We start from the raw sequence: 55,059 nt of genomic DNA on the forward strand, positions 1-55,059 counted from the left end.
CGACGAGGCCGGCCTGCGCGCTTTTCTGCAGCAGTTGCAATTGTTCTCCCTGGCCGAGTCCCTGGGCGGGGTGGAGAGCCTGATCGCCCACCCGGCAACCATGACCCATGCGGCCATGACCGAGGAGGCGCGCCTCGCCGCCGGCATCAGCAATCAGTTGCTGCGGGTGTCGGTCGGCATAGAAGACATCGGGGATTTGATCCACGACCTGGAAAACGCATTCAAGGTGCTCAGCAAGTAATGACCCAATTCCAGCCCGACGCCGGCGCCCAGCGACCGGTGCACAAGTTTGGCGGCAGCAGCCTGGCCGATGCCGCCTGTTTTCACCGGGTGGCCGGCATCATCCACAACCTGCACCAGCCCGATGCCCTCATAGTGGTGTCGGCGCCGGGCAAGACCACCAACCGGCTGATCGAACTGCTCAGCCTGTTTGCCAGCGGCGACAGCGCGGCCCCCGAAGCGCTGGAAGGGTTGCATGACTTTCAGCGCAACCTGATTGCCACCACCCTGGCGCCGGACCAGGCCGAGCCCCTGCTGGCCGCCCTCGAGGACGACATCCAGACCATCGCCCGGGTGCTGGAGCAAAGCCGGCTGGGCGACTTCCAGCGCAACCTGATCCAGTCCTTCGGCGAGGTCTGGTCCTCGCGCCTGCTGGCCCGGCTGCTGTCCTGCCAGGGACTGGCCGCCGACAGCCTGGATGCCCGCCGCTTCCTGCTGGTGGCCGGTACGCCGGTGCAGGTGGACGAGGCCGAATCCCGTCGCCGGCTGGGCGAGATTCTGGCCGAGCACCCGGCGCGGATACAGGTGGTGACCGGCTTTATCGCCGCCGATGCCGAGGGCCGCACCCGGTTGCTGGGGCGTAATGGCTCCGATTTCAGCGCCACCCTGCTGGCGGCATTGGCCGACAGCTCCCATTGCACCATCTGGAGTGATGTGCCCGGGGTGTTCAGCGCCGATCCGCGGCGGGTGAAGGAAGCCCGGCTGCTGACCCGGCTGTCGCTGCCGGAAGCCGCAGAACTGGCCCGGCTGGGCTCGCCGGTGCTGCACAGCCGAACCCTGGGCCCGGTGGCCGCCAGCCGCCAGCAACTGATGCTGCGCTGCAGCTATCACCCGGACGACGGCCATACCCGCATTTCCCGCCAGTCGCGACGGGAGGCGGGGGGGCGCATCGTCACCTCGGTGGACGACGCCGTGCTGCTGGAAATGACCATTCCCGCCCGCTACCAGGATAGGGTGGATGCCCTCACCGACTGGCTGACCCGGCGCGAGCTGGCGCCCCTGGCCTGCAAGCGCCGGCCCGAGCGGCGCCTGTGGCAAATTGCCTATACCCGCGAGCAGGCCGAACAGGCCTTTGCCCTGCTCAAGGATCACCAGCCCGCCGGCGGTTTCGAGGGGCTGCAGCTGCGCGAAGGCTTCTCCCTGGTGGCCCTGGTAGGCAAGGAGGTTACCGCCCAGGCCGAGCAGTGCCTGCAGTTTTACCATGCCCTCAATGAGCAGCCCCTGGAGTTTATCCAGCCGGCCAAAAACGGCCTCAGCCTGGTGGGGGTGGTGCGCAAAATGGTGCTGGAGCCCCTGCTGCTGCGCCTGCACCAGAGCCTGTTCAGCCGGCCGAAGCGGGTGGGCCTGGTGCTGTTTGGTCGGGGCAACATCGGCCAGGCCTGGCTCAGGTTGTACCGGGAGCAGAAGCCGCGGCTGGAGCGGGAGCTGAACCTGCACCTCAGCCTGTACGGGGTGTTCGATTCCCGGGGGGCCATGCTGTCCAGCCAGGGACTGGAGGTGGACCAGGTGTTGGCCGATTTCCAGCCCAGGTCCGTGGTCTGGCCCGACTGGCTGGAGGATCTGGAGGAGCACGGCTTCGACAGCCTGGTGGCGCTGGATCTGACCGCCTCCGAGTCGCTGGTGCAGTATTACCCGGCGCTGGTGCAGCAACATATCCATCTGATTGCCGCCAACAAGCAGGCGGGGGCGGCGGAGCAGGAGTACTACCTGAAGCTCAGGCAGACCCTGGCCGAGCACAGGGTGCAGTTTCTCAGCAACGCCACCGTCGGCGCCGGCCTGCCGGTGCAGACCAGCGTGCGTCAGCTGCAGCAGTCCGGCGAGCAGATCCGTACCCTGAGCGGCATTTTTTCGGGCACCCTGAGCTGGCTGTTCCAGCATTACGACGGCAGCCAGCCCTTTTCCGAACTGGTGCTGCAGGCCTGGCAGCAGGGCCTGACCGAGCCGGATCCGAGGCAGGATCTGAGCGGTGAGGACGTCAAGCGCAAGCTGGTGATCCTGGCGCGGGAAGCAGGTTTCGACCTGGATCCGGCCAACGTCCGGGTCAGCAACCTGGTGCCCGAGTCCCTGGCGGCACTGGACAGGGAGCGCTTCTTCGACCGGCTGGCCGAGCTGGATCAGCCCCTGGCCGAGGCCCTGGCCCTGGCCCGGGCCCGGGAAGAGGGTGGGGTATTGCGCCATGTGGCCCGCTTCGATGCCCAGCGCCATGAGGCCGGCGTGGGGCTGGAGGTGTTGGGGCCCGAGCATCCCTTTGCCCACCTGCGGCCCGGCGATAACATCTTCGCCATCGAAACCCAGCACTATCGTCAGAATCCCCTGGTGATCCAGGGTCCCGGCGCCGGCCGGGAGGTGACTGCCGCCGCCGTGCAGGCGGACTTGTGGCAGTTGCTGGCCGGCCTCTGACCCCGACCGGGCTCCCTTATCGGGGAGCCCGGCCTGTTCCCATTTCCCACCCCATTCCGCTTCTTTCACAACCTGATGTTAACCTTTTATATCAATGGTATAGATGTTATTAGCCGTATTTTTGATCGATTTATAGTGATCTTGATCACAACATTTTGAACATGCTTATGTGAATAAATGTTATGTGGCATCTTAAATAAATCTATTTATTTTCAATGTATTAGCTATTTCTGATGATTCTGCTTTTTGTGAGGTCCCGACATTAACTGTGACGATATGTGGTCAATAATGTATTCATCACAATAGTTCACAGCTTGGGAGTAACACAGATGAGCGCACTTTCCCGTATTGGCCTGGTCGGCCTCGGCTCCATGGGTATGGGCATGGCCCAGTCCCTGATCCGCGCCGGCTTCGATACCTATGGTTTTGACCTGAACCCGGACGCCTGCGCTCGTCTGGCCGAGGCCGGCGCCGCCGGCACCGGCCCCTCGGCGCTGCCCTATGCGGACCGGCTCGACGCCCTGATGCTGGTGGTGGTCAACGGCGCCCAGGTGGAGGCGGTGCTGTTCGGCGAGCAGGGCCTGGCCCAGGCGCTGCGCCCGGGCAGCCTGGTGATCGTGTGCAGCACCCTGGCTGCTACCCAGACCCAATCCATCCACCGCCGCCTGGCCGAGCTGGGCCTGGAAATGATAGACGCGCCCATCTCCGGCGGCGCCGTCAAGGCCGCCGACGGCAAGCTGTCGGTGATGGCCTCGGGCAAGCCCGAGCTGTTCGAGCAGGCCCGTGGGCTGTTCGACGCCGTGGCCGAAAAACTCTATGTGGTCGGGCCCGACATCGGCCAGGGCAGCACCGTCAAGACCATCCACCAGCTGCTGGCCGGGGTGCACATCGCCGCCGCCGCCGAGGCCATGGCCATGGCCGCCAAGGCGGAGATCCCGCTGGAGCTGATGTTCGAGGTGGTCACCCACAGCGCCGGCAATTCCTGGATGTTCGAGAACCGGGTGCCGCACATCCTGGACGGGGACTATGCGCCGCGCTCCAGCGTCGACATCTTCGTCAAGGACCTGGGCATAGTGCTGGACACCGCTCACCAGATGAAATTCCCGCTGCCGCTGGCCTCCGCCGCCCACCAGATGTTCCTGGCCGCCAGCAACGAGGGCTACGGCCGTGAAGACGACGCCGCCGTGGTCAAAACCTTCAAGGGCATCCGCCTGCCGGAGGGCAAGTAAATGACGCAACGTCTGGGTGTTATCGCCGACGACTTTACCGGCGCCACCGATATCGCCGGCTTTATGGTGGAAAACGGCTGGCGCGTGACCCAGCTGATCGGCCACGGCCCCGCCCAGGTGCCGGCGGACGTGGACGCCGTGGTCATCTCCCTGAAGAGCCGCTCCTGCGCGGTGGAGCAGGCGGTGGCCGACTCCCTGGCGGCGCTGGCGCGGCTGCAGGAGCTGGGTTGCAATCGCTTCTTCTTCAAGTACTGCTCCACCTTCGACTCCACCGCCGAGGGCAATATCGGCCCGGTGACCGACGCTTTGCTCGAGGCGCTGGACCAGAACTTTACCGTGATCTGCCCGGCGCTGCCGGTGAACGGCCGCACCGTCTGCCACGGCAACCTGTTCGTGAACGGGGTGCCGCTCAACGAGTCCGGTATGAAGGATCACCCGGTGACCCCCATGACAGACGCCAACCTGCAGCGGCTGATGGCCGCCCAGGCCCGGGGCCAGGTGGGGCTGGTGGACTATCATGCCGTGCTGGCCGGCCCGGCGGCGGTCCGTGCCCGGCTTGAGGAGCTGAAGGCCAATAGTGTGAACTACGCGGTGCTGGACACCCTGACCATGGCCGATCTGCCGGTGCTGGGCGAAGCGCTGAGCGAGCTGAAGCTGGTTACCGGCGGCTCCGGCCTGGGCGCGGGCCTGGCTCGCTTCGCTACCGGCGGCCAGGGCGCCGCCCTGGCCCGGGAGCTGGGTGCACCGGTGGCCGGCGGCCGTGCCGTGGTGCTGTCCGGCTCCTGCTCCCAGATGACCAACGCCCAGGTGGCGGCCTACCAACAGAAGGCGCCGCACCGGCTGGTGGAGGTAGCCCGCTGCATTGAGGCGCCCGCCGCCTACGCCGCCGAGCTGGCCGACTGGGTTGCGGCCCAGGACAGCGCCCCGGCGCCCATGCTGTACGCCACCCAGCCCGCGGCCGAGCTTTCCCGCATCCAGGCCCAGTATGGCGCGGCCAGGGCCAGCGAGGCGGTGGAAGGGGTGTTCGCCGCCGTGGCCGCCCGCCTGGCGGGCGAAGGCTTCAGCAAGTTTATCGTGGCCGGCGGTGAGACCTCCGGCATCGTCACCCAGGCGCTGGCGGTGACCGGCTTCCATATCGGCCCGCAGATTGCCCCGGGCGTGCCCTGGGTGCGGGCCCTCGACAAGCCGTTGTCCCTGGCACTCAAGTCGGGCAACTTCGGCGACGAGCATTTCTTCAGCAACGCCCAGGAGTTTTTCCATGACTGAATTTTCCCTGCGCCTGGAAATGGTGAAGATCGCCAAATCCATGTTCGAGCGCGGCTACAGCAGCGGCGGGGCGGGCAACCTCAGCCTCAAGCTGCCCGACGGCAACCTGCTGGCCACCCCCACCAATACCAGCTTCGGCGACCTGGATCCGGACCGCCTGAGCAAGGTGGACCCGGACGGCAACCACCTGGACGGCGACAAGCCCTCCAAGGAAGTGCTGATGCACATCGCCATGTACCGCCAGCGGCCCCAGGCCGGCGGCATAGTGCACCTGCACTCGCCCTACCTGACCGCCCTGTCCTGCGTAGACGGGTTGGATCCGGCCAACTGCCTGCCGCCCATCACCCCCTATTACGTGATGCGGGTGGGCAAGCTGCCGCTGATCCCCTACTTCCGCCCCGGCAGCCCGCGCATCGCCGAGGAAGTGGAAAAGCTGGCCGCCGGCCATGGCTCGGTGCTGCTGGCCAACCACGGCCCGGTGATCAGCGGCAAGAGCCTGCGCGAGGCCATGTTCAACGCCGAGGAGCTGGAAGAGACCGCCCGGCTGTATTTCATTCTGCGCAACGGCCCCATGCGCACCCTGACCGACGATCAGGTGGCGGAGCTGGAGCAGGTTTTCAAAGGCAAGATGTAAGGAGCGGACCATGGCCCGATTTGCAGCCAACCTGTCGATGATGTTTACCGAAGTGCCCTTTATGGCGCGCTTCCAGGCCGCCCGCGCCGCCGGCTTTCGCGCGGTGGAATACCTGTTTCCCTACGCCGAGGACAAGGACGCCATCGCCGCCGAGCTCAAGGCCCAGGATCTTACCCAGGCGCTGTTCAACATGCCCCCCGGCGACTGGGAGGCGGGCGAGCGCGGCCTGGCCTCGCTGCCCGGGCGGGAGGCGGAATTCCGCGCCGGCGTGGCCACCGCCCTGGCCTATGCCGAGGCGCTGGGCTGCACCCAGCTGCACGCCATGGCCGGCCTGTGCCAGCCCGGGCTGAGCCGCGAGCAGCAGCAGGCCACCTATGTGGACAATATCCGCTACGCGGCGGACCAGGCGGCCCAAAAGGGTGTTCTGGTGCTGCTTGAACCCATCAACAGCCGCGACATGCCCGGCTACTTCCTCTCCACCCAGGTACAGGCCGAGGCGCTGCTGGCCGAGATCGACCGGCCCAACGTCAAGATCCAGCTCGATCTCTACCACTGCCAGATCATGGAAGGGGATCTCACCCGCACCATCGACCGGCTGTGGGGCAAGTTCAGCCATATCCAGATAGCCTCGGTGCCCGATCGCCACGAGCCGGACCAGGGCGAGGTCAACTACCCCTGGCTGTTCGACTACCTGGACGCCAAGGGCTACGACGGCTTCCTGGGCTGCGAATACCGTCCGCGCGGCAACACCGAGGCGGGCCTGGGCTGGTTCGCCCCCTGGGCGGACAAGGAGTAAGCCATGATCCCCGCCGAACGCCGCGACTACATCTACCGCTACGTGCACGAGCGCAACATGGTGTCCATCAACGAGCTGGCCGCCGAGCTGGACGTGTCGCACATGACGGTGCGCCGGGATATCCAGCAGCTGGAGGCCGAGGGCAAGGTGGTGTCGGTAAGCGGCGGGGTCAGGCTCAATGACGCGGTCAAGCAGGAGCTGGCCTACAGCGAAAAGGCCAGCATCCACCATAACAGCAAGGTCGCCATCGGCCTGGCGGCGGCGGAACTGGTGGAGGACGGCCAGGTGATCTACCTGGACGCCGGCACCACCACCTTCGAGGTGGCCAGGGGCATCGCCCGCAAGGCCAACCTGACGGTGGTGACCAACGACTTCACCATCGCCAATTACCTGATGCAGTACCCCCAGCTCACCCTGTTCCACACCGGTGGCCTGGTGGACGTGCGCAACCGCTCCTGCGTGGGCCAGGCGGCGGCGGCCCTGCTCGCCAGCCTGAACCTGGATCTGGCCTTTATCAGCTCCAGCTCCTGGGAGCTGGAACGGGGCATGTCGACCCCCACCGAGAACAAGGTGATGGTCAAGCAGGCGCTGCTGAAGGTGGCCCGGCGCCGGGTACTGGTGAGCGACAGCAGCAAGTACGGCAAGTACGGCATGTTCCGCATCTGCCCGTTGCAGGCGCTGACCGACATCATCAGCGATGACGGCCTGGCGGAAGAGACGGCGGAACAGCTGCGCGGCCAGGGCCTGCAGGTCCGGCTGGTGGCGCGGCAAGGCTCGGCATGAACACGATTATGACAAACCAACCTCTGTAGCTTATCGGGTGCCCTCGAGCACCGAGGAGAATCAAATGAATATCATCATTACCGGTGGTGCGGGCTTCCTCGGCCAGCGCCTGGCCAAGGCCTTGCTGCAACAGCAGCAGATTGCCTTCGACCGCCTGACCCTGGCGGATGTCATCGTCCCCACCTCGCCGCTGGCGGACGAGCGGGTGCACTGCGTGCAGGCCGACCTGGGCGACCAGGCCGCGGTGCAGGCGCTGGTGACCCCGGACACCGGCCTGATCTATCACCTGGCAGCCATCGTCAGCAGCCATGCCGAGGCCGACTTCGACCTGGGCGTGCGGGTCAACATCGACGCCACCCGCTACCTGCTGGAAGCCGCCCGCCACCAGGCGCCCGGCTGCCGTTTCGTGTTCTCCAGCTCGCTGGCGGTATTCGGCGGCGAGCTGCCGGAGGTGATCCAGGACCACACCGCGGTCTGCCCCCAGTCGTCCTACGGCATGGAAAAATCCGTGGGCGAGCTGCTGGTCAACGACTATGCCCGCAAGGGCTTCGTCGACGGCCGGGTGCTGCGCCTGCCCACCATCAGCGTGCGCCCGGGCAAGCCCAACAAGGCGGCCTCGTCCTTTGCCAGCGGCATTATCCGCGAGCCGCTGCAGGGCGAGGAAAGCGTCTGCCCGGTGGCCCTGAGCCTGCCCATGTGGCTGTCGTCCCCGGCGACCGTGGTGGAGAACTTCGTGCGCGCCGCCCAGGTGCCCGCCGAGGCCTTCGGCGCCAGCCGCACCGTCAACCTGCCGGGCATCACCGTCACCGTGCAGGAAATGATCGACGCCCTGCGCCGGGTCGCCGGCGACCCGGTGTGTGACCGCATCCGTTATGAAGAAGATGAGGCGGTATCGCGCATCGTGGCCAGCTGGCCCGGCCGTTTCAACATTAGCCGTGCCCAGGGGTTGGGCTTTGTACAGGACGCCGACTTCGACAGCGTGATCCGCCGTTTTATTGCCGATGATATGGAAGGAACCAAGCAATGACAGACGCAAGTTCAATGGCCCCGGTGATCGGCCTCGCCGTCGCCGTGGTGGTACTGATTTTCCTGGTGGTGAAAACCCGGGTGCACGCGCTGATCGCCATGCTGGCGGCGGCCAGCATTGCCGGCGCCCTGGGCGGCATGGCCGCCGGTGATATCGTCAACGTGATCACCAAGGGCTTTGGCGGCACCCTCGGCAGCATAGGTATCGTGATCGGCCTCGGCGTGATGATGGGCCGCATCCTGGAAGTGTCCGGCGCCGCCGAGCAGATTGCCTACAGCTTTATCAAGTGGCTGGGCAAGAAGAAGGAAGAGTGGGCCATGGCCATCACCGGCTACATAGTGTCTATTCCCATCTTCGTGGACTCCGCCTTCGTCATCCTCTATCCCATCGCCAAGGCGCTGGCCAAAAAGGGCAACCGCAACCTGCTGACCGTGGGCGTGGCCCTGGCCGGCGGCCTGGTGGTGACCCACCATACTGTGCCGCCTACCCCGGGCCCCCTGGGCGTGGCCGGTCTGTTCGGCGTGGACGTGGGCGCCATGCTGCTCACCGGCCTGGTGCTGGCGCTGCCCTGCGTGGTGGTGATCGTGCTTTATGCCCAGTGGCTGGCCAAGAAGTACCCGGACTTCCAGGCGCCGACCGTGCAGGACAGCCCCGAGCTGGAAGATACCTACAACCAGTACCTGGCCGCCAAGGAAGGCAAGCAACTGCCCAGCCTGTTCCTGTCGCTGCTGCCGATCACCGCGCCCATAGTGCTGATTTTCATCAACACCCTGTTCGGTACCCTGGGCAAGCTGGAAGGCTTTGAAGGCCTGGCCGACAATGGCCTGGTGCAGCTGTTTACCTACCTGGGCCATCCGGTGATCGCCCTGTCCATCTCGGTGCTGCTGGCGGTGTACACCCTGGTGCCGAAGATGAACAAGCACGACACCATGGAGCGGCTGGAGGAAGGCCTGCAAAGCGCCGGCATCATCCTGCTGGTCACCGGTGCCGGTGGAGCCCTGGGTGCGGTGCTGCGCGAATCCGGCGCCGGTGCCATGCTGGGCGAGCAGATCGCCGGCCTGCCGCTGCCGCCGGTGCTGATCCCCTTTATCGTCTCCACCCTGGTGCGGCTGATCCAGGGCTCGGGCACCGTGGCCATGGTGACCGCGGCCTCCATTTCGGCGCCCATCCTGGCTACCATTCCCGGCGTGAACATGCTGGTGGCGGCCCAGGCGGCGACCATGGGCTCGCTGTTCTTCGGTTATTTCAACGACAGCCTGTTCTGGGTGGTCAACCGCATGATGGGCATCAAGGACGTGAAGCAGCAGATCATCGTCTGGTCCATCCCCACCACCCTGGCCTGGGCTACCGGCCTGGTTGGCGTGCTGATCCTCAACGCCGTGCTGTAAGCGGCCGGGAGCCGACCGAGGGGAGCGAGTGGCCGTTGCCGGCCGCTTGAACCCTCTTCGTTGAAAGAAAAAAATCCGATGACGCCTCGTCATCGGATTTTTTGTGTTTCTGGCCTAGGGTGGCGCGCAGGCTCAATGGTGCAGGAGCCGTTTTTCAATTTCGTACACCGGCATCTTGACCAGATCCTTGTCCAGCTCGGCACGGATCGCATTTTTCAGCGTTTCCGAATAGGCCGAGCGCAGCATGCCGAGGGCGCGAGGCGGGGCGACCATGATCACCGACCGGGTCTTGTCGGCACCGAGGACGTCGTCCAGATGCCGGACGAGACGGGTCAGGAACTCCTGCTCGGCCTGATCGTGCCAGTCGGTCTGCTCGAAGGTGGTGCGGATGTGGCCCGCGGCATGGCTGCGGCCTGGGGCATCGGTGCCGAGTTCGCGCGTCGGCTGGGCCTTCTGTTCGAACACCTCTATGGTCTTGAGGTTGGGCGATTTGGCGTCGCCGTCATTCTGCAGCACCAGCGCCTTGGCGCCATCGCACACCACTACCCACTCATTCTCTAGAATAGACAACCCGGACATACAACAGCCTCCATGGAGATACCATGGTATCTCTGAGGATAGCAGCGGCGCTATTGCCTTGCGCGGGCGCCCGGTGGCCGATGCACCGGCGCCGGACCACGGCGATAACGCCGACCCTGGGTGCAGGGGACATCTGTTTTCTTTCTAGGATTTCTTAAGGAGGCGATAGGCAAACAGCAGTATGATAGCGCCGATGACGGCGGTAAAGAGGCTGCCCAGGTTGAAGCCGGTGACCGAGCCAAAACCCAGCCGGGTGCCGACCCAACCTCCGACGAAGGCGCCGGCAATGCCCAGCAGCGTGGTCATGATGAAACCGCCGCCGTCGCGGCCGGGCATAATGAATTTGGCCAGAAAACCCGCGATCAGGCCGAACACAATCCAACTCAGGATCCCCATACTCAGCTCCTCGTTATCTGTGGTGTTCAGACAGCATAGCCCAGCCTGGCATGGAGGGAGCCATTCAAGTCGGTTGCTGCGTCAACTCCGGTCCGGTGGCGGGAACGCCGTCCCGTGGTTGTCCCATTGCCAGGGGGCGGGGCGTGTCAGTATCAGGAAGGACCTGGGTGGATGTCAGTCGTGCTCGGCGATGTCGGCGATACGGGCCTGGAGCAGGCCGGCGATAACCTCGGCGGCCAGTCCCACCGACAGGCCGCGCTTGCCGCCGGAGACCAGGACGCTGTCGTGCTCCAGGGCGGAAGCGTCGAGCACGGTAGGCAGCCGCTTTTTCTGGGCGAATGGGCTGATGCCGCCGACCTTATAGCCGGTGAGCCGCTCGGCCTTCTGGGGCGGCATCATGTCCAGCTTTTTTACCCCGGCGGCCTTGGCCAGCCGCTTGAGGTTGACCTTGCCCGACGAGGGAACCAGCGCCACCACGGCGCCCTGCTCGCCTTCGGTGAGCAGGGTTTTGAACACCCGGGCCGGTGGCACCCCCAACTGGCCGGCGGCGTGGGCGCCAAAGTCGTCCTGGGCGGTGCAGTCGTACTGATGCAGGGTAAAGATGGCCTTGTGCTGTTCCAGAAATCGTATGGCGGGCGTCATGGGCAGTCCGGTCAGTTTGTAAAAGAAGAATTATGCAGGGGACGATGCGTTGAGGGAATGGCAATGACCGGATTCCGCATGCTGCTTAGCGGAACCCGGTCGCTGCCGGTAGAGATCTACCACTCGGAACAGTTATTTAGCATTCTGAACGGTTCATTGGCTCCAGCGGATCCAGTCCAAGATTGTCATACCTATGCCAATGGGTGGGCCTGCGCATATTCTCTCAGGTGCTTGAAGATAAAGGGCATCACCGTCGGGTTTTTGTGCCGGACGTGATACACCTCCAGCGACGCCAGATACCAGTCGGGAATGCCGGCATACCCGTTTTCAAGATGATAGATATGGCCAAAATTACTCTGTATGGATTGGGCTGAGCCTTTGGCACCGGCGAAATACAGCTGCCTGTCGTGATCAACCCAGATGCCGATAGTAGCGTTCAGTACACCACCATCGGCGGCCAGGGAGGCTTTCAGCCGGTAGCCATGTTCGGCCAGAAAATCGTACACCGCTTGCTCGGATTTTTTCTTGTAATTCAGGGCTGCAAGCAGGCGGCTGGCTGGCAGCGCCTCTTGCCGGGCTTGGTGGATCAGTTGCTGCAGGCGGGAGCGCAGCTCTTCCGGCATATCGCCCTTAACCGACAAGCAGGTTTCCAGCAACTGAGCGGGCACCGGTTGTTGCAGGCTGTGCTCGATCTCGTGCAGGTAGCGGTGCAGAGTGGCATGATCGGGCAGGGTCACGGCCTGGGTATCGGTGATCAGCATGACCTCCTTGTTTTCAGGGTTAAAAACCAGCGAGGGGCGGTCATAGCCAGAAAACAGCGCCCGCTGTTGCTGAGCGTCGAGAGATAGGCGAACGTCTTGCTGAAGAGCAGGATCTGCCCACCAGAATGTCATCCTGTTTTCTGCCAGGCGGGCGCAGGCCCAGGGCCAGTCTGCATCAGGCGCCAGTCCCTGTTCCGGCTCCTCGGGGCGGATTGGCAGAATAAACACCAGATCGGCGGGCATATCCGGATAACCGAACCGCAGGCAGCCGTCTTTCACTTCCTGCTTGATCAGCAGCTCCTTGAGCAGCACTTCCACCACGTGTGCGCGGGCGTTTCCTTGCAGGCGCTGGGGAGTGCACGACTGAATAACGGCGTGGGGATAACGCTGGCGCGCCAGCCGGTAGGGATCCCGGTGTTGCTGCTGTTCATACTCGGCCGCCTCGTTCACGATGAGCAGGTTCAGGCCATCGGGCATGATGTCGCCGGCATGAATGCCATTGAGATCCAGCTGCTTCAGCTCTGCAGACAAGGCTTCCGCTGCCAGAGGGTCATCACTGCGATTGACGAGGTAAATCCGTTGGCTGGCAAGCAGGCGATAAATCTCCCGATATGCCTGATGTACGTCCTTGTCCCTGATTTTTATCTGTACGGCGTTGAGCTTTTGCAGCCCGATATTGGCAAGCTCGCCATAAGCTCGTTGAAAATCTTCCAGAAACTGGGTCAGTACGCCGACCCTGCTTTTATAAAACTGCTCCAGCTGCCCTGGGCGTGCATGCAGGGCCTGAGTGCGGTTTCGCCTGGCCGGAAAACGTGCCAGGCGGACATAATCGCCATCGCCGCACTTGCTTAACGACTGGCCGGCCACATTCAGCCGGTATCTGGGTTTTTTGATGGCCTTTTTGTAGGGCGTGCCGTCTTCATGCCGGTGCAGAGAGAAGGGGGTAAAGGTGACGGTTTTTAATGCCAGATAGTGACCGCGGGCACCTTTGATCGGCTGTGGAGAGACCTCAGTGGTCACGACCTCTGCCCCCTGATGGCCGGGAATGGATTTGATGGCGGTGATGTAGAACAGACCATCGCTTTCAAACCAGTCTCTGGTATTGGCTGTCAGGATGCGGGGCAGCGCCCTGACCAGTAAGGTGCGTATCAGCCAGCTGGCCGGAAAGCGGGCTCCCTCCATCGGGTAGCTGACCAGAGAGCGGTCGGTCAGGGTCAGGCTGTCGCCCTTGCTGAGCATCAGCACATAGCGTTGGTGCTCTCTGGCATCTTTTGCCAATGACAACACTCTGCCCTGATTTTGCCGGTAGAGTTCCTGGGCCAGTGTTTGCAGCCGGGTGGTGCGCGCCGGCTCGGGAATGTCTCCGTAATACACGGCCACAAAAGTAAATCGCTCCGCAAGGGCCTGAGCGCAGTAGTGGGGAGTGGTGAGCAGGGAGGTGTGCACTTCAATCATGGTTTGGCTCCAGTCCATTCTATGAGTCCGGTCAGGTGATCATGCAGGAGTGCGCCGCTGTCCCGGTGCAGCAGGCCGGGCACCATCATGGTGCTGGCGGTCGCGGCAGGGGCGCGGATCAGCGAGTCATTTACCGTGTGCAGGGGCTCATGAGGGAGTCCGAACAGGTTGATAAACACAAAGCGGCTGACATTGAGATGCTCCCGCACCCGGGCGGCCTTATGGGCATGGTCGGGGGCTTCTCCGGGCTGCCGCCAGTACTTGGCATCCACACATACCCGGCGGCCGTCGGCAGTAACGAGCATAAAGTCGTAGCGTTCATACAACGCATCGGGCATGGGCTCGATCACAAAGCCATAATGCAGCAACAGCGCCCTGATGGCTTCTTCACCCAGCGCGCCCTTGTACAGGTTGTTGAAGGCGGCCGGTGTCATGACATAAGGCTGTGGTGACCACTGGGTGGCGTACCCCTGTTGCTCAAAGTAGCGGCGGACAATGGCGTTTTGCATCATCAGCGGCAGGCCGCTCTGCTGCTCACCGACCCAGGCAGGGTGAGTGGCCTGCTCGTAGAACCGCAGCGAGTCGCTGCCGGCTTCGTCAGCGTCGGTTTCCAGTGAACCCTGGTAGGCATAGGGAGTCCCGCCGGGTGGGCACAGATAAAGACGAGGGCAGCTGCCGGAGGGTTGCGCCAGGGTGGGCTGGCACAGCAATTGCCGGCGCAGCGCCTCCCAGTTGCGAATATCACTTTCACTGCCTTTTTGAATTCCCTTTAACAGTTCTCTAATCAGCTGCAGCGTGTCTCTGGTGTGCAGTATGGCCAGGTTCAGCTGGCGCTGTTCGGCGGCCGGCAGTTCGCTGTCGGCCCGCTCTGTTCGGAATTGCTCTACCAGTGCCCGGTATTCAAGGGACAGGGTATGTCCGGGGCGCGGGTCACTGCCGATGACGGGGGTCAGCTCCCGGTCCACCAGAATGTGAATATCAGGGCGCTTGAAGGCGGTGCGTGCCATTCTGCCTACCGCCTGCTCGGTCACCTTGCGCAGTAGCCAGTGGTAGTCTTCGGTCCGGTAATAGCGGCCTAATTGCTCCGGGGTATTGCTGCCCTGCAAGGTACGAAAAACCCAGTTTGCCGTATTGTCGGGCGATATCCAGCCGGCGTCCTGCAGGCTCAGGATCTGGTGCAGTTTGACCAGTCTGTCCAGGGCCGGGCTTTGTTCGTGTCCCAGCAACTGATGAGAGGGGCGTTCAAGATACAGGGTGTCGATGTCGGTACACACTTGCGCTTCAGGCTCGCCGCTGCCAACCCAGATCAGGTTGTCTTTATCGGCCTGCCGGGTCACCGGATAGTCCGGGTTTTTTCCTTCTCCGATGGAAGCATAAGTAGAAAAAACAAGGATCTTGTCATCCGTGGTCGACAGCGCGTAACGGATTTCTTCAAACAGGCCTTCGCTCATGGCCCCGGCATCCAGCCCGGTGAATATTTGGCAGGCGGTCAGGCCGCAATGTGCCAGGTGATTTTCCAGCAGGGCAATAAAGGTACTTGTCTCACTGGGTTTCAGCGTTCGGTTCAGCAGCAACATCATGTAGCGGTTGCCGGGCTGGGCGGCGAAGTGGGTCAGTGCCTGCAGTACCTTTGACACCCACCGCACCACATAATCCTTGTCTCCTGGAGTTGCAGGCTGGCCAAGATACTGGCCAAGCACTGTGCCCGGCAGGCGTACGGGGCACTGGCCAAACCGTTCAAGCGCCCTGATGGCCAGCTGATGATCCGGCCCCAGGGCGTGGGCATGAATGCGCACGCCTTCTTCTGCATAGCGCCGGCGGCTGTGATAGTAATCGTCGATCAGCTGTTGCTGGGGTGGCGTAAGCGCAATGTATTTGTCTGCCAGCCGCTGCCGGAGATAACTTTGATCGAAATTCTTGATGACGGTCGGCGAGGTGGCGGTGGCGCTGATGCCCAGTATGCGGGCGCCGGCATCCACCATGTTGGCCAGCAGGCCGGTCGGAGATACCGGCAGACCATGAAAATGGCAGGATACGGTGTCGGGCACCCCTTCTTCCCGAGTAATGTCCACCACCTTCAGGCCGGTGTCGTGGTAGCTGCGCTGGGCCATGCGATAGCGTTTTTTCCGCCGGGACAGGCTCAGCTGCACATCCAGGCTGGTAAACACATCCTGGCGAAACCCGGACAAGTTGAAGTGTGACAGTACGGACAGCACCGCCTCCTGAAAGCGGCCGTTGGTATCGCCGGTGTTGTCATTGCCCATCACTCGCCAGATGGCTTTTCGCATGCTCTGCAGGAACTGACGGTATATCCAGTCGGCCTCATTGACAAACTGGCTGAGCCGGTAGCCTTGAGGATGGATGCCGTCGCTGTCCTGCTTGTGAACGCCGAAAATCACGTTTTTCTGGCGCTCCCGATGGGTTTTCAGCAGCAGGCGCTGAGTGGCGCTGTGGCAGTGTGTGACGGTGCGATCGGAAAACAGCCTAATGGGTTTGTCATCCAGGCCGGCCCCTTCATGGTTAAACGCATACTGAATTTGCCATTCGTCGGCGAATTGCCGCAACCGTTGCCGCAGCGGCTCAAACAGGGGATCCACCCCCTGATAGCGGAGTGAGGCTTCCAGCTGGTAATAATCAAGGTTGGCGTAAAGGGTGCGGGCCAGAGTGATCAAATCCCGAGATGGCTGCTCACTCAATGCGCGCAGGATGACTTCATTCTGCTTGTCGATTTCATCCACAATAAGCAGGCAGTGAGCCAGTGTGCGAATGGGATAGATGCGATGCCGGCTGCTCTGATAGCCCTGCAAAAACTTGTCGGTGGTCATGAACAGCACCTCGGCCTGACCGGTGCGCACCCTTTCTCCCGGCAACAGGGCGTGCAGCGCATGCCCTGTGCGGCCCTGCAGGCTGACCGGGTTTTTGCGCTGGCGAGCCTGAATGCCATCCACTATATGGCGGTAAAGCTCGCTCGCCCGCTCCTTCAGGGGGCCCTGCAACTGAGCCGCAATATGAGGGTGGTCCGCGGCTGCGCGCTTCAGGCCTTGAAGTGCCTGCCAGCCCTGGGCTATGTGTTGCACGGCACTCAGGCCAAAAGCCTCAAGTACCTCGGTGACCCGTTCGGGGGGCGTTGCCAGCAACTGGGCAGATTGCGCCGGCAGATACAGTATGCGTTGCTTGAGTTGCTCTCGCTGCGCCGGTGTAAACCTGGGCTGGCCGTCAATGATCTGAGTGTCAATCAGTCTTTGCAGGGCGGCATAGGTCTGGCTGACGTTGTCGACCGAGTTGGTGACATAATAAATCAGCCCGGCAGGGGCTGCCTGGCCGGTCAGCTGCCGACGAATGGAGGTCAGCAGCTGCTCAATGATTAGGGCGTTTGCGGTGTAGGTTTTGCCAATGCCGGTCTGGGCTGTGACCGGAATAAAACAGCCTTTCGGCCCCGGGCCTTGCAGATAAGCTCCCAGCTCTTGCTGAAACAGGCGATCCAGTGCCGATAGCTGTGGTTTTTTATCAAAATTGAAGCCAATAAACGCATCCATGCCGAGCCCTGTTGCTGGACGTAATTTTTACATGAGCATCAGCATAGACCGCAATCATGAAGGTGGGATGGCAAGTGGCGGGAAATGAATAAAAGCCCTTGAAAAACAAGGGCATGATTGCTTTTAATCGGTGTTATTCAATATTCTGGATCTGCTCGCGCATCTGCTCTATCAGCACCTTCAGCTCCACTGCGCTGGCGGTGATGTCGGCGTTGATGGACTTTGAGCCCAGTGTGTTCGACTCCCGGTTGAACTCCTGCATCATAAAGTCCAGCCGCCGGCCGCAGGCGCCGCCCTTTTTGAGGATCTTGCGGGTTTCGGCGATATGGGCGCCGAGCCGGTCCAGCTCTTCGGCCACGTCCACCTTCTGGGCCAGCAGCACCATTTCCTGCTCCAGCCGCTGGGGTTCCAGTTCCAGCCGCGCTTCCTCGAAGCGGTCCAGCAGGCGCTGGCGTTGCCAGGCCAGGACGTCGGGCATATGGGTTTTCACCTTGGCCACTTCCTGCTCGATGCCGTCCAGCCGCTGTTCTATCAGTACCTTCAGTTTTTCGCCTTCGCTGGCCCGGGCGGCGAGGAAATCGTCGATGACCAGGTCAAGGCAGGCGATCAGGGCGTTGCTGAGGGCGTCCATGTCCTGGGCCTGGGTTTCCATGACCCCGGGCCAGCGCAGAATATCCACCGGGTTGAGGCTGCCGTGGCCGGCCTTTTCCATCACCCAGGTGGCGCCTTCGATCAGTTGTTCGGCCAGCGCCTTGTTCATCTGCAACTGTCCCTGGCTGGCCAGGCTGGACTCGAAACGCAGGCCGCATTCTACCTTGCCCCGTTGCAGCCGGGCGCGCAGCTTTTCCCGTACCAGGGGCTCCAGGCCGCGGAACTGCTCGGGCAGGCGGGTATAGGTTTCCAGGTAGCGTTGGTTGACCGAGCGGATTTCCCACACGGCGGTGCCCCAGTCCTGTTTGAATTCCTGGCGGGCGTAGGCGGTCATGCTGTGGATCATGCGAGTCTCGTAAGGGTTGACGAACTATGGCGGCAGTGTGACACAGGCCGGCCCCGCCGCCAATGGCGGCCGGCATGCAATGGCCGCGCGCTTTCTCTATAATGGCGCCTCCTCGCCCCGGCGAGACCCGCTTTTTAGCCCACTTGGAGGATCCCATGTCAACACGAGCCAGCGGACGCGCGCCCGATCAAATCCGGCCGGTCACCATCACCCCCAACTACACCCGTCACGCGGAAGGCTCTGTACTGGTGGAATTCGGCCATACCAAGGTGTTGTGCACCGCCTCGGTGGAAAAGGGCGTGCCGCGTTTTTTGCGCGGCAAGGGCCAGGGCTGGGTAACGGCGGAATACGGCATGCTGCCGCGCTCCACCCACAGCCGCATGGACCGGGAAGCCGCCCGGGGCAAGCAGGGCGGTCGCACCATGGAAATTCAGCGGCTTATTGGCCGCTCGCTGCGCGCCGCCATGGATCTGGACAAGCTGGGTGAATACACCATTACCGTGGACTGCGATGTGATCCAGGCCGACGGCGGCACCCGCACCGCCGCCATTACCGGCGCCTGTGTGGCCCTGGCCCATGCCCTGAACTGGATGAAGGCCGAGGGCATGATCATTCATAACCCGCTCAAAACCCTGGTGGCGGCCATTTCCGTAGGGATTGTCGACGGTCAGGCCGTGGCGGATCTGGAGTACACCGAGGACTCGGCGGCCCAAACCGACATGAACGTGGTGATGACGGCCGAAGGCAACATGATTGAGGTGCAGGGCACCGCCGAAGCCGCTCCTTTCAGCCACGATGAGCTGCTGGCCATGCTGGCGCTGGCCCGCAAGGCGGTGAATGAGCTGGTGGAGTACCAGCGCCGGGTAATTGCCGGCTGATCGCGGCAGTTCGCTTCAAGTTACTGAATAGATGATATTGCGGAGAGCAGCATGAAAGCCTACCAGCGTGAGTTTATCGAGTTTGCCATGAGCAAGCAGGTGCTCAAATTTGGCGAATTTACCCTGAAGTCCGGGCGTAAAAGTCCCTATTTCTTTAACGCCGGCCTGTTCAACAGCGGCCGGGATCTGGCTCGCCTGGGCCGGTTCTACGCCGCCGCCCTGGTGGATGCGGGCGTGCAGTTCGACGTGCTGTTCGGCCCGGCCTACAAGGGCATTCCCATTGCCAGCGCCACCGCGGTGCAGCTGGCGGAAGTGCACGATCTGGACGTGCCCTACTGCTTTAACCGCAAGGAAGCCAAGGATCACGGCGAGGGCGGCAACCTGGTGGGCAGCCCATTGGCCGGGCGCATCATGCTGGTGGATGACGTGATTACCGCCGGTACCGCCATCCGTGAATCCATGGATATTATCCAGGCCAACGGGGCCACCCTGGCCGGAGTGCTGATCGCCCTGGACCGCCAGGAGAAGGGCAAGGGCGAGCTGTCCGCCATCCAGGAAGTGGAGCGGGACTATCAGGCTCAGGTCACCGCCATCATTACCCTGGCGGATCTGATCGACTACCTGGGCGAAAAGCCGGAGATGGCGGAGCACCTGGCGCGGGTGCGGGCCTACCGGGAGCAGTACGGTATCTAATAAAGCAGTACGGTATCTAATAAAAAAGCCGCTGAAAAGCGGCTTTTTTGTGGGCAAATGCGGCGATCAGGCTTTTTCTTCCCGGAACAGGTGCACGTCCATCTGAGGGAAGGGGATGCCGATACCGTTGGCGTCCAGCTCGTTTTTGATCTTTTCCAGCAGATCGAACTTCAGGCTCCAGTAGTCTTCGGCCAGCACCCAGGGGCGCACGATAAAGTCGACGGAAGAAGCGCCCAGCTCGTTGACCGCAACGCGGTAGGCGGGCTCTTTCAGTACCCTGGGCTCCTCGTCGAGAATGCGGGTCAGCACTTCCTTGGTTTTCTGCAGGTCGGCCGTGTAGGAAACACCAATCACCAGGTCCAGGCGGCGGGTTTTTTCCTTGGAGTAGTTGACGATGTTATCACTCAGGATTTTGGAGTTGGGTACCACTATCATGCGGTTGTCCGGGGTCATCAGTATGGTGGTGAAGATTTGCACCGAGTGCACAGTGCCGGCGGTGCCGCCCGCCTCCACGTAGTCGCCGGCCTTGAAAAAGCGAAAGCCAATCAGCAGTACGCCGGCGGCGAAATTGGACAGCGACCCCTGCAGCGCCAGGCCCACGGCCAAGCCGGCGGCACCGACGATGGCCACGAAGGAGGCGGTTTGCACGCCGACCCGGCTGAGGGCGGCGATGATCACAAAGGCCAGCAGGCCGTATTTGAGCAGGCTGGTGATAAAGTCGGAGATGGTGCTGTCTATCTTGCGTGCCTTGAGCACCTTGTTCATCCCGCCGGTCAGCATGCCGACGGCAATAAAGCCGATGATCAGGGTCAGCAGGGCGGCGGCGATATTGACCGCATACTCGATGAGCAGCCCCTGGTTGTTGATCACCCAGCTTTGGGCTTCCTCAATGAAATCGGTATTGATAAGTTCGGTTTCCATGCACTCGTGCCTCTGTTGTTATGGATGGGTATCAAACTCCGGTGTCAGGCCGCAACCAGTTGCTGGTGCAGCAATTGCCAGTGACTGTCGAAGTTGTGAGTGGGTTTGAGCCGGAACTGGCTGCGAACATACTGGTTGATGCGGCCTTCGGCATAGGCCAGCAGCAGGTTGGCCAGTACGGTTTCGCTTTCGGCGAAGGTGTCGCCTTCGTACAGGCGGCGTTCGCGCATCACCTGCTTGAGCTGGGTTTCCAGCCGGTCGAACAGCTGGTTGATGCGCACCAGCAGCCGCTCGTGTTCGCCCTGCAGAGCGTCGCCGTTGAGCAGCCGGGTGATGCCGGGGTTGCGTTCGCAAAACCCCAGCAGCAGGTGCAGTATGTAGCGCAGGCGCAGGGCGCTGTCCTTTTCGTCCTGAAGAATGAGATTGATGCGGGAAAACAGGGTTTCCTCGATAAAGTCGATCAATCCCTCAAACATCCGGGCCTTGCTCGGAAAATGGCGGTAAAGCGCCGCTTCCGATACGCCCACCGCCGCCGCCAGCTTGGCGGTGGTGATCCGCTGCCCCGGGCTGGTTTCCAGCATATGGGCCAGGGCCTGCAGGATCTGCTCACGACGGTTTTTCTTGTTTTGGGTATTGGCCATGGGCGCTCTCGATCTGGTTAATGGCGACCGGAAGAGCCGAAACCGCCTTCTCCCCGCTCGCTTTGGTCAAATTCGTCAACTAGCGTAAATTGGGCCTGAACCACCGGCAAAATCACCAATTGGGCCAGGCGCTCTCCTGGCTGCAGGGTGAAGGACTGCTGCCCCCGGTTCCAGCAGGATACCATTAACTGACCCTGGTAGTCAGAGTCAATCAGGCCGACCAGATTGCCCAGCACGATGCCGTGCTTATGGCCCAGGCCGGAGCGCGGCAGTATGGTGGCGCACAGGCCCGGATCCTTGATATGGATGGCGATGCCGGTGGGTACCAGAGTGGTGTCGCCCGGGGCCAGCTCCAGGGGCTGGTCGAGGCAGGCGCGCAGGTCGAGACCGGCAGAGCCGGGAGTGGCATAGGCCGGCAGCGGAAATTCGGTGCCCACGCGGGGGTCGAGGATCTTCAGTTCAATGGGTGTCATGGTATCGGTCTGCAATCAGTGTCATCAGGTGCCCGGCCAGTTCGGACTTGGCGGACAGGGGTAAATCGGCCCGGCCACCGGGCCAGAACACGCTCAGGGCGTTGTCGTCGCTGTTAAAGCCCTGGCCGTTTTTGGCCACGTCGTTGGCGGCGATCATGTCCAGTCCCTTGCGGGCGAGCTTGTCGAGGGCGTATTTTTCCACATCCCGGGTTTCGGCGGCAAACCCGACAGTGAAGGGCCCCTCGGGCAAAGCGGCGACGTCGGCCACGATATCGGGATTTTTGGTCAGTTCTATGACCAGGGTGTCGCTGGCGGTTTTCTTGATTTTATGGCCGGCCACCTCCCGGGGCGCGTAGTCGGCGACGGCGGCGCAGGCGATGAAAATCTGCTGGTCGGCGAGGTGCGTCATTACCGCCTCGTGCATCTGCCTGGCGCTTTCCACCTCGATCCGGGTGACACCCGGCGGGGTGGCCAGGCCGACGGGGCCGCTCACCAGGGTGACCTCGGCCCCCATCCGGGCGGCGGCGGCAGCCAGGGCAAAGCCCATCTTGCCCGAACTGTGGTTGGAGAGAAACCGCACCGGGTCGAGTGCTTCCCGGGTGGGGCCGGCGGTCAGCAGCAGCCGCAGGCCGGCCAGTGGCCGGGTTGGGGGGGCGAAGTGCGCTTCGGCCAGCGCGACCAGCTCCATCGGCTCCAGCATGCGGCCGGGGCCCACATCGCCACAGGCCTGTTCGCCCCGGGCCGGCCCCCAGAGATGAACGCCACGGTCCTTCAGGATGGCCAGGTTGGCTTGCGTGGCCAAGTGGCGGTACATCTGCTGGTTCATGGCCGGGGCCACCGCCAGGGGGGCCGGGGTTGCCAAGGCCAGGGTGGTGAGCAGGTCGTCGGCCAGGCCATGGGCCAGCCGGGCCAGGGTATTGGCGCTGGCCGGGGCGATCAGCAGCAGTTCGGCCCAGCGGGCCAGTTCGATATGGCCCATGCCGGCCTCGGCGGCCGGATCGAGCAGGGCGTTGGACACCGGCTCGCCCGACACCGCCTGCAGGGTGAGCGGGGTGATGAAGGCCTGGGCGGACTCGGTCATCACCACCCTGACCTCGGCGCCCCTTTCCTTGAGGCGGCGCACCAGCTCGGCGGCCTTGTAGGCCGCGATGCCGCCGGTGATGCCGATCACAATGCGTTTTCCTGCTACAGACATGACAGCTTCTCCTCGTTGCGGGCCGGCAAGATTACCACAATCGGTCAAATTGTGCGGTCCGGCGCCGGGCTGGACTAGGCTGTATGCAGGAGGTGGCGCCGATGAGTATCAAGGATTGGCCGCAGGGCGAGCGCCCGCGGGAAAAACTGCTGAGCCGGGGGCCGGCCAGCCTGTCGGATGCGGAACTGCTGGCGATTTTTTTGCGCACCGGGGCCAAGGGCATGGACGCGGTCACCCTGGCGCGCCGCCTGCTGAGCCAGTTCGGCTCCCTGCGCCAACTGCTGCAGGCGGATCCCCGGCAGTTTTGCGAAGGTCCCGGGCTTGGCCTGGCCAAATATGTGCAGTTGCAGGCCAGCATGGAGCTGATGCGCCGGTTTCTCGATGAAAAGCTGGTGCGCGAGCATGCCCTGACCAGCCCCGAACTGACCCGCCAGTACCTGCAGGCCCGGCTCAGGGACGCCCCGCGCGAGGTGTTTGCCCTGCTGCTGCTCGACAACCAGCACAGGGTCATCAAGTTTCATGAACTGTTTTTCGGCACCCTGGACGCGGCCGCCGTATACCCGCGCGAAATCGTGGCACTGGCGCTGAAACTGGGTGCCGCCGCGGTCATTTTGGTGCATAATCACCCGTCCGGAGTGGCCGAGCCCAGCCGGGCGGATCGCATGATCACCGAACGCATTCAGGCCGCTCTGGGGCTGCTGGATATCCGGGTGCTAGATCACCTGGTGGTTGGTGATGGTGAAACCGTATCTTTTGCCGAGCGTGGCTGGCTATAGCTGCCGGGCGCTTGGCTTTTTGTTGATCTCGAGCGGGGTTTGCTGTATAAATTGCCGCCTTATTTTGCCCCGACAGACGGCCAACGGGGTATCATTGCTCGAGCAAAAGTAAGTTTTGGAGAAGACTGACATGTCTAAAGTATGCCAAGTAACTGGTAAGCGGCCAGCTGTTGGTAACAACCGCTCTCACGCGAACAACGCCACCAAGCGTCGCTTCCTGCCCAACCTGCAAACCCACCGTTTCTGGGTTGAAAGCGAAAAGCGTTTTGTAAAACTGCGTATCACCACCAAGGGTATGCGTATCATCGACAAGAAAGGCATCGACAGCGTCCTGGCTGACCTGCGTGCCCGTGGCGAAAAGGTTTAAGGAGATAACTCATGGCTGCTAAAGGTATTCGCGAGAAGATCCGCCTGAACTCCAGCGCCGGTACTGGTCACTTCTACACCACTACCAAAAACAAGCGCAACATGCCCGAGAAAATGGAGATCAAAAAATTCGATCCCGTTATTCGTCAGCATGTGATCTACAAGGAAGGCAAGATCAAGTAAGATCGCCCCTTCCCCAAAACCCGGCTCCGGCCGGGTTTTTTTATGGCCGCGACCTTGGCTATACTGCCGCCTCATAGTTGCAGGAGGGCGAGATGCCGGAGTTACCAGAAGTCGAAGTCAGCCGTTTGGGCATCACCCCCCATCTGCTGGGGGAGTCGGTAATGCGGGTGGTGGTGCGCAACCCCAGCCTGCGCTGGCCGGTACCGACGGAGATCCAGGAGCTGACCGGGCTCACCATCACCGGCATCCGTCGCCGGGCCAAGTACCTGCTGCTGGAAACCGACTGGGGTACTGCCATTCTGCACCTGGGCATGTCCGGCAACCTCAAGGTGCTGCCCCATGGCACCCCGGCGGGCAAGCACGATCATGTAGACATCGAGTTCGCCAACGGCAAGCTGCTGCGGCTCAACGATCCGCGCCGCTTCGGCTGCCTGCTGTGGACCCGGGAAGCCGTAGAGCAGCACCCGCTGCTGGCCCGGCTGGGGCCCGAGCCGCTCACCGACGCCTTTGACGGCGACTACCTTTACCAGCGCAGCCGGGGCCGCAAGACGGCCATCAAGCAGTTCATCATGGACAACCATATCGTGGTAGGGGTGGGCAACATCTACGCCAATGAATCGCTGTTCGCGGCCGGCATCAGCCCCAAGCGGGAGGCGGGAAATATCGGCCGGGAGCGCTACCTGAAACTGGCCGGGGAGATCAAGGCGGTGCTGGCAAAGGCCATCGGCCAGGGCGGCACCACGCTCAAGGATTTTACCGGCAGCGACGGCAAGCCCGGCTACTTTGTGCAGGAGCTGCAGGTCTATGGCCGGGCCGAGCAGCCCTGCGTGCAATGCGGCGGCCTGCTGAAGGAAATCCGCATGAACGGCCGCAGCACCGTATTTTGCCCCCGCTGCCAGCGCTAGGGGCTCAGGCCAGCTTGCGGGCGATGGCCTCGGCCACACTGGCCGGCACGAACTGACCGATGTCGCCGCCGTGAATGGCCACTTCCTTTACCAGGGTGGAAGAGATGAAGGAGTTTTCTTCCGCCGGGGTGAGAAAGACGCTTTCAAGCGTCGGCATCAGCCGGCGGTTCATGTTGGCCAACTGAAACTCATATTCGAAGTCGGAGACCGCCCGCAGGCCACGGACCAGCACCGAGGCCCCGTGCTCCCGGGCAAAATCCACCAGCAGGCCGGAAAAGCCCACCACCGTCACGTTGTCCAGCTCCCGGGTCACCTGGCTGACCAGCTCGACCCGTTCCGCCAGCTCGAACATGGGGCGCTTGCTGGGGCTGAAGGCGACGCCGACGATCACCTCGCCGAACAGGCGGGATGCCCGCTCGATCAGATCGAGGTGGCCGTTGGTAATGGGATCGAAGGTGCCGGGGTAGATGACCCTGATGCTCATGAGGTTTCCTTATTAACAAAAGACAGGCGAACACTTTAGGGTAGAATAACGCAGCATGACGGCAAGCGGGAGACTGGGTTGATGAAGCGGATACTGGTGGTCAGAAACGATAAAATCGGCGATTTTATGCTCGCCTGGCCGGCGTTTGCCATGCTCAAGGCCTCGCTCGGCTGCCATGTCACCGCCCTGGTGCCGGCCTATACCCGCGAACTGGCACGCCTCTGCCCCGCTATCGACGAGGTTATCCTGGATCCGGGCCAGGGCGGCGATGCCGCTGCCCAGAACGCCTTGCTGAAAGCCCTTAAGCAAGGGAATTTCGATGCGGTTGTCTGCTTTTTCTCCAACTTTCGCAATGCCAGCCTGATGTGGCGGGCCCGCATTCCCCAACGCTGGGCACCGGCCACCAAGCTGGCGCAGATTTTCTACAACCACAGGGTAACCCAGCGCCGTTCCCAGTCGGCCAAGCCGGAATACCAATACAACCTGGATCTGGCGCGTGCCCTGCTGCACCGGCAAGGAGTGCCTGTTGTCGAGCCCCAGGGCCCCTACCTCGCTTTTCCCGCGGCCGAACTGGCCGAAGCCCGCCAACGCCTGGCGGACAGCCTTGGCATCGAGGCCGGACGGCCCTGGCTGATGGTGCACGCGGGCAGTGGCGGCTCGGCCAACAATCTGTCGGCGGCGCAATATGCCGAACTGCTGCGTCGTCTGTGCGCCGATTTCCCGCAGGCCAGGGCGGTGCTGACCGCGGGTCCGGGCGAACAGGAACTGGCCCGGACCGTGGCGGTCGAGGCCGGATGCGGCGCCGTGGTGGCCGAAGGCCTGCCGCTGCCGGATTTTTGCCGGCTGCTGGCCTGCGCCAGCCTGTTTATCGCCGGCAGCACCGGGCCGCTGCACATTGCCGCCGCCCTGGATGTGCCCACGGCGGGCTTCTTTCCCCTGCGCCGTTCCGCCACGCCGCTGCGTTGGCGCCCGCTCAACAGCGAAGGCCGGCACCTGGCCCTGCATCCCCCCGGCGAGGCGGGAGAACAGGTGGAGGACATGAGCCGGGTAGATGTGGCGGCGGCGGCGGCGGCGATTACTCCCTGGGCCCGGACGTTTCTGTCCTGATCCAGAGGTCGGCATATTTCACGAAAGTGGAGTGGGCCGACAGCAGGCAGAGCAGCAGACCCTGTCGTCCATCCAGAAAACCGGCTTTGAGCAGATACATTTTGAGAAAACATCCCGCTCCGTGCAGCAGGCCCTGGAGCAGCGAACCTTTTTTGCCCTTTTGCTGCCGCTGCTCGGCCCAGGCGGCGGCGTAGCCCGCCGACTTCACCAGGTAGTGTTGCAGATCCCGATAGGTGTAATGCAATAAGTCACCATCCAGCCGGGCAATGCGGCTGCCAGTGGGTAGCTCGACTTTTTCGTGCACGAGGGCGTCGTTATAACCGGTCAGCCGCCTTGGATAAAGCCGCAGTACCCGATCGGGATACCAGCCGCAATGGCGGATAAATCGGCCAAATACCCATGAAAGGCGGGTGATAGCGTAGACGGTATTTTCTGCGGGCTTGGTTATTACGGCCTCTATGCTGGCCCTGAGCTCGGGGGTGACACGCTCGTCCGCATCCACCCACAGAATCCAGTCGGACTGCACCTTTTCCTGGGCCAACTGTCGCTGACGGCCAAAGCCCGGCCACGAAGCGTTCACAAAAAAACGTGCGCCTGCGGCTTCCGCTATGGCGCGGGTTTGGTCCGTGCTGCCTGAGTCCATGATGACAATTTCGTCTACCCAGTCCAAAGTAGCCAGGCACTCGGCCAGGTTGTCCGCTTCGTTTTTGACGATCAGAACCGCGGCTAGGGTAGGGTGCTGGCTCATGATAACTCCTGTAACAGATTGAAATCGCGGCAGATGCGGTCGAACTGTGCGGTGACCTGCTCAATGGTGATGCGCGCCATGGCGTGAGGATCCCGGACCCGGGTGCGCCAGGGCAACTGGTCGGGCGTTTTGCCGGTTTCGGCCAGCAGGGCTTCGGAATAGGCGCTCACCACATAGTCCCGGCACAGGTAGGGGCCGGTCCGGACCGGATTGTGGTGGGCATAAAGGCCGAGTACCGGGGTGCCCACCAGGGTCGCCATATGGGCCGGGCCGGTGTCCGGCGCCACTACCAGGCTGGCGACGCTGATCAGGGCCAGCAGCTGCGGCAGGCTGGTGGTGCCCACCAGATTGTCGTCCACACCGCCGGTGAGCCGGCAAATGTGCTCCGCCAGGGCCCGCTCCTGGGTGGCGGGGCTGCCGATGAGGATCACCTTCATGCCCTTGCTTCTGGCGTGCTCCACCAGGGCGGCATAGCCTTCGGCGTGCCAGTTTTTGTATGCCTTGCTGGAGGCGGGGCAAAGCAGCAGCAACGGCCGCTGATCCCGGTGGGCCCGGGCCCAGGCCTGGTGCACCCGATCCAGGGGAAACTGCCAGCGGGGTGTGCCGTCGGCGATCCCGAGCGCGCGGGCAAACCCCATAAAACCATCGGCCACATGCTCGCCGAGGGCAGGCACCTTGACCCCGGTGAACAGCCACTGACCGTCCTTGGCACGCTCCCGCTCAAACCCCAGCCGGTATCTGGCCCGGATGCCCAGGCTGGCGATGCTGGCGCGCAGCGCGGCCTGCATGTGCAGCAGGGCATCGAAGCGGCGCCCGCGCAACTGCCGCCACAGGGCAACATAACCTCGCCAGCCGCTGTTCTTGTCGAAAGGTATAACCTCCACTCCGGGCAGGTACTGCAGCAGGCCGGCTTCTGCCTTGCCGGTAATCCAGGTAATGCGGGTTTGCGGCCACTGGCGCTGGATGGCCTGCACCAGGGCCACTGCGTGGCAACAGTCGCCAATGGCGGAAAGCCGTAGCAGGCACAGGGACTGAGGAGCCGAGCTGAAGGGTAACATAAGTGAACTCTCGCGATACTGAGTCCGGCATTATGCAAAGCCTTTCAGGCCATGTAAAATCCGGGTTTTCGCTGGGGGGATGGCAATGGAACGAATAGAGCACGGCTCCGAAATTATCTGGTACGACCCCGAATGTTTCGGGGACTTTCATCGCGATTATTTTGAAATCGATTACTGGCGCGAGCACAACGCCATCCGCGGCAAGGCGGTGGGGCGCAACACCACCTGGTTTGTGCAGGATGAGGTGGGCCACAAGGTACTGCGCCACTATTACCGGGGCGGCATGATAGGCCGGGTGATGGAGGATACCTTTTTGCACGTGGCCGAGTCCAAAAGCCGGGCCATGGCGGAGTTTACCGTGCTGGCCAAGCTGTACCGCAAGGGCCTGCCGGTGCCGCGCCCCTGTGCCGCCCGTATGGTGCGCTCCAACCTGGTCTACCGGGCCGACATTATCCTGACCCGCATCGAACATGCCCGCGATCTGGTGGCCATCCTCAAGGAAAAGGCACTGAGCAAGCAGGAATGGCAGGGGATCGGCAAAACCATCCGCCAGTTCCACGCCGCCGGCCTTTACCACGCGGATCTTAACAGCCATAACCTGCTGCTGGATGACAACGGCAAAAGCTGGCTGATCGACTTCGATAAATGCCATTTCCGCCAGCCCGGCAGCTGGGCCAGGGAAAACATGGATCGGCTGCTGCGTTCCTTCCGCAAGGAGCAGGGCCTGCATCCGGATTTCAATTGGGACGAACAGGACTGGCAGGCGCTGCTGAGCGGTTATAAAGCGAGCTGATCCTCGATCCGCGCCAGGGTTTTGGCCAGTGCGCCTCGATTGGCGCTGACCACCGCCAGCGCGCGTTCACCCATGTGGGCGGTGATGCTCTCATTGCCGAACAATTGCTTTAGTGTGTCGCTCAGTTCGCCGGCATGGGTAACAACGGCTGCACCACCGGCATCGATCAACTGGTGGCTAATATCGCTGAAATTAAAGGTGGAAGGGCCGCTCAGCACCGGCTTTGCCAGGGCGGCGGGCTCCAGCAGGTTGTGGCCGCCCCGCTCGATCAGGCTGCCGCCCACAAAGGCGATATCGGCCGCCGCCAGCATCAGCGGCAGTTCGCCCATGGTATCGCCCAGATAGACCTGGGGGTTGCCTGCGGGCTTGCCCAGAGTGCGACGATGTAGGGTAAGGCCCTGTTTTTGTACCAGGCTGGCGACCTGCTCGAAACGTTGGGGGTGGCGTGGAACCAGTATCAAGAGCGCCTCCGGCAGGGTAGCCAGCAACCTGCGATGGGCATCCAGCAGTTGTTCGTCTTCGCCTTCGTGGGTGGAGGCGGCTATCCATACGGGCCGTTGTGTGCCCAGTTGCTCCCTTAACTGCCGACCCTGCTCGACGATATGCGGGCCGTACTCGATATCAAACTTCACCGAGCCGCTGATACTGAGTTGTTCACGGGCCAGCCCCAGGCCGGCGAAGCGCTCGGCGTCGTCCCGGTGTTGGCAGGAAATATGAGTGATATTGGCGGCAAGCAAGCGGAATATGCCGTGAAAGCGGCGGTATCTGGCGGCGGATCGGGCCGACAACCTTGCGTTAAGCAGCAGCACCGGCAACCGGCGCCGGCCACAGGCATGCAGCAGATTGGGCCAGAGTTCGGTTTCCATAATCAGCAGCGCCCTGGGCTGAATACGGCGCAGGAACAGGGTTACCGCCCAGGGAAAATCCAGAGGCGCATAGCGGTGTTCAACCAGATCGCCCAGTTTTGCCGCCTGATCGGCGCCGGTGCGCGTGGTCGTGGTTACCAGCACCGGCAGCTCCGGATGTTCGGCCTTGAGCTTTCTGATTAGCGGCGTTGCCGCCACTATTTCCCCCACACTGACCGCATGCAGCCACACCGGCCGCTCGCCGCGGGTGGGGGACACAAACCCCAGGTGCTCCGGCCAGCGCCGGCCAAACCCCGGCTTGCCCCGTTTGGGCCAGTAAAGAAGGGCCAGCAGAGCGGGGCTGAGCAGGTGGATCAGCAGGTTGTAGAGCAGGAGATAGAACATAAGGCTAGCCCTGCAGAGATGAAATGGCCTGCAGCACCCGTTGCGGCGCCAGTTCTTTCAGGCATTTGAGGTGTCCAAGCGGGCATTCCCGCTTGAAGCAGGGGCGGCACTCAATGTCGGTATGGACCACGGCAACCCGCTCGGCCAGGGGCGGTGTGTATTGGGGCGAGGTGGAGCCGTAAATCCCGACCAGTGGGCGTTGCAGGGCGGCGGCGATATGCATCAGCCCCGAGTCGTTGGACACCACGGCGGCGCTGAGCGCCATCAGATCAATGGCCTGGTGCAACGAGGTTTTTCCCGCCAGGATATGGCAATGTTTCTGCTCGCTGGCCGGCAGATAATGCCTTATCGCCTCCGCCACCGGAATATCCTTGGCCGAGCCGAAGATCCACACCTGTTGACCCTGCTTGATCTGCTGTTGGGCAACCTCGGCGTAGTGCTGCTCCGGCCAGCGCTTGGCCGGGCCAAACTCGGCGCCCGGGCACAGGCTTAGGATGGGCCTGTCGGTGGTGAGCCCCAGTTCGGTCAGGGCCTGCCGCTGGTTACGCAGGTCGACCCGCAGCGCCGGCCAGGGCAGCTCGGGAAGGCAGTGGTTATCCTTCATCTGTGCCCTGGGATAGGCCAGCGAAACATAGCGCTCCACCATCAGCGGGAAATCGCTTTTGTTGCTACGCAGATCGTTCAGCAGGCCGTAGCGGGATTCGCCTTTCCAGCCGGTGCGCTTTTTGATGCCGGCAAACAGCGGGATCAGCGCCGATTTGAGCGAGTTGGGCTGGACGATGGCCCAGTCATACCCTTCTTTTGCCAGCTCCCGGCCGAGGCGATAGCGCTCGGCCAGCCGGAATTCGCCGTGGCCCAGGGGCATCACTATGGCTCTGTCCACCTCGGGCATCCGCTCCAGCAGGGCGCAGCACCAGGCCGGTGCCATCACATGCAGCTCGGCTTCGGGATGCTGCTTTTTCAGGGTGATGTAAAGACTTTGGGACATCACCATGTCTCCGACCCAAGATGGGCCAATAACCAGAATTTTCATGATGTCAGTATTTTGTATTTGATGACCCGAGATTATACAATCTGCATCCAGCCCACTCCATGGTAACGCGTAGTGTTTAGACGATTCATCTCCCGTGCACAGCTATTCAGGGATCAGTTGCGGCGTAAATTTGGCAAATTACTGTTTGATCGCGCCAGTCGGGGAGGCGATCTCGGCCAAGTGAAACGCCTGCTGCTGGTGCGCTGGGATGCCAAGATCGGCGATTCCATCGTCTCCTCGTTTTTCTTTCGGGAGTTGCGCCGTGCCCGGCCGGATATCCGTATCGATGTGATCACAGCTCCTCACATGGCATCGCTGTACCGGGAGCATTTTGGTGTTGATCATGTTATCTGCTGCAAGAAGCGACCGAGCTATGGTGAGCTGAAAACACTGGCACTCGAAACAGGTTCGGTGGATCTGGTTATTCATCTTGGCAAACAACTTAAGATGAAGGATATCTATTTTCTGCGTTGCCTTGATGCCGATAATGTCATGGGGCTGGATGACGAGCTTACGCTGATTAACCATAAACTCGGCAAGGCCACAGCAGGCAGGCATTTTTCCTATAAATTTGCTTATGCATTGAATCTGCTGGGAGTTAATGCTCTGAACTGTCAGTATATTATCCCGGAAGATAGTGGACGTCATCAGCTTATACAGAAGGTATGGCCTGAAGAATCGGTTGTTGCATTTAATCCATACGGCAGTGGTAGCAGTCGGCGTCTGAATTTCGAGAGTGTTTCTAGGTTGGTTGAACTGATAGTTAAATATAAACCGGCATGGAAAGTTTGTTTGATGTCGACGCCTGATACCAAGGTAGAGGTTGAGAAATGGTGTTATGAGCTGGGAGCAGATAGAGTATTCACTGTACAAGTCAGTGAAACCATTCAGGATGCTATAGAAATTGTTCGTTTGTCTGCTTTGGTAATTTCTGTTGATACTGCTATTGTACATATTGCAAGTGGGCTTAATAAACCATTGTTGGGGATTTATAACCCTGATAAAGAAAATTTTTCAGAATGGCATCCTAATTCTGATAAAGCATTCGTCCTTTTTTCTTCAAAATATGAAAATAAGCTTGCAAATATAAACAATATTGATTTCTATAGCGCGTCTGAAGTGTTTGATGATATTTTTAAATCATGATTTTTAATTTTCGTTTTAAATAAAGATCAACATCTAGGTTGATCTTTATTTTATAATTTAGCATTTTACAGATTTCTAGCTTCGATATTAAGCCATTTATTTATTTCTCGTTGTTGCTGCTTTAGTTTTACTTTCGAATAGAAAGGTATTGGCAATATATTCCTTATTTTATATTTGTAATCAAAATTCCTACCCCCAACACCATCAACTAAGTATAATTTTCTTTTCCCATCAAGTTTTATTACTAAATTACTCATGCTTAAATCTGAGATGGTAATATTGTTTTTAGATATAAAGTCATAAAGCTCATTTAATAAATGGTTGGTCTCATTTATATCTACCAATTTCCTTCTAAATGCTTCCTTTAAAGTTAAGCTCACATTTTTATTTTTATAACTAAAAACCCTCTCATAAACGAGTCCATCACCCATATTTGTATCTATCCAACCATAACATTTTGGTAGGTGTGATAATTTTATATTTCTCTTTTTTAATTTATAAAAATAGTCATGTTCCACTATGCTTTGTTCCAACCTTCCTTTTATATCTTTTTTAGTTATCTTTATACATAACCCCGAGTCTTTAGGATGAACATAACAATGCCTTTCAGCACCCTCGCCAATTAACAAACTTTCATCTATAATAATCATTTTAATAAGTCGTTTTTAATTAATTAATTATATTTTATTTTTTATATATCGAATACTATTTCTGTTTTTGATTGTTTTCTCTAACTTTTATAACTCTCCCTTTGGGAATGCATTTAATAAGTCTTCTTTTGAAAAATTGAATCTCTTTACATTAGCATAACTGTCAATGTCCTCTATTAATCTAACTAGTTCATCATCTGTCGTTATTGTAAAGCTTTTTTCATCAGGTTTCTCTGTAGTTGAATAATAATCATGAAATTTAAACTCACCACCAACCAGACGATCTGATAAAACAATCCATTTATTTGGTATATCATATGCGTCAGAAAGAATTAATCCATGCAGTGAAGAGGAAAGTATATTAGAGCACTCCATAAGATCATTTACAAATCCCTCAGGATCTTGTTGTACATCAATGATCCTTATGTTTTCATCTAGAGATACGCTTTCAGGTATTTTGTCTTTGTCTACATAATGTGGAACTATGCCAATCTTGTATTTTTTTTCTTTGTGAGTTTGGTAAACTAAAGGCATAAGGATGCCAGGATCACCAAGTGGAATGTCTCCTAGGTTAATGTTGTATTTTTCACCTAGTATTCTTACAGATTCTTTTCCTCTGAGTGCTCTAATTTTCTTAGAGTCCAATCTCTTGGGGAGATCAGTTGTACTTATGAATCCTGAACCCCAAATATAGCTCGTTATTTTTGCTTCGTGCATTACACTGCCAATAGCAAGAAGGTTGGACGATTTACCTTTTTGTCTTTGAACACACTTTACTTCAAATAACTTTTCGATCAAGTATGGATTTAGAATATCGCCTACATTTTTTTCTTTATCGAAATAGTAAAGTGATATGTGGTTTTCACTTTTATATGCGTAATAATCAATGAGCGAACCAACAAGCCTTTTTGCTTTTCTAGAAAAATAATTGGCATTATATTTCTGTACATTCATGATAGCTCCTATCTATTTATTATTTTCAATATGGACACCATAATCTCTACCAGGTATTGTGGTATCTAAATGTCCTGTATCTATACAATTTGGCTCGATACCATAAGTATTTAACCTATGCCACTGTAGGTAACCAGTTAGATAGTCGGCAGGCATTCTAACCGGGTGTGCAAGCTCTAATAAACGTTTAGCGCCGCTTTGGGATAATACATAACCAACAGCACCAATAATACAACGCTTGGATTTGTTGCTGGGGTACCTATATTTTGCCAGCCTATAGCCATCTGGTAGTCTGTTTTTAATGGGCCAACTTTTTGCTTTCCCGTGGAAAAGATAAAGCAATTCAAAGTTGGGTTGTTTTTTTAATGCAGACTTTAGCACGGCGGGAAGAACAGATAGTAAAAATGCATCATCTTCAAGGACTATTGCACTTTCTAATCTTTCTTCAATTATTTTTTCATAAACTTTAATGTGACTTAATGCGCAGCCAATTTCTGAATTGTTCATACTGTGCCCAAATTTTTTTTTGCAAAATTCAAGGTCAACCTTGTCTAATGTTTCGCTATCAAGCTTGCTACCATCAATCCCTTCAATAAACTCAAAATTAAACCCAAGCCTGTTAAGTTGCTTGGAAATTAATGACCTTCTTTCATGATGACGAGGAAGACTGATTACGTATACATGAGGCAAATTATTGTGGTTAGGCATGCTTTTTCTCAATTTTTTCTGAACACATAATCCCCCTTAATCTTCCGCCACAAGCCGAATACGTCGGTGCGGGGAAAGATGGCGATGCGGCGGATCTGGTAAAGATCTTCGTGCATGGCCAGGGGGCCGCTGTTGGTGGCCACGGCGAAGGGGTAACCCAGCTCTTCGGCCAGTTGTTTGCTGTCGTTATTGTGAATGCCAAAGGGATAGGCGAATGAGCAGAGTCTGTGTCCCAGTAACTGCTCCAGCTGGGCCTTGTTGTCGGCAATTTCGGTGCGTTGTTGTTCGCGGTCCAGCCGGTCCAGCTTGGGGTGGGTCAGGGTATGTCCGCCAAATTCCACCAGCCCGGAGTCGGCCATTTCCTTGATCTGTTCCGGTGTCATCAGCTCTACCCGTTTTTCCGGGTTGCCGGGCTGCTCCACATCCCAGCGGTTAAAGGTTTCGCCGGTCACCGCGTAGATCACCGCCTTGAAGCCGTACTTTTTCAGCAGTGGAAACAGCAGCTCAAAGTTGTCCTTATAGCCGTCGTCCACCGTGATGATGATGTATTTTTTGCCCGTTTCTAGCCGGCTGGCCAACCCTTTTTCGGCAAGATCGGCAAAGGTGAGGGTCCGGTAGCCGAGGCGCTTAAGCAGCTTGAAGTGCTTTTCCAGCATGTTCACATGCAGATAGGTGCCATGTACCCCTTTTTCGCTGTCGTCGCGGATAAAGCGGTGGTACATGATGATGGGCACTTCCCGCCGCAGCTGGTGCACATAAACACTCTGGTAGTGCTGCTCCAGTTGGTCGGCCACGGCGACGAGATCATAGTTGTGCCTGACCTTTGCCATCACCTCGGGCGCCGTGCCCTGGCAGGCCAGCGCCGCTGCTATTTGCTCGGGCAGGGCGGCAAAGTTAATATCCAGGTCCTTGGGCCCGATATCGCCGAAGTTGCCTGCCATGGCGGTATCGATATTGTCGGGTGTCACCAGCCCCGGGGCGCTGGCCTCGCCAATGGCGAAGGTAGGCCTGCCCATCAGGATGGACTCCATGGCCACCCGGCCGGCGCCGATCACCAGATTGGAAGTGGCCATCAGTCCAGGCACGTCCTGTACATAGCCGAGAAACGCCACCTTGTCCTTGAAGCGCTGGAAGCGCTCGGGAAGCTCGGAGCCGGAGGCCACCTGCACCCGGTACCTGTCGGTATCCAGGCACTGATCCAGCAACCGGTAACAGAGCTCGCCCTTGGGGCCGGTGAGCCGGCCGACGATGCTGACAACCGGCCGTTCATTCACCGGTGCCTGCACGGGCTGGTAATGACGGGTGTCGATGCCGTTTCGGCCGATGGCGATCAACTCAGGCTTGACTCCCAACCCGGTAACCAGTTGATCCCGCACCGCCTCGCATACCGCCAGGGCGCGGTCGCCCAGGGCATGGAACTTCTTGCGCGAGGTGTGCACCGGCTGGCGGCCGTGCACCGAGGTGATCATGGGCGTGCCGGTCAGTTTGCAGGCCACATAACAGCTCCAGCTGGAGGCGCGGCTATGGGCGTGCACCAACTGAATACGGTGCTTTTTAATCAGGTAAACCAGATAGCCCACATGCCAGAAGCGGCGGGGAATGCTGCGCTTGTTGAAGCGCAACCGGAAGAACCTGCCCTGGTGCGGCTTGGTCAGGGTGTCGGAAACATAAAACACCCTGTGCCCGCGCCGGCTCAGCTCGTCGCCCAGGGTAGTGGCATAGACTTCTGCCCCGGTCACTTCCAGCTGGGACAACGCCATCAGTATATTCATGAGGAGTCTTACCGGTTCAGCCAGCTCATGTATTCCGCCACGCCTTCCGCCACGGTTTTGAACTCGTGGGGGTAGCCGGCGGTGCGCAGTTTGGTGAGGTCGGCCTGGGTAAAGCTCTGGTAGCGGCCCTTGAGGTGATCCGGGAAGGGAATATATTCAATCTGGCCCTTGCCGTGGTAGTTGATCACCGCCTCGGCTACGTGCTGGAAGGGTTCGGCGCGGCCGGTGCCGCAGTTGAAAATGCCGGATACCTCGGGGTTCTGCCAAAACCAGAGGTTGACCCTGCACACGTCGCCCACGTAGATGAAGTCGCGCATCTGGCCGCCGTTGCCAAAGCCGTCGCAGCCTTCAAACAGCTTGGGGTTTTCGCCCTTGTGCAGCTGGGTGTTGAGGTGGAAGGCCACGCTCGACATGCTGCCCTTGTGCTGTTCGCGCGGGCCATACACGTTGAAGTACTTGAGGCCCACCACCTGGGAGCGGATATCCGGCATCAGGCGGCGCACATATTGGTCGAACAGCTGCTTGGAGTAGCCGTAGACGTTGAGCGGCTGCTCGTATTGCGGCTCTTCGATAAAGTTGTCGTTGCGCCCGCCATAGGTGGCGGCGGAGGAAGCGTAGATAAAGGGGATGTCCCGTTCCAGGCAGTAGTGCAGCAGATCCTTGGAGTACTCGTAGTTGTTCTCCATCATGAACTTGCCGTCCCACTCGGTGGTGGCGGAGCAGGCGCCTTCATGGAAGATCACCTCTATGCCGCCCCATTCCTCGAACTCGTCGCCGGACACGATACGGTGCAGGAACTCGTCCTTGTCCAGGTAGTCGGCGATGGTCAGGTCGACCAGGTTGACGAACTTGGTGCCGTCGGTCAGATCGTCGATCACCACCACGTCGGTACGGCCCTGGTCGTTCAGGGTTTTTACCAGATTGCTGCCGATAAAGCCGGCGCCGCCAGTCACAATGATCATCGCTGTCTGCCTCTTGCTGGCCGGAACCTGTCCGGCAAAACGAAGTGAATTGGGGCAAAAGTTTATCACGGTTCGGCGGGAGAAAACTAACCTGCGGGGGCTGTGTTACTATTCGGTTATGTCAGCGCGTTTTGGTCAGCAGGATGAAAACCAAGGATAAAATCGTCGCCGCGGCTCTGCAGCTGTTTAACGAACAGGGAGAGACGAATGTGACCACCAACCATATCTCGGCTCACCTGGGGATCAGTCCGGGCAACTTGTATTATCACTTTCGCAACAAAAACGATATTATTCACTGCATTTTCCTGCAATATGCCGAACATTTGCGCAAAAGCTTTACGCCGGTCACCGGCCCGGCCAGTGCCAGCCCGGCGGTGTGGTTCCACTATCTGGACGCCATCTTCTATGTGATGTGGGAGTTTCGTTTCTTCTACGCCAATCTCAACGACATCCTGCACCGGGATCCTGAGCTGCACAAAAAGTACCTGGCGGTACAGCGGGAATTGGCGGTGAACCTGCAGGGACTGCTCAGGGAACTGAATGGCCAGCAGGTGCTGGCCATTCCCGATGAGGAAATCGAGCCGCTGGCACAAACCCTGAAACTGGTGGTGTCCTTCTGGGTCAGCTACCAATCGGCCCAGTCGCTACAGCCCCGTATCAGCCCGTCTGTGTTGTACGAGGGCGTGGCCCGAGTGCTGTTGTTGCTCAAGCCTTATTTCCATCCCGAAAAGGGGGTCGAACTGAGCCGGCTTTATGAGCATTACCAGGCCCTGGCCCGGGCTCCCAGTGATCCGTTTCACAAATAAGCCACTTGGCCAGAATATATTATGAGAAAAGCATATCAAGGCAGTAAAATGACCTGAATTAAACCCAGTCAGCCAGATTGATAACGGGAGTTCAGTATGTCGACGGCATTTTATGCTCACCTGAGCAAGCAATTGGCCCAAACCCAGGCCGAAGGGTTGTATAAGCGGGAGCGGGTGATCACGTCGCCCCAGGATGCGGCCATCGAGGTGGGCGAGCGGGAAGTGATTAACTTCTGCGCCAACAACTACCTGGGGCTGGCCAATCATCCCGAGCTGGTCCGGGCGGCCCAGCAGGGACTGGACAGCCACGGTTTCGGCATGGCCTCGGTCCGCTTTATCTGCGGTACCCAGGATCTGCACAAGCGGCTGGAAGCGGAATTGTCCGCTTTCCTCGGCATGGAAGATACCATCCTTTATACCTCCTGTTTCGATGCCAATGCCGGCCTGTTCGAGACGCTGCTGGGTCCGGAAGACGCCATTATCTCCGACGCCCTGAACCATGCCTCCATTATCGACGGTGTGCGCCTGTGCAAGGCCAAACGCTACCGCTACGCCAACAACGACATGGCCGAGCTGGAAGCCTGCCTGCAGCAGGCCGTAGCCGACGGCGCCCGCTTCAAGCTGATTGCCACCGACGGTGTGTTCTCCATGGATGGCGTCATCGCCAACCTCAAGGCCATCTGCGACCTGGCGGACAAGTACGATGCCCTGGTGATGGTGGACGATTCCCATGCGGTGGGCTTTGTCGGCGAGCAGGGGCGCGGCACCCATGAATACTGCGACGTTATGGGCCGGGTAGACATTATTACCGGCACTCTGGGCAAGGCCCTGGGCGGGGCCTCCGGCGGTTATACCTCGGGCAAAAAGGAAGTGATCGACTGGTTGCGCCAGCGCTCCCGGCCCTACCTGTTCTCCAACTCGGTGGCACCGGCCATCGTCGCCGCTTCCATCAAGGTGCTGGACATGCTGAAGGACGGCGATGAACTGCGCCGCAAGGTGCGGGAAAACAGCGACTATTTCCGGGAAAACATGAGTGCCGCCGGCTTTACCCTGGCGGGCAGGGATCACGCCATCATTCCCGTCATGCTGGGCGACGCCGCCCTGGCCTCGCAAATGGCCGACAGGCTGCTCGAAAAAGGCATTTATGTGATTGGTTTTTCCTTCCCCGTGGTGCCCAAGGGCCAGGCCCGTATCCGCACCCAGATGTCGGCGGCCCACAGCCGCGAGCAGCTGGATCGGGCGATTGCGGCCTTTACCGAAGTGGGTCGTGATCTGGGCGTGATTTGAGGATAACTGACATGAAAGCACTGGCAAAACTGAAAGCCGAACCGGGCATCTGGATGACCGAAGTGCCCGAGCCCGAACTGGGCCACAACGATCTGTTGATTAAAATCCGCAAAACCGCCATCTGCGGCACCGATATCCATATCTACAACTGGGATGACTGGTCGCAAAAGACCATTCCCGTGCCCATGGTGGTGGGCCATGAATACGTGGGCGAGGTGGTGGCCATCGGCCAGGAAGTCCGTGGCTTCGCCATTGGCGACCGGGTATCCGGCGAAGGCCATATCACCTGCGGCCACTGCCGCAACTGCCGCGCCGGCCGCACCCACCTGTGCCGCAACACCGTGGGCGTGGGCGTCAACCGGGCGGGGGCCTTTGCCGAGTACCTGGTGATCCCGGCCTTCAATGCCTTCAAGCTGCCCGATGAAGTGTCCGACGATCTGGCGTCCATTTTCGACCCCTTCGGCAACGCCGTGCACACCGCCCTGTCCTTCGATCTGGTGGGGGAAGATGTGCTGATTACCGGTGCCGGCCCCATCGGCATCATGGCTGCCGCCGTGGCCCGCCATGTGGGTGCCCGCCATGTGGTGATCACCGACGTCAATGAATACCGGCTCGAGTTGGCCCGCAAGATGGGGGTGACCCGGGCGGTCAATGTGGCCGGCGAGAAGCTGGCGGATGTGATGGCCGAACTGGGTATGACGGAAGGATTCGATGTGGGCCTGGAAATGTCCGGTGTGCCTTCGGCCTTCCGCGACATGCTGGCCCGGATGAACCACGGCGGCAAAATCGCCATGCTGGGTATTCCGCCCTCCGACATGGCCATCGACTGGAACCAGGTGATCTTCAAGGGGCTGGTGCTCAAGGGCATTTACGGCCGGGAGATGTTCGAAACCTGGTACAAGATGGCCAGCCTGATCCAGTCCGGCCTGGATCTCACGCCCATCATTACCCATCACTTCAAGGTGGATGATTTCCAGCAGGGCTTCGACGTGATGCGCTCGGGCCAGTCCGGCAAGGTGATACTGGACTGGCAGTAAGCCGCCCCCACCGTCGCCTGCTGGCTCGACTATCAGACGGCATCGGGGCTTGAAAGGGCAACAGGGATCGCCTCCGCCGACCGTCACATGCCAGGGATGGCATGTGCGAGCGTACAGGGACGTATTCACAGCGTGTCGGTGGAGGTGGCCCTGTTGTCCCTTCTCTACATGAAATCAGGCAGCCGGATTTGTGACCAAGAGTCAGGCTTCCAGTCCCTAATCCCTGCTCCCGGGAGGGCAGACCGACTCCCGCACCACCAGCCGGGGCTGGAGTTCCAGCTGCTCGGGCCGGTGATCCTTTTCCTTGATCCGCTTTAGCAACAGCTCCAGGGCCCAGCGGCCCAGGGTGCGTTTGGGATGGGAGATAGTGGTCAGGGGCGGGCTGGTAAAGCGTGCCAGGTTGACGTCATCGTAACCGATCACCGAGATATCCCGGGGCACCCTGAGCCCGGCCTGGGTGATGGCGCAGAGGGCACCGAAGGCCATGGTGTCGCTGAAGGCGAAGACGGCGGTAGCGTCCGTCCGCCGGCGCAGCAGCGCCTGCATGGCCCGGTAGCCGCTGTCGGTTTCAAAATCCCCTTCAATGATGTGATCCGGCGGCAGCGTCAGGCCCGCCTCGGCCAGGGCGGAGGTAAAGCCGTCCAGGCGCAGCCGGCTGGTGCCCTTGTGCAACTGGCCGGTGATGCAGGCAAAACGGCGGTGGCCTTGCTCAATCAGATATTTCCCTGCCAAATGGCCGCCGATGTCGGCGTTGTCATGGATGATGTCGGCAAAATCATTGTTCCGGCTCCAGTCCAGCATGACCAGCGGCAACTCGGGATGCTGGTGCAGCAACTCGGTCAGGGAAGGCGGGGTGTCGGTGCAGATCACCAACAGGCCGTCCACCCGTTTCTCCAGCAGCATGCGCAGGTGCATCAGCTGCCGCTCCGGCCGGTTTTCGGTATTGCACAGGATCAGGCTGTAACCCAGTTCGAAGCAGAGATCTTCCACCGCCTGCACCACCTCGGCGAAAAAAGGATGCACGCTGGTGGTGACCAGCATGCCGATGGTGCGGGTGTGGTTGACCTTGAGGCTGCGGGCTACCGAGTTGGGAGCATAGTTGAGTTCGCACACCGCCTGCTCTACCCGGGTTCGGGCGGCGTCGCTCACCTTGCGGGTTCGGTTGAGTACGTGTGAAACGGTGGAAATGGACACTCCCGCTTTTGCCGCCACATCTTTGATGGTCGCCATGCTTGAACCTCGACACCGGAAAAGCCACATATTAGCAAATGTAATCCCGGGGCGGTGTTTTTATATCCAGCGCCGGACGGCGGATATCTGCTCCAACGGGGGCTGAGCGGGGGAGGGAGCGGGCGCTTAGGCCGATTTTTCCTGATGCCCGCAGGCGCGATGAGATCCGCTCGCGCACTCTGTGCTTTTGTCTTGCGAGAGGCCCCATCTGAAGCATTTTTCTCTTGTACAAATTCCGGACTAGGGTTAGAACAGAAACTCGGCCGGATCATCTCCGGTTGTACCAATCTGGATAGAGGGAATTTACATGGTCACAAGGAATAAAAAGGCGGTAGCGTTGGCGGTGTTCGCTGCCCTGGGTTACGGCGCTGCATTTTCCGCGGCTGCCGAAACCGTAAAAATTGCCATTGCCGGCCCGGTCACCGGCCCGGTCGCCCAATATGGTGACATGCAGTTCACCGGTGGTCGCATGGCGGTGGAAATGCTCAACCAGTCCGGCGCCCTGGGCGACTATACCCTGGAGGCGGTGGAATACGACGATGCCTGCGATCCCAAGCAGGCGGTGGCGGTGGCCAACCGTATCGTCAACGACGGCATCCAGTTCGTGGTGGGCCACCTGTGCTCCGACAGCACCCTGCCGGCCTCCGATGTTTACGATGACGAAGGCATCCTGATGGTGACCCCGGCGGCCACCAGCCCCACTATTACCGAGCGGGGCCTGGAGTTCGTGATGCGCACCATCGGCCTGGACAGTGACCAGGGCCCGACCGCCGCACGCTATATCCTTGATCACGCCAAACCCAGCCGTATTGCGGTCATTCACGACAAAAAACAGTATGGCGAAGGGCTGGCCTCGAGCGTGCGCGACGAGCTGAAAAAGGCCGGCGTCGAGGTGGTGGCCTACGAAGGGGTCACCTCGGGCGACAAGGACTTCTCGGCGCTGATTGCCAAGCTGCAGCGGGAGCAGGTGGACTTTGTGTATTACGGCGGCTATCACCCTGAACTGGGGCTGATCCTGCGGCAATCCGCGGAGAAAGGCTTCAAGGCCCGCTTTATGGGGCCGGAAGGGGTTGGCCACAAGGACATTACCTCCATCGCCGGCGAGGCTTCCGAGGGACTGCTGGTGACCCTGCCCAAGAAGTACGATCTGGAGCCGGCCAACGCGCCCGTGGTGGCGGCCATCCAGGCCAAGGGCGAAGACCCTACCGGGCCTTTCGTCTGGACCAGCTATGCGGCGGTGGAAGCCATTGCCGAAGGACTCAAGCGTGCCGGTCCGGATCCGGAAGCGGTGGCCGAGGCGCTGCGCTCCGCACCGGTCGATACCGTCATGGGCCCCCTGTCCTGGGACGACAAGGGTGACCTGGTGGGCTTCGAGTTCGGGGTATTCGAATGGCACAAAGACGGCTCCTCCTCCCAGTTGTAAGGGAAGCCGGCGCTTCCTGACACCAGCGGGGCCTGCCGGCCCCGCTTTGGTATCACCCCGATATTTCCGACCGCTCTTACGACAAGGAAAGGTTGTATGTCCGAGCCTATTCTCTATTTCGTCCAGCAGCTGCTCAACGGCCTGACCATCGGCAGCACTTATGCGCTGATCGCCATCGGCTACACCATGGTGTACGGCATCATCGGCATGATCAACTTCGCCCACGGCGAGGTGTACATGATCGGTGCCTACGCCGCCTTTATGGTGATGACCGGCCTGATGATGCTGGGTATCGACAGCAGCCTGCTGTTGTTGACCGCGGCCTTCCTGGTCAGCATGGTGCTGACCAGCGTCTATGGCTATTCCATCGAACGCCTGGCCTACCGTCCCCTGCGCAACAGTAAACGGCTGATTGCGCTGATTTCCGCCATCGGCATGTCCATTTTCCTGCAGAACATGATGCGCCTGTCCCAGGGCTCGCGCGATATTGCCATGCCCAGCCTGATCCCGGGCGGCTGGAGCTTTGGCGAGGGGAGTTTCCAGGCTTCCCTGTCCTATATGCAGCTCATTATCTTCCTGGTGACCTTTGTGTCCATGACGCTGCTGTCCCTGTTCATTTCCCGTTCGCGCATGGGCCGTGCCTGCCGCGCCTGCGCCGAGGATCTGAAGATGGCCAACCTGCTCGGCATCAACAGTAACACCATCATCGCCCTCACCTTTGTGATTGGCGCCGCCCTGGCGGCGGTGGCCGGGGTGCTGCTGGGCTCCTACTATGGCGTCATCAATCCCTATATCGGCTTTATGGCCGGGCTCAAGGCCTTTACCGCCGCCGTACTGGGCGGTATCGGCAGCATTCCCGGCGCCGTGCTCGGCGGTTTGCTGCTGGGCGTAACCGAGGCCATGACCGGCGCTTATTTCAGCACCGAGTACAAGGATGTGGTGTCCTTTGGCCTGCTGATCTGCGTGTTGTTATTCATGCCTACCGGCATCCTCGGCAAGCCGGAGGTGGAAAAGGTATGAACAAGCTCAAACCCGCTTTTATCGCCGCCGCCCTCTTTCTGGTGCTGGCCGGCTGGCTGCTCGGCTTCCGGCTGGAAACCGCCGGCACCCGGCTGGTGGTGACCAACCGCCTGGATGCGGCCTGGCAATGGCTGGCACTGGGTGCCGGCCTGGTGTTCCTGGCCCAGTTGTTTCAGGCCCAATGGCGCCGGCCCTTCCGCTATCTTTCGGATCGCAAGGGGCATTTCGCCCTGCCGGCGCCGGAGGAGCAGCCCTGGCTGTATCGCATCGTCACCGTGCTGGTGCTGAGCGCCCTTATTATCTGGCCTTTCGTCGGCTCCCGCGGCGCCGTTGACCTGGCCACCCTGACCCTGATTTATGTCATGCTGGGACTGGGGCTGAACGTGGTGGTTGGCCTGGCCGGCCTGCTGGACCTGGGTTATGTGGGCTTCTATGCGGTAGGGGCGTACAGTTATGCCCTGCTCAATGCCTACCTGGGGCTGGATTTCTGGACCTGTCTGCTGATTTCCGGCGGCATGGCGGCGCTGTTCGGCTTTTTGCTCGGTTTTCCGGTGTTGCGCCTGCGCGGCGACTACCTGGCCATCGTCACCCTGGGTTTCGGCGAGATCATCCGCATCCTGCTCAACAACATGACGGAGGTGACCGGCGGCCCCAACGGCATCGCCGGCATTCCCAAGCCGACCCTGTTCGGGCTGGAGTTCGAGCGCCGGGGCGACAACCTCTTCCATGAGTTTTTCGGCATTGCCTACAACTCGGGGCACAAGGTGATCTTCCTTTATCTGCTGGCGCTGGTGCTGGTGGTGTTCACCATCTTTATCATCAACCGGTTGCTGCGCATGCCGCTGGGCCGGGCCTGGGAGGCGCTGCGCGAGGACGAAATCGCCTGTCGCTCCCTCGGCCTCAATCCCACCCTGATCAAGCTGAGCGCCTTCACCATAGGGGCGGCCTTCGCCGGTTTTGCCGGCAGCTTCTTCGCTGCCCGCCAGGGCTTTATCAGTCCCGAGTCCTTCGTGTTCATCGAGTCGGCCATCATTCTCGCCATCGTGGTGCTGGGCGGCATGGGCTCGCAGATAGGGGTGGTGCTGGCGGCCATCGTCATGACCATATTGCCGGAGCTGACCCGGGAGTTTAACGAGTACCGCATGCTGCTGTTCGGCCTGCTGATGGTGCTGATGATGATCTGGCGGCCCCAGGGCCTGCTGCCGATGCATCGACCCCATATGGAGCTGAAATCATGACAGAGCTGTTAAAGGTATCCGGCCTGACCATGCGCTTCGGCGGCCTGGTGGCCGTGGATCAGGTGGCGCTGGCCATGGCAGAGCGGCAGATCGTCTCGGTGATCGGCCCCAACGGCGCCGGCAAGACCACGGTGTTCAACTGCCTGTCCGGCTTCTACCGGCCGAGCGGCGGCACCGTCAATTTTCGCGGACAGGAGATCCAGGGCATGCCGGGCCACAAAATCGCCCGCCTCGGCATGGTGCGCACCTTCCAGCACGTGCGTCTGTTCAAGGAAATGACGGTACTGGAAAACCTGCTGGTGTCCCAGCACTACCACCTCAACACCGGCTTTCTCGCCGGCCTGCTCAAGACCCCGGCCTTTCGCCGTTCGGAGCGGGAAGGGCTGGAGCGGGCCCATTACTGGCTGGAGAAGGTGCGGTTGACCGAGTTTGCCAACCGCACCGCCGGCAACCTGGCCTACGGCCAGCAGCGCCGGCTGGAAATCGCCCGCTGCATGGCGGCCCGTCCGCAACTGCTGATGCTGGACGAGCCGGCGGCTGGGCTCAATCCCTTTGAAACCCAGGAACTCAACGGCCTGATCCGGGATCTGCGCGACAACGAGGGGGTCAGCATCCTGCTTATCGAGCACGACATGAAGCTGGTGATGGGCATCTCCGACCATATCTATGTGGTCAACCAGGGACGTCCCCTGGCCGACGGCACCCCGGAGCAGGTGCGCAACCATCCCGACGTGATCAAAGCCTACCTGGGAGAAGACTGACCATGCTGCTAGTCGATAACGTGTCCGCCAGCTACGGCAAAATCCAGGCGCTGGAAAACGTCACCGTCGAGATCGGGCAGGGGGAAATCGTCACCCTGATCGGTGCCAACGGGGCCGGCAAGACCACCCTGATGATGACCATCTGTGGCGATCCCCGGCCGACCCAGGGCCGGGTCCTGTTTGAAGGCCAGGACCTGGGCGGTCTGGATACCGCTGCCATCATGCGCCGCGACATCGCCATCGTACCCGAGGGGCGGCGGATTTTTTCCCGCCTGACGGTGGAGGAAAACCTGCACATGGGCGCCTTTTTCGTGGACAAAGGCGAGCACCATGGCCTGCTGGAGGAGGTCTACCGGATGTTCCCCCGGCTCAAGGAGCGCATGCACCAGCGGGCCGGCACCATGTCCGGCGGCGAGCAGCAGATGCTGGCCATCGGCCGGGCGCTGATGAGTAAACCGCGGCTGCTGCTGCTGGATGAGCCGTCCCTGGGGCTGGCGCCCATCATCATCGCCCAGATCTTCGACATCATCGCCCGGCTGCGCGAGGAAAAGGGCATGACCATCTTTCTGGTGGAGCAAAATGCCAACCAGGCGCTGAAGCTGGCGGATCGGGGCTATGTGCTGGAAAACGGCCGGGTGGTGCTGGCCGATACCGGCGCCGCCCTGCTGGTCAATGAACAGGTACGCAACGCCTACCTGGGCGGATGATGCCAAGGCCGCCGCTATTGGGTAAACTGACCCGAATTTGTCCGAGGAGGAAATTATGGATCAGTTTGCCCACATATCGGTGGCCAAAGCCAGCGAACTGCTGGCCGGGGGACGTGCCCGGCTGGTGGATATCCGCGATCCCCAGTCTTTTGCCCTGGCCCATGCCGAGGGTGCCTTTCATCTTACCAACGACAGCCTGGTGCGTTTTACCCAGGAGGTGGACTTCGAGACCCCGGTGATCGTGATGTGTTACCACGGTATCAGCAGCCAGGGGGCGGCCCAGTATCTGATCCACCAGGGCTTTGAGGAAGTCTACAGCCTGGATGGCGGCTTTGAGGCCTGGCGCCGCAGCCAGGCGGTGGTCGGGGCCGGATGAAGCTGCTGCTGGTGCTCGACGACCCGCGCCGGGCCCAGGCTTTTGTGGACTACCTGGCCGAGCTCGGGCTCAAGTGCGAGCTGACCCTGGACGACGATCACAATGTCAGCATCTGGCTGGTCAATGAGTCCCGCTACCAGCAAGCCCTGGCGGAAGTGAAACGCTTTCTGGCCGAACCCCTGCACCCCCGCTACCAGGAAGCCTCGTGGAAGCGGGGCGATGGCCAGGCACGGTTCAGCCACAGCCCCCAGGAGGCGGGCTGGCTGAGCGATGTGCTGCGCCAGACCGGGCCGGTCAACATGGCGGTGCTGCTGGCCTGTCTGGCGATCTATGGCCTGAGCTGGCTGGGGCTGCCCATGTTCGGGTTGCTGTCGTTTCCGCCCCGCTGGGACCTGTTGCTGGGGCTGGAGTTCTGGCGCGCCTTCACCCCGGCGCTGCTGCACTTTTCCCTGATGCACCTGGTGTTCAACCTGTTCTGGTGGTGGTATCTGGGCGGCATGGTGGAGCGCCGCCTGGGGCATGGCAAGCTGCTGACCCTGTTGCTGGCGGCGGCGGTATTGCCCAATCTGCTGCAGTTCTGGGCCAGTGGTCCCCGTTTCGGCGGCCTGTCCGGGGTGGTTTATGCCCTGCTGGCCTACGTCTGGCTCAGCGGCCGGCTCAACCCGCGGCGGGGTATCGGCCTGCCGGACGGCATGGCGGTGTTCATGGTGGTCTGGCTGGTACTGGGGTTTGCCGATCTGCTGGGCACGCCGGTGGCCAACATGGCGCACCTGGGCGGAGCGCTCATCGGCCTGCTCCAGGCCTGGCTGGACCATCGACCCCGGCCCGCGGCCCGTCACTGATAGAGAAAGGTGGTGAACAGCAGGCGGCGGATTGGGGTTTGCCCGGTTTCCTGCAGCAGCAGGTCGTTGAGCCGCCGCTGCCCCTCCGCGGCCAGTTCGTTGCGCACCGGCAGGGAACGGATTTCCTGCTGGTTTTTCTCCGCCAGCAGGTTGTTGAGGGCATCCCGCAACAGCGGCTGGTGTTGTTCGATCAGCGGTTGTTGATCCGGGCGTTCCAGCATCAGGTCGACCGCCACCCGCACATAACCCAGGGTTTGCCCGGAATTCTGGTAGTTGGTAATAATGTCCGGTGTCATGGTGTAGTATAGAGGCCCTTCGGGCGGTGCCCCGTCCTGCTGGGCGCTGAGCGGTCCCGCGACCGCCAGCAGCAGGCAGAGGGCTACAAACCTAAACATCTATCGTGTCTCCCGACTGGTGAGCAGGCTGGCATTGTTTAAACAAAAGCCTGTCCGGTCAAGAGAATAAGTGCATTTAACTCTAACAAGGCCAGGGAATTGAAATGGCCCTGTGGTGTCAGGAACAAAGCGTGATACAAACCGCCGATCATGCCTGGAACTGGGGGACGGCGTTGCCCGCCGGCCGGCCCCGGTTGTGCGACTGGCTGGAAGAAGCCGGCTCGCTCACCCGGCGCCTGCGCCAGCATTGCCGTGACTTCCGGGTGGAGCCCCTGGCCGAGGCGTCCCTGCGTCCGCTCACAGCGGAACAGGTGCTGTTGCTGGGCGCTGAGCAAGCCTATTGCCGGGAAGTGCTTCTGCTGTGCGACGACCACCCCTGGGTCTTCGCCAGTTCGCTGTACTCGCCCGACACCCGGGAGGCCTTGCCGGCCCTGGCCGGATTGGGCCGTCGGGCGCTCGGCGAGCTGATGTTCGAGGCAGCGGACCTGAGCCGCAGCCGCTTCCAGTTTGCCGGGCTCGACTCCCGCCAATACCGGCAGCTGGCCGACCATGCCGGCCTGGCGCCGGAGCCGGCGGCCAGCCCCTGGGGCCGGCGCTCCGTGCTCAGCACCGGCCAGGCGCGGGTGCTGGTGACCGAATTGTTCTTACCCGCTGCTAATGCCTATCAGGAAATATTGTGATGACGACGCTGACTTCTGCTCCCCGCCCGCGCTGGCGGGCTTACCTGGCGCTGGCCCGCCTCGATAAACCCATCGGCAGCCTGCTGTTGCTCTGGCCCACCCTGTGGGCATTGTGGATTGCCGCCGAAGGCCTGCCGTCGCCCTGGCTGCTGGTGGTGTTTGTGGCCGGCGTTTTTGCCATGCGCTCCGCCGGCTGTGTCATCAATGACTATGCGGATCGCCATATCGACGGCCATGTCAAGCGCACCCATGCCCGGCCGCTGCCCGCCGGCGAGCTGACCGAACGCCAGGCCCTGGGCTTTTTCGCCCTGCTGGTGGGAGTCTCCTTCCTACTGGTGCTGACCACCAATGTCCTCACCATACAGCTGGCCTTCGCCGGGCTGTTCTGGGCCGCACTCTATCCCTTCATGAAGCGCTACACCCACCTGCCGCAGCTGTTTTTGGGCATCGCCTTTTCCTGGGCCATCCCCATGGCGTTCGCTGCCCAAAGCAACAGCCTGCCGGCCGGCCTCTGGCTGCTGTTTGCCGCCAAGCTGACCTGGACCGTGGCCTACGATACCATGTACGCCATGGTGGACCGGGACGACGACCTGCGGATCGGAGTCAAGTCCACCGCCATCCTGTTTGGCCGGCGCGACAAGCTGATCATCGGCCTGCTGCAACTGGTGACCCTGCTGCTGTTGGTGGCGGCGGGCCAGGCCTTCTCCCTGGCCGCGCCCTATTACTGGGGATTGCTGGCGGCGGCGGTGTTGTTTGTATATCAGCAACGGTTGATCCGGGACCGGGAGCGGATGCCCTGTTTTCGAGCCTTCCTCAATAATAACTACGCCGGTATGGTTATCTTTGTCGGGGTGGCGGTGGCCTTGCTGTGAGCGCGGGACCCGGCGGCGGATGGCACCCGCCGCCGGGTCACGGACTTTAGTGCTTGCCCTGGAGGTATTACTGGATATACTGACAGTAAGCTGTATAAAAAGACAGGTACCCTATGAAAGCCCTCACGTCCCGCCAGTCCCAGGTGCTGGAGATCATCAAGGAGCATATCCAGCAGACCGGCATGCCGCCGACCCGCGCCGAAATTGCCCGGTCCCTGGGCTTCAAGTCGGCCAACGCCGCCGAAGAACACCTTAAGGCCCTGGCCCGCAAGGGCGTGATCGAGATGATGCCGGGTACCTCCCGCGGTATCCGCCTGCCCCAGGAAGAAGAGCCCCAGGAGTCGGATGGCCTGCCACTGATCGGCCGGGTGGCTGCCGGCGAGCCGATTCTGGCCCAGCAACACATAGAGAGTCATTACCAGCTGGATCCGGCGCTGTTTCATCCGCCCGCCGATTTTCTGTTGCGGGTCAAGGGCATGAGCATGAAGAACATCGGCATCATGGACGGTGACCTGCTGGCGGTGCACAAGACCCAGGAGGCCCGCAACGGCCAGGTGGTAGTGGCCAGGCTGGATGACGAAGTCACGGTCAAGCGCTTCCGGCGCCAGGGCAGCAAGGTCAGCCTGCTGCCCGAGAACGAGGAGTTGGCGCCCATCGAGGTCGACCTGCGCAGCCAGGAGTTGATCATAGAGGGCCTGGCGGTGGGCGTGATCCGCAACACCGATTTCTGACCCGGCCACTTGCACCGGATGGAATGGGGGGCCAGGCTACCTCCCGTTCCCGTTCCCGTTCCCGTTCCCGTTCCCGTTCCCGTTCCCGTTCCCGTTCCTGCTTTCCAATATTCCTCTTTCTGTTTTTTTACATTTTCTTAATCAATGCTTTACTTAGTGTGCCGGGCCGATGGATGCGGTAGTCCGGCAGGCACAGGCTCCGTTCTTGCCGTGCACCAGGATAAAAAATGGATTTTGGGGGGTGCGTGTGAAGCTGATTATTGTGCTGTGTTCCGTGCTGGCGAGCCTGCCCTTGCGGGCACAAGGACGCCTCAACATGACCGAAGGGGTCACCGAGATCAGCCAGAGGGTGTATGGCCTGCACATGACCATCCTCATCATCTGCGCGGTGATCGGCCTGCTGGTATTCGGGGTCATGTTCTGGGCGCTGATCCATCATCGCAAATCCAAAGGCGCCAAAGCTGCCCAGTTCCACGAAAGCACCAAGGTGGAAATTCTCTGGACCCTGATCCCCTTTCTGATCCTGGTGGCCATGGCCATCCCCGCCACCCGCACCCTGGTGGCGATGGAGGATCCCAGCCAATCGGACCTGACGGTGCAAATCACCGGTTCCCAGTGGAAATGGCATTACCGTTATTTTGACCAGGACGTCGAGTTTTTCAGCCTGCTCGCGACCTTGCCCCAGCAAATAGACGGCCGCCTGGCCAAGGGTGAAAACTACCTGCTCGAGGTCGATCGTCCCCTGGTGCTGCCCACGGATCGCAAGGTCCGCTTCCTGATCACCTCCGACGATGTCATCCACTCCTGGTGGGTGCCCGCCTTCGCGGTCAAAAAGGACGCGATTCCCGGTTTTATCAATGAGGCCTGGACCCGCATCAACGAACCCGGGCTGTATCGTGGCCAGTGTGCCGAGCTGTGCGGCAAGGACCATGGCTTTATGCCGATAGTGGTGGAGGCGCGGCCGCCCGAGCAGTTCGAAGCCTGGCTGGACCAGGTGCGGGCGGAGCAGGCAGAGGCCAGGGCCGCCGAGCAGGCGTTGCTGGCGATGGAAATGAGCCTGGAGGAAATGATGACCCTGGGCGAGCAGGTTTACCTGCGCAGCTGTGCCGCCTGCCACCAGGCCAACGGCGAGGGTATTCCGGGTGCCTTCCCCGCCCTCAGGGGCAGCGGCATGGTGCTGAAGGACAGGGCCGCCCATATCGATATAGTGCTCTACGGCAAGGCGGGGACCGCCATGCAGAGTTTCGACCGGCAGCTGGCGCTCAAGGAGCTGGCTGCGGTGATTACCTATGAGCGCAATGCCTGGGGTAACGACACCGGTGATCTGGTGCAGCCCAAGGACATCCATCAAGCCAGGCAGGGACAGTAGGGGGCAGGGATGACACAGTTAGACCGGACACAGACCGCGGACGACCAGCTGGGCCTGGCGGATGACCATCACCACCATGGCCCGGCCAGGGGCATGATGCGCTGGCTCTTGACCACCAACCACAAGGACATCGGCAGCCTCTACCTGCTGTTCAGCCTGACCATGTTCCTGCTGGGCGGCAGCATGGCCATGGTGATCCGTGCCGAGCTGTTTCAGCCCGGTCTGCAACTGGTGGACCCCAATTTTTTTAACCAGATGACCACCATGCATGGCCTTATCATGGTGTTCGGCGCCGTTATGCCGGCTTTCGTCGGGCTGGCCAACTGGATGATCCCCATGATGATAGGGGCGCCGGACATGGCGCTGCCGCGCATGAACAACTGGAGCTTCTGGATCCTGCCCTTTGCCTTCCTGCTGATGTTGAGCTCGTTGTTCATGCCCGGCGGCGGGCCCAACTTCGGCTGGACCTTCTATGCCCCCCTGTCCACCACCTATGCGCCGGACAGCACGGCCCTGTTCGTGTTCGCCATCCACATCATGGGCATCAGTTCGATCATGGGAGCGATCAACGTCATCGTCACCATCTGGAACCTGCGCGCGCCGGGCATGACCTGGATGAAACTGCCGTTGTTCTGCTGGACCTGGCTGATCACCGCCTTCCTGCTGATTGCGGTGATGCCGGTGCTGGCCGGCGCCGTGACCATGGTACTGACCGACAAGTACTTCGGCACCAGCTTTTTCGACGCTGCCGGCGGCGGCGATCCCGTGCTGTTCCAGCATATTTTCTGGTTTTTCGGCCACCCCGAGGTGTACATCATGATCTTGCCGAGCTTTGGCATTATCTCGGCCATAGTGCCGGCCTTCAGCCGCAAACGGCTGTTCGGCTACGCTTCCATGGTATACGCCACCGCCTCCATCGCCGGCCTGAGCTTTCTGGTGTGGGCCCACCATATGTTTACCGTGGGCATGCCGGTGGCGGCGGAGCTGTTCTTCATGTACTGCACCATGCTGATCTCGGTGCCCACCGGGGTCAAGGTGTTCAACTGGGTGGCCACCATGTGGCGGGGCTCCATCAGCTTCGAGGTGCCCATGCTGTTCGCCCTGGCCTTTATCGTGCTGTTTACCATCGGCGGCTTCAGCGGCCTGATGCTGGCCATCACCCCGGCCGACTTCCAGTACCACGACACCTACTTCGTGGTGGCCCACTTCCACTATGTGCTGGTGTCCGGCGCCATTTTTTCCATCATGGCGGCGGCCTACTACTGGATGCCCAAATGGACCGGCCATATGTTTGACGAGCGGCTGGCGAAATGGCATTTCTGGTGCTCGGTGATTTCGGTGAACATCCTGTTTTTTCCCATGCACTTCCTCGGCCTGGGCGGCATGCCCCGGCGTATTCCCGATTATTCGCTGCAGTTTGCCGACATTAACGCCCTGGTCAGCCTCGGCGGCTTTGCCTTCGGCCTGTCCCAGCTGATTTTCGTGGCGGTACTGGTGAAGTGCATTCGTGGCGGCGAGCCGGCGCCGGCCCGTCCCTGGGACGGTGCCGAAGGGCTCGAATGGACGGTGCCCTCACCGGCGCCTTATCACACCTTCGAAACTCCGCCGGAGGTCAAATGAAGGATCATGGCCGCAAGGCGTTCAGGCTGGGCCTGCTGGCGGCGGGCATGTTCGGTTTTGGCTTTGCCCTGGTGCCGCTCTATGACGTGTTTTGCGACATCACCGGGCTGAACGGAAAAACCGCGAACCGAGCGGCGGCGGCGTCCCAGGGCCGGGATGAAAACCGGTTGATCACCGTGGAGTTTGTGACCTACCAGGCCAAAGGGCTCAATGGCGATTTTGCTCCGTCGGTGCAGCGGCTGCAGGTCCATCCGGGCGAGCTGCATCAGGTGGATTTCACCGTTACCAGCCATGGGGCGCAAGACCGGGTGCTGCGGGCCATTCCTTCGGTATCGCCTGGGGTGGCGGCGGGCTACCTGCGCAAGACCGAATGCTTCTGTTTTCAGGAGCAGCCGCTGGCAGGCCGTTCCCGGGCGGTGATGCCGATGCGGTTTTATGTGGACGAGGCGCTGCCCGCCGATATCGAGGTGTTTACCCTGTCCTACACCCTGTACGACATCACTGAACAGGCGGCCAAACGCAGCTAGCAAGGAGGCAATCATGGCGGTCAAGACCCAAAGATACTATGTGCCGGCCCAGAGCCCCTGGCCGATTGTGGGTGCCCTGGGGCTGTTCCTGCTGGCGGCGGGAGCGGGCATGTGGGCGGCGGGCATCGCCGGCGTCTGGGGGCCCGTGGTGTTTGCCGCCGGCACCCTGGTGATGACCCTGATGCTGTTCGGCTGGTTTTCCAATGTGATCAGCGAGTCCCATGCCGGTCTGTACAGCGAGCAGATGGACCGCTCTTTTCGCCAGGGGATGACC

The 55,059-nt window shown here is 60.6% G+C and carries 57 protein-coding genes (2 of these 57 running past the window's edge); 35 read left to right on the forward strand and 22 right to left on the reverse strand.

Annotation, left to right across the window (positions count from 1 at the left end; all coding sequences use genetic code 11):
• The 9 genes from metB to C7I36_RS08875 all read left to right on the forward strand — a co-directional run.
• A protein-coding gene (gene metB / locus C7I36_RS08835; RefSeq protein WP_106453352.1) for a cystathionine gamma-synthase crosses the window boundary here: on the forward strand, window positions 1-241 show its end. Its footprint begins 920 nt before the window's first position; the window shows 241 of its 1,161 coding nt (coding positions 921-1,161); the start codon falls outside the window, past its left edge; its stop codon occupies window positions 239-241.
• Window positions 220-2,679, forward strand: a complete 2,460-nt coding sequence (gene metL, locus C7I36_RS08840; RefSeq protein WP_425445041.1) for a bifunctional aspartate kinase/homoserine dehydrogenase II — start codon at window positions 220-222, stop codon at window positions 2,677-2,679. The genes metB and metL overlap by 22 nt, the downstream gene beginning before the upstream one ends.
• Window positions 2,680-3,008: 329 nt before the next feature.
• Window positions 3,009-3,908, forward strand: a complete 900-nt coding sequence (gene ltnD / locus C7I36_RS08845) for an L-threonate dehydrogenase (RefSeq protein ID WP_106453354.1) — start codon at window positions 3,009-3,011, stop codon at window positions 3,906-3,908.
• Window positions 3,909-5,174: a 3-oxo-tetronate kinase gene (otnK, locus tag C7I36_RS08850; protein WP_106453355.1), complete on the forward strand. Its 1,266-nt coding sequence runs from the start codon at window positions 3,909-3,911 to the stop codon at window positions 5,172-5,174.
• Entirely contained in the window at window positions 5,167-5,808 is a 642-nt protein-coding gene (gene otnC, locus C7I36_RS08855; protein WP_106453356.1) for a 3-oxo-tetronate 4-phosphate decarboxylase, read from the forward strand. Before otnK ends, otnC begins: the two co-directional genes overlap by 8 nt.
• 10 nt (window positions 5,809-5,818) lie before the next feature.
• Window positions 5,819-6,604: a 2-oxo-tetronate isomerase gene (gene otnI, locus C7I36_RS08860; RefSeq protein WP_106453357.1), complete on the forward strand. Its 786-nt coding sequence runs from the start codon at window positions 5,819-5,821 to the stop codon at window positions 6,602-6,604.
• 3 nt (window positions 6,605-6,607) lie between these two features.
• Window positions 6,608-7,387 (forward strand): DeoR/GlpR family DNA-binding transcription regulator, encoded by a 780-nt coding sequence (locus C7I36_RS08865; protein WP_106453358.1) that lies wholly within the window; start codon window positions 6,608-6,610, stop codon window positions 7,385-7,387.
• 64 nt (window positions 7,388-7,451) lie between these two features.
• The gene (gene denD, locus C7I36_RS08870) at window positions 7,452-8,414 is read left to right on the forward strand and encodes a D-erythronate dehydrogenase (protein WP_106453359.1); all 963 of its coding nucleotides are present in this window, start codon (window positions 7,452-7,454) and stop codon (window positions 8,412-8,414) included.
• Window positions 8,411-9,802, forward strand: coding sequence for a GntP family permease (locus C7I36_RS08875; protein ID WP_106453360.1), 1,392 nt, complete (start codon window positions 8,411-8,413; stop codon window positions 9,800-9,802). Before denD ends, C7I36_RS08875 begins: the two co-directional genes overlap by 4 nt.
• Window positions 9,803-9,934: 132 nt before the next feature.
• On the opposite strand, the gene C7I36_RS08880 is transcribed toward C7I36_RS08875, so the two are convergent.
• The 6 genes from C7I36_RS08880 to C7I36_RS08905 form a co-directional block, all read right to left on the reverse strand.
• Complete coding sequence (locus C7I36_RS08880; RefSeq protein WP_219899627.1) at window positions 9,935-10,372, reverse strand: host attachment protein; 438 nt, start codon at window positions 10,370-10,372, stop codon at window positions 9,935-9,937.
• Window positions 10,373-10,525: 153 nt separating this feature from the next.
• Window positions 10,526-10,777, reverse strand: coding sequence for a GlsB/YeaQ/YmgE family stress response membrane protein (locus C7I36_RS08885; RefSeq protein WP_106453362.1), 252 nt, complete (start codon window positions 10,775-10,777; stop codon window positions 10,526-10,528).
• 174 nt (window positions 10,778-10,951) lie between these two features.
• Window positions 10,952-11,419 carry a Cys-tRNA(Pro) deacylase gene (gene ybaK, locus C7I36_RS08890; protein ID WP_106453363.1) on the reverse strand — a complete coding sequence of 156 codons (468 nt, stop codon included), beginning with the start codon at window positions 11,417-11,419 and terminating at the stop codon, window positions 10,952-10,954.
• A 191-nt stretch (window positions 11,420-11,610) separates the two neighbouring features.
• The gene (locus C7I36_RS08895; protein ID WP_146137323.1) at window positions 11,611-13,458 is read right to left on the reverse strand and encodes a hypothetical protein; all 1,848 of its coding nucleotides are present in this window, start codon (window positions 13,456-13,458) and stop codon (window positions 11,611-11,613) included.
• A gap of 173 nt (window positions 13,459-13,631) precedes the next feature.
• On the reverse strand, window positions 13,632-17,171 hold the full coding sequence (locus tag C7I36_RS08900) for a hypothetical protein (RefSeq protein ID WP_106453365.1): 3,540 nt from the start codon (window positions 17,169-17,171) through the stop codon (window positions 13,632-13,634).
• Window positions 17,172-17,304: 133 nt separating this feature from the next.
• Window positions 17,305-18,168: a YicC/YloC family endoribonuclease gene (locus C7I36_RS08905; RefSeq protein WP_106453366.1), complete on the reverse strand. Its 864-nt coding sequence runs from the start codon at window positions 18,166-18,168 to the stop codon at window positions 17,305-17,307.
• Window positions 18,169-18,323: 155 nt separating this feature from the next.
• On the opposite strand from C7I36_RS08905, the gene rph reads away from it, so the two are divergent.
• Window positions 18,324-19,046 (forward strand): ribonuclease PH, encoded by a 723-nt coding sequence (rph, locus tag C7I36_RS08910; RefSeq protein WP_106453367.1) that lies wholly within the window; start codon window positions 18,324-18,326, stop codon window positions 19,044-19,046.
• 51 nt (window positions 19,047-19,097) lie between these two features.
• Entirely contained in the window at window positions 19,098-19,739 is a 642-nt protein-coding gene (gene pyrE, locus C7I36_RS08915) for an orotate phosphoribosyltransferase (protein WP_106453368.1), read from the forward strand.
• A gap of 66 nt (window positions 19,740-19,805) precedes the next feature.
• On the opposite strand, the gene mscS is transcribed toward pyrE, so the two are convergent.
• The 4 genes from mscS to coaBC are packed head-to-tail and all read right to left on the reverse strand — an operon-like array spanning window position 19,806 to window position 22,969.
• Window positions 19,806-20,660 (reverse strand): small-conductance mechanosensitive channel MscS, encoded by an 855-nt coding sequence (gene mscS / locus C7I36_RS08920; RefSeq protein WP_106453369.1) that lies wholly within the window; start codon window positions 20,658-20,660, stop codon window positions 19,806-19,808.
• Between the two features lie 44 nt (window positions 20,661-20,704).
• Window positions 20,705-21,301, reverse strand: a complete 597-nt coding sequence (gene slmA / locus C7I36_RS08925; RefSeq protein ID WP_106453370.1) for a nucleoid occlusion factor SlmA — start codon at window positions 21,299-21,301, stop codon at window positions 20,705-20,707.
• Between the two features lie 17 nt (window positions 21,302-21,318).
• Entirely contained in the window at window positions 21,319-21,774 is a 456-nt protein-coding gene (gene dut, locus C7I36_RS08930; RefSeq protein ID WP_106453371.1) for a dUTP diphosphatase, read from the reverse strand.
• A complete protein-coding gene (gene coaBC / locus C7I36_RS08935) occupies window positions 21,761-22,969 on the reverse strand; it encodes a bifunctional phosphopantothenoylcysteine decarboxylase/phosphopantothenate--cysteine ligase CoaBC (protein WP_106453372.1) in 1,209 nt (402 codons plus the stop codon). Before coaBC ends, dut begins: the two co-directional genes overlap by 14 nt.
• A gap of 101 nt (window positions 22,970-23,070) precedes the next feature.
• Between coaBC and radC the strand changes: the two genes are divergently transcribed.
• The 4 genes from radC to mutM all read left to right on the forward strand — a co-directional run bounded on the left by radC (window position 23,071) and on the right by mutM (window position 25,199).
• Window positions 23,071-23,745 (forward strand): RadC family protein, encoded by a 675-nt coding sequence (radC, locus tag C7I36_RS08940; RefSeq protein WP_106453373.1) that lies wholly within the window; start codon window positions 23,071-23,073, stop codon window positions 23,743-23,745.
• Between the two features lie 130 nt (window positions 23,746-23,875).
• On the forward strand, window positions 23,876-24,112 hold the full coding sequence (gene rpmB, locus C7I36_RS08945; protein ID WP_014291125.1) for a 50S ribosomal protein L28: 237 nt from the start codon (window positions 23,876-23,878) through the stop codon (window positions 24,110-24,112).
• Between the two features lie 11 nt (window positions 24,113-24,123).
• The gene (gene rpmG, locus C7I36_RS08950; RefSeq protein WP_014291126.1) at window positions 24,124-24,294 is read left to right on the forward strand and encodes a 50S ribosomal protein L33; all 171 of its coding nucleotides are present in this window, start codon (window positions 24,124-24,126) and stop codon (window positions 24,292-24,294) included.
• A 92-nt stretch (window positions 24,295-24,386) separates the two neighbouring features.
• Window positions 24,387-25,199: a bifunctional DNA-formamidopyrimidine glycosylase/DNA-(apurinic or apyrimidinic site) lyase gene (gene mutM / locus C7I36_RS08955; RefSeq protein ID WP_106453374.1), complete on the forward strand. Its 813-nt coding sequence runs from the start codon at window positions 24,387-24,389 to the stop codon at window positions 25,197-25,199.
• 4 nt (window positions 25,200-25,203) lie between these two features.
• On the opposite strand, the gene coaD is transcribed toward mutM, so the two are convergent.
• Window positions 25,204-25,683: a pantetheine-phosphate adenylyltransferase gene (coaD, locus tag C7I36_RS08960; protein WP_106453375.1), complete on the reverse strand. Its 480-nt coding sequence runs from the start codon at window positions 25,681-25,683 to the stop codon at window positions 25,204-25,206.
• A gap of 81 nt (window positions 25,684-25,764) precedes the next feature.
• On the opposite strand from coaD, the gene C7I36_RS08965 reads away from it, so the two are divergent.
• Window positions 25,765-26,790, forward strand: a complete 1,026-nt coding sequence (locus tag C7I36_RS08965) for a glycosyltransferase family 9 protein (protein WP_106453376.1) — start codon at window positions 25,765-25,767, stop codon at window positions 26,788-26,790.
• Here the strand turns inward: C7I36_RS08965 and C7I36_RS08970 are convergent.
• Window positions 26,759-27,538 (reverse strand): glycosyltransferase family 2 protein, encoded by a 780-nt coding sequence (locus C7I36_RS08970; RefSeq protein ID WP_106453377.1) that lies wholly within the window; start codon window positions 27,536-27,538, stop codon window positions 26,759-26,761. The two genes, C7I36_RS08965 and C7I36_RS08970, sit on opposite strands and share 32 nt — an antisense overlap.
• Entirely contained in the window at window positions 27,535-28,596 is a 1,062-nt protein-coding gene (locus C7I36_RS08975) for a glycosyltransferase family 9 protein (RefSeq protein WP_106453378.1), read from the reverse strand. The genes C7I36_RS08970 and C7I36_RS08975 overlap by 4 nt, the downstream gene beginning before the upstream one ends.
• 85 nt (window positions 28,597-28,681) lie before the next feature.
• Between C7I36_RS08975 and C7I36_RS08980 the strand changes: the two genes are divergently transcribed.
• Window positions 28,682-29,389: a 3-deoxy-D-manno-octulosonic acid kinase gene (locus C7I36_RS08980; RefSeq protein WP_106453379.1), complete on the forward strand. Its 708-nt coding sequence runs from the start codon at window positions 28,682-28,684 to the stop codon at window positions 29,387-29,389.
• Here the strand turns inward: C7I36_RS08980 and waaA are convergent.
• Window positions 29,374-30,639: a lipid IV(A) 3-deoxy-D-manno-octulosonic acid transferase gene (gene waaA, locus C7I36_RS08985; protein ID WP_106453380.1), complete on the reverse strand. Its 1,266-nt coding sequence runs from the start codon at window positions 30,637-30,639 to the stop codon at window positions 29,374-29,376. The genes C7I36_RS08980 and waaA overlap by 16 nt on opposite strands.
• Window positions 30,640-30,643: 4 nt before the next feature.
• Window positions 30,644-31,672 carry a lipopolysaccharide heptosyltransferase II gene (gene waaF, locus C7I36_RS08990; RefSeq protein ID WP_106453381.1) on the reverse strand — a complete coding sequence of 343 codons (1,029 nt, stop codon included), beginning with the start codon at window positions 31,670-31,672 and terminating at the stop codon, window positions 30,644-30,646.
• 72 nt (window positions 31,673-31,744) lie between these two features.
• On the opposite strand from waaF, the gene C7I36_RS08995 reads away from it, so the two are divergent.
• Window positions 31,745-32,818: a glycosyltransferase family 9 protein gene (locus C7I36_RS08995; RefSeq protein ID WP_106453382.1), complete on the forward strand. Its 1,074-nt coding sequence runs from the start codon at window positions 31,745-31,747 to the stop codon at window positions 32,816-32,818.
• A gap of 65 nt (window positions 32,819-32,883) precedes the next feature.
• Here the strand turns inward: C7I36_RS08995 and C7I36_RS09000 are convergent, their stop codons facing one another.
• From C7I36_RS09000 to rfaD, 5 genes are all read right to left on the reverse strand, one after another.
• Window positions 32,884-33,468: a YrbL family protein gene (locus C7I36_RS09000; protein ID WP_106453383.1), complete on the reverse strand. Its 585-nt coding sequence runs from the start codon at window positions 33,466-33,468 to the stop codon at window positions 32,884-32,886.
• An 87-nt stretch (window positions 33,469-33,555) separates the two neighbouring features.
• A complete protein-coding gene (locus C7I36_RS17275; protein WP_146137324.1) occupies window positions 33,556-34,422 on the reverse strand; it encodes a polysaccharide pyruvyl transferase family protein in 867 nt (288 codons plus the stop codon).
• A 12-nt stretch (window positions 34,423-34,434) separates the two neighbouring features.
• Window positions 34,435-35,130 carry a glycosyltransferase family 25 protein gene (locus C7I36_RS09005; RefSeq protein WP_106453384.1) on the reverse strand — a complete coding sequence of 232 codons (696 nt, stop codon included), beginning with the start codon at window positions 35,128-35,130 and terminating at the stop codon, window positions 34,435-34,437.
• A gap of 8 nt (window positions 35,131-35,138) precedes the next feature.
• Window positions 35,139-36,902 (reverse strand): bifunctional glycosyltransferase family 4 protein/polysaccharide deacetylase, encoded by a 1,764-nt coding sequence (locus C7I36_RS09010; RefSeq protein WP_106453385.1) that lies wholly within the window; start codon window positions 36,900-36,902, stop codon window positions 35,139-35,141.
• 8 nt (window positions 36,903-36,910) lie between these two features.
• Window positions 36,911-37,864 (reverse strand): ADP-glyceromanno-heptose 6-epimerase, encoded by a 954-nt coding sequence (rfaD, locus tag C7I36_RS09015; RefSeq protein WP_106453386.1) that lies wholly within the window; start codon window positions 37,862-37,864, stop codon window positions 36,911-36,913.
• A 143-nt stretch (window positions 37,865-38,007) separates the two neighbouring features.
• Here rfaD and C7I36_RS09020 point away from each other — a divergent pair, with 143 nt between their 5' ends.
• The 3 genes from C7I36_RS09020 to tdh all read left to right on the forward strand — a co-directional run bounded on the left by C7I36_RS09020 (window position 38,008) and on the right by tdh (window position 40,994).
• The gene (locus tag C7I36_RS09020) at window positions 38,008-38,670 is read left to right on the forward strand and encodes a TetR/AcrR family transcriptional regulator (RefSeq protein ID WP_106453387.1); all 663 of its coding nucleotides are present in this window, start codon (window positions 38,008-38,010) and stop codon (window positions 38,668-38,670) included.
• Window positions 38,671-38,766: 96 nt separating this feature from the next.
• The gene (locus C7I36_RS09025) at window positions 38,767-39,957 is read left to right on the forward strand and encodes a glycine C-acetyltransferase (RefSeq protein ID WP_106453388.1); all 1,191 of its coding nucleotides are present in this window, start codon (window positions 38,767-38,769) and stop codon (window positions 39,955-39,957) included.
• A gap of 11 nt (window positions 39,958-39,968) precedes the next feature.
• Entirely contained in the window at window positions 39,969-40,994 is a 1,026-nt protein-coding gene (gene tdh / locus C7I36_RS09030; RefSeq protein ID WP_106453389.1) for an L-threonine 3-dehydrogenase, read from the forward strand.
• A gap of 216 nt (window positions 40,995-41,210) precedes the next feature.
• On the opposite strand, the gene C7I36_RS09035 is transcribed toward tdh, so the two are convergent.
• Window positions 41,211-42,224: a substrate-binding domain-containing protein gene (locus C7I36_RS09035; RefSeq protein ID WP_106453390.1), complete on the reverse strand. Its 1,014-nt coding sequence runs from the start codon at window positions 42,222-42,224 to the stop codon at window positions 41,211-41,213.
• 307 nt (window positions 42,225-42,531) lie between these two features.
• Here C7I36_RS09035 and C7I36_RS09040 point away from each other — a divergent pair, with 307 nt between their 5' ends.
• From C7I36_RS09040 to glpG, 7 genes are all read left to right on the forward strand, one after another.
• On the forward strand, window positions 42,532-43,647 hold the full coding sequence (locus C7I36_RS09040) for a branched-chain amino acid ABC transporter substrate-binding protein (RefSeq protein ID WP_106453391.1): 1,116 nt from the start codon (window positions 42,532-42,534) through the stop codon (window positions 43,645-43,647).
• A 96-nt stretch (window positions 43,648-43,743) separates the two neighbouring features.
• Window positions 43,744-44,667 (forward strand): high-affinity branched-chain amino acid ABC transporter permease LivH, encoded by a 924-nt coding sequence (gene livH, locus C7I36_RS09045; RefSeq protein WP_106453392.1) that lies wholly within the window; start codon window positions 43,744-43,746, stop codon window positions 44,665-44,667.
• A complete protein-coding gene (locus C7I36_RS09050) occupies window positions 44,664-45,905 on the forward strand; it encodes a high-affinity branched-chain amino acid ABC transporter permease LivM (RefSeq protein ID WP_106453393.1) in 1,242 nt (413 codons plus the stop codon). Before livH ends, C7I36_RS09050 begins: the two co-directional genes overlap by 4 nt.
• A complete protein-coding gene (livG, locus tag C7I36_RS09055; protein WP_106453394.1) occupies window positions 45,902-46,666 on the forward strand; it encodes a high-affinity branched-chain amino acid ABC transporter ATP-binding protein LivG in 765 nt (254 codons plus the stop codon). Before C7I36_RS09050 ends, livG begins: the two co-directional genes overlap by 4 nt.
• 2 nt (window positions 46,667-46,668) lie before the next feature.
• Window positions 46,669-47,373, forward strand: a complete 705-nt coding sequence (locus C7I36_RS09060; RefSeq protein WP_106453395.1) for an ABC transporter ATP-binding protein — start codon at window positions 46,669-46,671, stop codon at window positions 47,371-47,373.
• Between the two features lie 55 nt (window positions 47,374-47,428).
• Window positions 47,429-47,749 carry a thiosulfate sulfurtransferase GlpE gene (glpE, locus tag C7I36_RS09065; protein WP_106453396.1) on the forward strand — a complete coding sequence of 107 codons (321 nt, stop codon included), beginning with the start codon at window positions 47,429-47,431 and terminating at the stop codon, window positions 47,747-47,749.
• The gene (gene glpG / locus C7I36_RS09070) at window positions 47,746-48,591 is read left to right on the forward strand and encodes a rhomboid family intramembrane serine protease GlpG (protein ID WP_106453397.1); all 846 of its coding nucleotides are present in this window, start codon (window positions 47,746-47,748) and stop codon (window positions 48,589-48,591) included. The genes glpE and glpG overlap by 4 nt, the downstream gene beginning before the upstream one ends.
• Here glpG and C7I36_RS09075 read toward each other — a convergent pair.
• Complete coding sequence (locus tag C7I36_RS09075) at window positions 48,585-48,986, reverse strand: flagellar basal body-associated FliL family protein (protein ID WP_106453398.1); 402 nt, start codon at window positions 48,984-48,986, stop codon at window positions 48,585-48,587. The genes glpG and C7I36_RS09075 overlap by 7 nt on opposite strands.
• 131 nt (window positions 48,987-49,117) lie before the next feature.
• Here C7I36_RS09075 and C7I36_RS09080 point away from each other — a divergent pair, with 131 nt between their 5' ends.
• The 7 genes from C7I36_RS09080 to C7I36_RS09110 all read left to right on the forward strand — a co-directional run.
• Window positions 49,118-49,666, forward strand: coding sequence for a chorismate--pyruvate lyase family protein (locus C7I36_RS09080; RefSeq protein WP_245880080.1), 549 nt, complete (start codon window positions 49,118-49,120; stop codon window positions 49,664-49,666).
• 8 nt (window positions 49,667-49,674) lie between these two features.
• The gene (gene ubiA, locus C7I36_RS09085; protein WP_425445042.1) at window positions 49,675-50,538 is read left to right on the forward strand and encodes a 4-hydroxybenzoate octaprenyltransferase; all 864 of its coding nucleotides are present in this window, start codon (window positions 49,675-49,677) and stop codon (window positions 50,536-50,538) included.
• Between the two features lie 113 nt (window positions 50,539-50,651).
• Window positions 50,652-51,269, forward strand: a complete 618-nt coding sequence (gene lexA, locus C7I36_RS09090) for a transcriptional repressor LexA (RefSeq protein ID WP_106453401.1) — start codon at window positions 50,652-50,654, stop codon at window positions 51,267-51,269.
• Between the two features lie 247 nt (window positions 51,270-51,516).
• Window positions 51,517-52,638: a cytochrome c oxidase subunit II gene (coxB, locus tag C7I36_RS09095; RefSeq protein ID WP_245880081.1), complete on the forward strand. Its 1,122-nt coding sequence runs from the start codon at window positions 51,517-51,519 to the stop codon at window positions 52,636-52,638.
• Between the two features lie 9 nt (window positions 52,639-52,647).
• Entirely contained in the window at window positions 52,648-54,258 is a 1,611-nt protein-coding gene (ctaD, locus tag C7I36_RS09100) for a cytochrome c oxidase subunit I (protein ID WP_106453403.1), read from the forward strand.
• A complete protein-coding gene (locus tag C7I36_RS09105; protein WP_106453404.1) occupies window positions 54,255-54,785 on the forward strand; it encodes a cytochrome c oxidase assembly protein in 531 nt (176 codons plus the stop codon). Before ctaD ends, C7I36_RS09105 begins: the two co-directional genes overlap by 4 nt.
• A gap of 13 nt (window positions 54,786-54,798) precedes the next feature.
• A protein-coding gene (locus tag C7I36_RS09110; protein ID WP_106453405.1) for a cytochrome c oxidase subunit 3 crosses the window boundary here: on the forward strand, window positions 54,799-55,059 show its 5' end (the start). The gene runs 609 nt beyond the window's last position; the window shows 261 of its 870 coding nt (coding positions 1-261); the start codon lies at window positions 54,799-54,801; its stop codon lies beyond the right edge, outside the window.

Origin of the sequence: Zobellella taiwanensis, assembly GCF_003012795.1 — a bacterium.
Taxonomy (GTDB): Bacteria; Pseudomonadota; Gammaproteobacteria; order Enterobacterales; family Aeromonadaceae; genus Oceanimonas; species Oceanimonas taiwanensis.

What these genes read in the sequence shown, in the direction of transcription:
- C7I36_RS08965 (WP_106453376.1), top strand. Translation starts at nt 25,765, where the DNA reads ATGAAGCGGATACTGGTGGTCAGAAACGATAAAATCGGCGATTTTATG.
- rpmG (WP_014291126.1), top strand. Translation starts at nt 24,124, where the DNA reads ATGGCTGCTAAAGGTATTCGCGAGAAGATCCGCCTGAACTCCAGCGCC.
- C7I36_RS08905 (WP_106453366.1), bottom strand. Translation starts at nt 18,168, where the DNA reads ATGATCCACAGCATGACCGCCTACGCCCGCCAGGAATTCAAACAGGAC.
- otnI (WP_106453357.1), top strand. Translation starts at nt 5,819, where the DNA reads ATGGCCCGATTTGCAGCCAACCTGTCGATGATGTTTACCGAAGTGCCC.
- C7I36_RS09060 (WP_106453395.1), top strand. Translation starts at nt 46,669, where the DNA reads ATGCTGCTAGTCGATAACGTGTCCGCCAGCTACGGCAAAATCCAGGCG.
- ctaD (WP_106453403.1), top strand. Translation starts at nt 52,648, where the DNA reads ATGACACAGTTAGACCGGACACAGACCGCGGACGACCAGCTGGGCCTG.
- C7I36_RS08900 (WP_106453365.1), bottom strand. Translation starts at nt 17,171, where the DNA reads ATGGATGCGTTTATTGGCTTCAATTTTGATAAAAAACCACAGCTATCG.
- C7I36_RS09075 (WP_106453398.1), bottom strand. Translation starts at nt 48,986, where the DNA reads ATGTTTAGGTTTGTAGCCCTCTGCCTGCTGCTGGCGGTCGCGGGACCG.
- radC (WP_106453373.1), top strand. Translation starts at nt 23,071, where the DNA reads ATGAGTATCAAGGATTGGCCGCAGGGCGAGCGCCCGCGGGAAAAACTG.
- C7I36_RS09040 (WP_106453391.1), top strand. Translation starts at nt 42,532, where the DNA reads ATGGTCACAAGGAATAAAAAGGCGGTAGCGTTGGCGGTGTTCGCTGCC.
- otnK (WP_106453355.1), top strand. Translation starts at nt 3,909, where the DNA reads ATGACGCAACGTCTGGGTGTTATCGCCGACGACTTTACCGGCGCCACC.
- waaA (WP_106453380.1), bottom strand. Translation starts at nt 30,639, where the DNA reads ATGTTCTATCTCCTGCTCTACAACCTGCTGATCCACCTGCTCAGCCCC.
- ltnD (WP_106453354.1), top strand. Translation starts at nt 3,009, where the DNA reads ATGAGCGCACTTTCCCGTATTGGCCTGGTCGGCCTCGGCTCCATGGGT.
- waaF (WP_106453381.1), bottom strand. Translation starts at nt 31,672, where the DNA reads ATGAAAATTCTGGTTATTGGCCCATCTTGGGTCGGAGACATGGTGATG.
- C7I36_RS09050 (WP_106453393.1), top strand. Translation starts at nt 44,664, where the DNA reads ATGAACAAGCTCAAACCCGCTTTTATCGCCGCCGCCCTCTTTCTGGTG.
- C7I36_RS09105 (WP_106453404.1), top strand. Translation starts at nt 54,255, where the DNA reads ATGAAGGATCATGGCCGCAAGGCGTTCAGGCTGGGCCTGCTGGCGGCG.
- otnC (WP_106453356.1), top strand. Translation starts at nt 5,167, where the DNA reads ATGACTGAATTTTCCCTGCGCCTGGAAATGGTGAAGATCGCCAAATCC.
- rfaD (WP_106453386.1), bottom strand. Translation starts at nt 37,864, where the DNA reads ATGATCATTGTGACTGGCGGCGCCGGCTTTATCGGCAGCAATCTGGTA.
- mutM (WP_106453374.1), top strand. Translation starts at nt 24,387, where the DNA reads ATGCCGGAGTTACCAGAAGTCGAAGTCAGCCGTTTGGGCATCACCCCC.
- C7I36_RS17275 (WP_146137324.1), bottom strand. Translation starts at nt 34,422, where the DNA reads ATGAATGTACAGAAATATAATGCCAATTATTTTTCTAGAAAAGCAAAA.
- slmA (WP_106453370.1), bottom strand. Translation starts at nt 21,301, where the DNA reads ATGGCCAATACCCAAAACAAGAAAAACCGTCGTGAGCAGATCCTGCAG.
- C7I36_RS09000 (WP_106453383.1), bottom strand. Translation starts at nt 33,468, where the DNA reads ATGATTATTATAGATGAAAGTTTGTTAATTGGCGAGGGTGCTGAAAGG.
- rpmB (WP_014291125.1), top strand. Translation starts at nt 23,876, where the DNA reads ATGTCTAAAGTATGCCAAGTAACTGGTAAGCGGCCAGCTGTTGGTAAC.
- C7I36_RS08875 (WP_106453360.1), top strand. Translation starts at nt 8,411, where the DNA reads ATGACAGACGCAAGTTCAATGGCCCCGGTGATCGGCCTCGCCGTCGCC.
- rph (WP_106453367.1), top strand. Translation starts at nt 18,324, where the DNA reads ATGTCAACACGAGCCAGCGGACGCGCGCCCGATCAAATCCGGCCGGTC.
- C7I36_RS09035 (WP_106453390.1), bottom strand. Translation starts at nt 42,224, where the DNA reads ATGGCGACCATCAAAGATGTGGCGGCAAAAGCGGGAGTGTCCATTTCC.
- C7I36_RS08970 (WP_106453377.1), bottom strand. Translation starts at nt 27,538, where the DNA reads ATGAGCCAGCACCCTACCCTAGCCGCGGTTCTGATCGTCAAAAACGAA.
- C7I36_RS09025 (WP_106453388.1), top strand. Translation starts at nt 38,767, where the DNA reads ATGTCGACGGCATTTTATGCTCACCTGAGCAAGCAATTGGCCCAAACC.
- C7I36_RS08885 (WP_106453362.1), bottom strand. Translation starts at nt 10,777, where the DNA reads ATGGGGATCCTGAGTTGGATTGTGTTCGGCCTGATCGCGGGTTTTCTG.
- denD (WP_106453359.1), top strand. Translation starts at nt 7,452, where the DNA reads ATGAATATCATCATTACCGGTGGTGCGGGCTTCCTCGGCCAGCGCCTG.
- C7I36_RS08975 (WP_106453378.1), bottom strand. Translation starts at nt 28,596, where the DNA reads ATGTTACCCTTCAGCTCGGCTCCTCAGTCCCTGTGCCTGCTACGGCTT.
- mscS (WP_106453369.1), bottom strand. Translation starts at nt 20,660, where the DNA reads ATGGAAACCGAACTTATCAATACCGATTTCATTGAGGAAGCCCAAAGC.
- tdh (WP_106453389.1), top strand. Translation starts at nt 39,969, where the DNA reads ATGAAAGCACTGGCAAAACTGAAAGCCGAACCGGGCATCTGGATGACC.
- livH (WP_106453392.1), top strand. Translation starts at nt 43,744, where the DNA reads ATGTCCGAGCCTATTCTCTATTTCGTCCAGCAGCTGCTCAACGGCCTG.
- C7I36_RS09010 (WP_106453385.1), bottom strand. Translation starts at nt 36,902, where the DNA reads ATGAATATACTGATGGCGTTGTCCCAGCTGGAAGTGACCGGGGCAGAA.
- C7I36_RS08865 (WP_106453358.1), top strand. Translation starts at nt 6,608, where the DNA reads ATGATCCCCGCCGAACGCCGCGACTACATCTACCGCTACGTGCACGAG.
- ybaK (WP_106453363.1), bottom strand. Translation starts at nt 11,419, where the DNA reads ATGACGCCCGCCATACGATTTCTGGAACAGCACAAGGCCATCTTTACC.
- C7I36_RS09005 (WP_106453384.1), bottom strand. Translation starts at nt 35,130, where the DNA reads ATGCCTAACCACAATAATTTGCCTCATGTATACGTAATCAGTCTTCCT.
- dut (WP_106453371.1), bottom strand. Translation starts at nt 21,774, where the DNA reads ATGACACCCATTGAACTGAAGATCCTCGACCCCCGCGTGGGCACCGAA.
- C7I36_RS08980 (WP_106453379.1), top strand. Translation starts at nt 28,682, where the DNA reads ATGGAACGAATAGAGCACGGCTCCGAAATTATCTGGTACGACCCCGAA.
- glpE (WP_106453396.1), top strand. Translation starts at nt 47,429, where the DNA reads ATGGATCAGTTTGCCCACATATCGGTGGCCAAAGCCAGCGAACTGCTG.
- glpG (WP_106453397.1), top strand. Translation starts at nt 47,746, where the DNA reads ATGAAGCTGCTGCTGGTGCTCGACGACCCGCGCCGGGCCCAGGCTTTT.
- C7I36_RS09020 (WP_106453387.1), top strand. Translation starts at nt 38,008, where the DNA reads ATGAAAACCAAGGATAAAATCGTCGCCGCGGCTCTGCAGCTGTTTAAC.
- pyrE (WP_106453368.1), top strand. Translation starts at nt 19,098, where the DNA reads ATGAAAGCCTACCAGCGTGAGTTTATCGAGTTTGCCATGAGCAAGCAG.
- coaBC (WP_106453372.1), bottom strand. Translation starts at nt 22,969, where the DNA reads ATGTCTGTAGCAGGAAAACGCATTGTGATCGGCATCACCGGCGGCATC.
- coaD (WP_106453375.1), bottom strand. Translation starts at nt 25,683, where the DNA reads ATGAGCATCAGGGTCATCTACCCCGGCACCTTCGATCCCATTACCAAC.
- livG (WP_106453394.1), top strand. Translation starts at nt 45,902, where the DNA reads ATGACAGAGCTGTTAAAGGTATCCGGCCTGACCATGCGCTTCGGCGGC.
- lexA (WP_106453401.1), top strand. Translation starts at nt 50,652, where the DNA reads ATGAAAGCCCTCACGTCCCGCCAGTCCCAGGTGCTGGAGATCATCAAG.